This is a genomic window from Rhodanobacteraceae bacterium (assembly GCA_016713135.1).
Classification (GTDB): domain Bacteria; phylum Pseudomonadota; class Gammaproteobacteria; order Xanthomonadales; family SZUA-5; genus JADKFD01.
On sequence record JADJPR010000023.1, the window covers coordinates 519,045 to 576,715 of the forward strand.

Sequence of the window (57,671 nt, forward strand, 5' to 3'; positions counted from 1 at the left end):
AGGGAAAGTCGGGCGGCGGCTGGGCGCTGCTGGCGAGGGCGCCGGCGCTCCGGAGGCGGCGTTCCCGGGGCGGATCAGTGCGGGCGCTCGCGCCAGCCCTGGGGCAGGTCGTCATCGCCTTGCTTGCGGACGTGCTCGAGCACATCGGCCACCAGTTCGCGCGCGTCGCCGGAATCCGCGCCCTGGTGCTCCACGGTGAACTGCCAGGCGCGCTCCCACTCGGCCAGCGCCTCCTCGCCGTGACCGGTGGCGGCGAGCGCACGGGCGAGGGTCTGGCGGAATTCGGCGGGGACCCGGGTGTCGCTGCCGAGCGCGCGCTCGCCGTCGGCCACGTTCTGGCGCAGGGCTTCCAGGATCTCCCCGGCGCGGCCCTGGTCCACGCGCAGCCTCGCGAGGTTGTTGAATGCGATCAGTGTGCTGGTGTGCTGCGGCCCGTGCAGGCGCAACTGCGCCTCGTATCCGCGTTCATAGTAGGGCGCGGCCTGCTCCACCTTGCCCTGCTGGCGCAGCGCCGAGCCGAGGTTGTTGACCAGCGACAGGGTGGCGGCGTGGTCGGCGCCGTAGAGCTTTTCTGCCTGGTCCAGCAGTTCGCGCAGCAGTGGCTCGGCCGTGGCGAATTCGCGCCGCCGCAGCAGCACGATGGCCGCCTCCGATCGCGCCCGGTGCACCCGCGGATGGTCGGCGCCGTAGCGCTCGATCAGCAACGGGATGCCCTGGTCGAACAGCGGCTGCGCGCTGTCGGCATCGGCCGCGCGCAGGTAGATCGTGGCCAGCAGCAGGCCAACCTCCACCCGCAGCGGATCGCGCGGATCCAGGCTGGCCTGAGCCAGTCGAAGGGCGTCCTGCATGTGCTTGACCGCGCTCGGTGGATCGAGGATCTGCTGCACCCAGGCCAGGTCCGACAGCGCGCCGACCTGCATCGCCACATCGCCCGCGTGATGCGCCAGGGTGTCGGCCAGCGCGCGCGCCGCCACCTCGCGCGCCTTGGGGTCCTGGTCCATCTCATAGAGGGCCGTGGCCAGCGCACGGCGCGCCTGGATCGCCGCCGCTGCGTGCGCCAGCGGCGTGCCTTCGACACGCGCCAGCACCGCCGTCAGGGCGGTGGCCGATGCCTCCGACTTGCCGATCAGCCGCAGGTTGGCGCCGATCTGCGCGGTGGCCTCCAGCAGCAGCGCCGGATCCCCGGCCAGTTGCTCCTCGGCGCGGCGCTGGGCGCGGTCAAAGATGCGCTGCAACAGGGTGGTGTCCTGGCCACGCGCCTCGTCCGGGGTGATCCCACCCAGGACATCGCGCAGGAAACTCGCCAAAGTGGCCGAGCGCGCGGCCTCGCGGCGCGCCTGCGCGGCCGATTCCTCGGCCAGTTGCTGCGCCGCGCGCGCCTGCACCAGGCCATACAAGGCTAGGCCACTGCCGGCCAGGATGGCCAGCAGCACTGCGGCACTCGCGGCCAGTCCCAACCGATGCCGCCGCGCGAACTTGCCGATCACATAGCGCCGCGTACGCGGCAGCGCGCGCAGCGGGCGATGGCTGAGGTAGGCGTCCAGGTCCTCGGCCAGCTCCAGCGCGCTGGCGTAGCGGTCCGCGGGCAATTCCGCCAGTGCCTTGCGCAGGATCGCCCGCAGCTCGAAGGGCACCGCCGCCAGGGCTGCGGCCGTCGCGCGCTGCGGGCTGCCCTGCTGCAGCCGGCTGGTGCTCTGCGCCAGCAACTCGCGCAGGGTTTCCAGGCGCACGCTCTCGCGCGCCGCATCCGCGCCGGGCGCGAATGCCGCCAACAAAGTCATGCCCAGCGAATAGACGTCGCTGCGCAGATCCGGCGCGGCATCCCCGCGCGCCTGCTCCGGCGCCATGTAGCCGCGCGAACCCGCGACCGGCACGCGCATGCCGGCACCCGGCGTGCCCGCCACCGCGATGCCGAAGTCGATCAACTTGGGCTCCGGCCGTCCATCCACCAGCGGCACCAGGATGTTGCCCGGCTTGATGTCGCGGTGGACCACACCGCGCAGATGCGCGGGGTGCACGCCCAGGCAAATCCGCTGCAGCAGGCGCACGCGCGCCGCCGCGGGTGGCTGGGTACGCGCGAGGTACGCCTCCAGATCCTCGCCCTCCACCCACTCCAGCGCCAGGAAGGGCTCGCCGTGCAGCGTCCTGCCAAGCTCGTAGAGCCGCGCGATGGCCGGGTGTTCCACCTGCGCCAGCGCCTGCGCTTCCACCGCAAGCATTGCCGACAGCAGCGGATCCTGGCTGGCGCCGCGGATCAGCTTCAGCGCCACGGTGCGTTGCACCGGCTCCAGTTGCTCCGCGCGGTACACCCGGCCCATGCCGCCCTCGCCCACCAGCGCAACGATGCGATAGCGCCCCACCCGCGTATCCGGCGCCAGCAAGTCCGGCTGGACCAGCGGCGGCGTGACATCGTCGAGCTGGGTGCTGTCCGGATTGGGATCGATGGCCATGCTGGAGAGAGTCCCGGTTGCCCTGGCGCTGCGCATGGGGCGCATCGACGCGCAGCCTACGGGCTGGGAATGTACGTGCCGGCAACTGCCGCGCCAAGGGGCGCAGCCGGCCTGCGCGTCAGCATCGTGTTCCGTGCGTAGGTCCTTTGCCGGCGATTGACCTCAGGAGCCAATCCACATTCGCCCACAAAAAAGCCGCCCAACGGCGGCCCTTTCGTTCTTGCCTGGCGGCTGTCCGGCCAGCGCTTCCAGCGTCTGGCGACAGAACACATCCGCCTTGTCGCCCAGCTTGGCCATGCGCAGCTTGTCGCCGGGGGTCAGGGAAATCAGGCCAGCCAGTTGCCGCTCCACGGTCGATGGTTACGGGTCACCAGTCAAAGACGGATGCACGGTTCCCAGCCAGCGCTCGGTGAAACCCAACAACCGGCTCGCCTCGTCAAGGCAACTCGCTAACGCGCCGTCACTAATCGGATCGCCCTCGTAGTCGCTCAGGTTGCGCTGTTTACGCAAGGCATCGAGGACTATGACCGACGGCGGTGGCAAGCCCATGGTCAGGGTCAGGCATTGAAGCGCAGTTTGGTGGTGACCCGGCTGGCTGGTCGAGGTGCGATAACCGCTGGCCCAAAGCCCGATCATGGCGCACTGCTGGATGGCCTTGTACGCAGCATCGAAGCGGTTGTCCTTGCTGATCGACACCACCTGAGCGTCCGCCAGATTCCTGCGCGCAGCCGAAAGCAACTTCTGGATGGACCCGTGATCAGGCGCGTGCGCTTGAAGGCGCCCGATCACCCGCAAGTTCTCCAAGCTCATCGGCTCCTCCGATCACGAAAATCCGGGCGTCACTCAGCATTCGGGCAGCAAAGGCATCGCCGCGGTCCAAACGCTCGACAAGCTCTGTTGCCGAGTACAACACAGGATTGATTTCGCGTTGCAGCACTTGTTGCGCCGGATAAAGCGCCTGCACCAGTTCCGCGAATCCAAGGTCGCCCACCACCAGCAGATCGACGTCGCTGGCTGCGACTTCGCTGCCGCGCGCCACCGAACCGAAGATCAGCGCGAGCCGAATCCGCTCACGCAGCGGCGCCAACGCTTCGGCCAACACCGCCCGCGCACCGTGGGTCTTGCGGAACAGGCTGGCCAGTTCATCGAACAACGGGCAATCGCGATTGGCGCGGTAGCGCACCTGGTTGCCCTGCACGCTGCGCGACACCAGGCCGGAGTCGGCCAGCTTGCCCAACTCGCGCGTCAGCGTGCCGGCACTGCAGCCAGTCACCCGCGCCAACTCGCGCACGTGAAAGCTGGTGCCCGGCTGCAACAGCAAGACCGCCAGCACGCGCTGGCGATAGTCGCCGAACAGCAGATCCATCAAGCATGATGTGTTGCTCATAGGGCAACGATTGTTGCTCAATGGGAAACGACCAGGCAAGCGGCGGCGTGTCCGCGCCGAAGCGCCATCGCTGCTCGGGCTGGTCGGCTGCCGCAGCGCATCGAGTGCGATGCCCTCGGCGCTGCACCACTCAAGCTCGCCGCGCCCCTTCGCCGGCACAAGCTGTCACATTTGCCAGTGCGACTTTTCGCGTTCAAACAATACTTTGATCCTTTACTGCCCGATGTCACGCCCGACTTCCGAGGACAAGGCCATGCCGGAAGTAGCCTGGAAAACTGCAATCGAGCCTGGTGCGCATTGCCTGAGGAGGAAAAGGCGCGCCGCCGCTGGGAAATCATCCCTCGACGAGTAGCCGCGAGCATGGCTGCCGCAGGCGAACCAGTGAGCCTCGCGATGCTGGAAGCAGAACACGCAAAGAAGCAGATGCCGATGGTGCGGCCCCGGGTTTCGGTCATCCGAAGCACTGAACTACCTACGATTCAACCGGGCGAGCACCCGCTCGGCCTCCAGAACCCTGAACTGACGAAAGGACCGATGTCGATGAACCTTCAACAGCGCTGTTTTCCAGAGCATTCCCGCTCTGGCCTCATTGAAGCGACGTGTACGGCCGCCTCGACCGCGGCGCGCAGCCGGTTTTCCAGAGCATTCCCGCTCTGGCCTCATTGAAGCGAGCCCTCCCATGGTCGTCCGATGCGTCCGCCTGGTTTTCCAGAGCATTCCCGCTCTGGCCTCATTGAAGCGGCACGCGCGACCGCGCCGAGTCCGGCACCACGTCGGTTTTCCAGAGCATTCCCGCTCTGACCTCATTGAAGCTCAGGCTTCGGCAGCATCAGGTGGCGAGGCACCCAAGGCTTCCGCAAGCCCCACCCCATCGCCCACAAAAAAGCCGCCCAACGGCGGCCCTTTCGTTCTTGCCTGGCGGCTGGTTCACGCCGCCTTCTTCTCCTCGGGTGAGACCCGCGGGCCGGGTTTGAAGCGGCCACCGAGTTCGCGTCGCAGCGGTTCCAGCCCATTGGCTTGGCCCAGCAGCTTGAGCATGCTGTAGCCGCGGCTGGCCACGGTGAATGCATCGTTGCCCAGCGCCATCCGGGTGTCGCTGCCTTTCTGCAGCAGGATCTCGATGCGCATCAGCAGCGGGCGCAACTGATCGCGGGCGGTCATGTCCTGCATGGCGGTGGCCACGTCCAGGCTGGGCGGCAGCAACTGCGGCTGTCCGGCCAGCGCTTCCAGCGTCTGGCGACAGAACACATCCGCCTTGTCGCCCAGCTTGGCCATGTGGATATTCCGCCCATGCGAGGCCACCGTTCCGACGCATGCGAGGCCAGTGTTCCGGGCCATGGGAGGCCAGTGAAGGCGGTCGCCCGAAGGTGGTTGGTTGAGTCTAGTCGGACGGGTCGTTTCTGTCCTTGGCGTCTGTTGGCTTTGGGCCCTTCTTGCGCATCGATTCGCCGCTGAGCTCAACCAGCTCTGCGTTGTGTACCAGGCGGTCGAGGATGGCGTCGGCCAGGTGGGATCCTTGAACTGACCGTGCCAGGCTTGAGCGGCAGCTGGCTGGTCAGCAGCACGCTTCCGCGCTGGTGGCGATCTTCCAGCAGTTCCAGCAGCAGCGGCTGGTGCTCCGCGCACATCGGCACCAGGCCGAAGTCGTCGAGGATCAGCAGGTCGATGCGGCCAGGGTCTTCAGCCAGTGGCTGGTCCGCCCTTGCGCCTGTAGTGCACTGAGCTCGTCGCCGAGGCGTGGCAGGCGCAGGTAGCGCACCGAGTGCTTGGCGTCGATGGCGGCCTTGGCGAGCGCGCAGCCGAGGTAGCTCTTGCCGACGCCAGTCGGGCCGATCAGCAGCACGTGCTGGTGTTGCCTGAGCCAGTTGAGGCTGAGCAGATGGAGCCAGCGGCTCTTGCCCAGACCGCGCGGCTGCGCAGGTCGACGTCGGCCGGTGTGCCCGCTGGCTGAGGCGCGCAAGCCAGCCGCCGCGTCTGGGCTACGCTGTCGCGGTGCAGGCATTCGGCTTCGAGCAGGGTGGCGAGGGTGTCGATGAACTCGTCGCCCGGGGACATCCGCGCCAGGGTGTCGGCCACGCCGCGCAGGCCCAGGCGCGCCAGTTGCTGGTGCACAGGTTCATGCAGCATGGCGCACCTCCGGATGGCTGGCACTGTAATAGTCGCTGCCGCGGACGTGCTCATGGGTCTGCGGCGGGAGCGGCAGCGGCAACTGGTTGCGCGCACTGAGCAACAGCCGGCGCACATGCTCGTAGCCGATGGTGTCGAGGCACAGGCGCGTGCGCACGCGTCCTCGAGTGCGCTCGCGCCGTGGTCGCGCACCAGGCCGAGCACGCCCTGGGCACTGCGGATCGCTTGTTCCGGATGCCGGCTTGGCGAACAGCGTCTCGATGAACGCGAGCGTCCGACTGCCGACAGCCGCCGCCCGCTGCAGGATCTTCGGGTCGGCATAGGCGCGGTGATGCGCCGGCATGTGCGCCGGATCGGTGATGAAGCGTTGGCTCGGCGGTGCGCGGCGATGCAGTGCAATCCGCTGATCGCGGATCAGCACTTCGACATGCGCCTGGGTCAGGCGGACTTCGACGATCTGTCCGGCGTGTACATGAGGGACGCTGTAGTACTGCCGGTGGACGTCGACGTGATAGTCGCGCGCCACCTTGCGCACCAGGTAGCTGGCCATCTCGAAGCGGTTCGCTGGCAATGGCGACAGATGCACGCGCTCCTCGGCCAACTGGCTGTCGCGCGAGCCCACGCGCTTCTGGAACGGCGTCGCATTCAATGCCGCGAGCTTCTCCTTCAGCCAGTCGTTGAGGGCATCGAGCGAGGCGAACACGCGGTCGCGCGCGCAGGCGAGGATCTGCATCTCGACCACCTTCACGGCGCCCTCGACCGGCGACTTGTCCTGGGCTTGCGTACTCGGGCCGGGATCACGACGACATCGTAGTGGCGCGCAAAATCGCGATAGGCCGCGGTCAGCTTCGGCTCGAAGCGATCCGCTCGGGCAATCAGCGCACGCGGATTGTCGGGCACCGCAATCCGGGGCACGCCACCGAAGGCGACGAAGGCCCGGTGATGGCCGTCGAGCCAGCTCTCGGCCGTCTCGTTGGCATAGGCGTGCGCGAAGATCGCGTTCGACCAGCCGAGCGCGGCGGTGAAGATGTGCGCCGATGCGACCTTGTCGCCGATGCGGTAGTCCAACGTCAGACCGGCGAAGTCGAAATAGGCCTTCTCGCCCGGCACATGGTCGTGGCGATAAGCCAGATCACGGTCAGCCAGGAACGCGCCCAGCTCATCGCAGAACACGCTGTAGCCGATGCCGTCCGGATGTTGCTCGCGATACTCGGACCACAACAGCCGCCGGGTCACCCCCTTTGCGCGCCAACTCCGGCACCATCGCCGCATAGTTGGGCGCGCGCAGGGCTTCGCTGTCCCCTGGTGCGGATGACTCCGATATAACCGCCGCTCCAGTTCCTCGTCGCTCAACCCGGCGTCCAGCGGCCAACTAAGCCCCGACGCCGCAAAGTGCTTGAGCAGGCGCTCCACCGTACTGCGCGCCACCCCTGCGAGCGCGCCAGCACCCGCCGGCTCAGCCCTTCCTCATAGTGCAACCGCAGCAGTTCTCGAATCTGTCGCATGAGCAACCTCGCTTGAGCATGGGAATACCCCGCAGGCAAAGCCCGCGAGGATGACCCACCTCAAGCGACCGCCGCACTGGCCTCCCATGACCCGGAACGCTGGCCTCGCATGCCCCGGAACCGTGGCCTCGCATCGTCCGGAATCCTGGCCTCGCATGCGCCGGAATGGTGGCCTCTCATGAACCGGAACATCCACCATGCGCAGCTTGTCGCCGGGGGTCAGGGAAATCAGGCCAGCCAGTTGCCGCTCCAGATCGCTCAGGGTCTGGTCGATGGCGGTGAGTTGTTCAGTGGTGACACGGAAGGTAGCGAAGTTCTGCATGAGATGTTCTCCAAGGTTTGACGATCCGCCGGCACCGTTGCCGGGCGGTGTGCCGTTGCGGCACGGAGAGCATTTGAAACCATCGCTGTCTCACCGGATGAGACAATGGCCTACCGGTGGTCGGGTCGCTGCAACAACAGTGCCGCCCACGCTGTTGCCGCCCACTTCCAGGAGCCCGACAATGCAGCCCATGGACTGGAAGCTCGCAATCGAGAACTGGCGTCGTTTGCCGGCCGATGAAAAGGCGCGCAGGCGTTGGGCACTCATTCCCTTGAAAGTTGCGCGCAGCATGGCCTTCGCCGGAGAACCAGTGAGCCTCGCAGTGCTGGAGGCAGAACACGCGCGTCGCCCCCAGCCCCTCGCCACCCGGACCCCAATCCTGGAAGGTGATCTTCTCGATGGGAACATCAGTCGTCCCGATCACAGAGGCTGATGGGCTTTGCAATTGCGGCCCGACTCGATGTTCGCTACGCAACCGCGACGAAACTAGTGGACGGAACTAGTGGTAAGCCCGCGCACCCTCACCAATCCCGGCGGTGTAGATGTGCGCAAACACCGCGTTGGCCTTCAGATTGATCTCGTCAGCGCCATACACGCCTGAGGGCAAGTTCGCGAACAGGTGCTTGATGATTTCGGCCTTGACCTGGGCCTGGACGGTGGCCATCGAGCGCAGCCGCTCCAACGCGAAGCGGTCGTTGCTCAGCTTCTGCAGCAATTCCTTCGCCACTTTCTTGATGGCGTCCCGATTGGCCTTGGTCAAAGTGTCCTTCTGCAACAGATCGAACACAGCCAGTTGCTCCTCGCTCTCCAGCCCCTCGCGCAGGTAGCGCCTTTCTTCGTCGTTGAGGCTGCCGTTCAGAGCGAACAAGTCGTCCATGACCTTCTGGATTTCGGCCGCATCCTTGTCCTTGTTGTACTCCTGCACGATCTCCTGGTAGCGCTCGTACAGGTCGACCCGCGTTGGATTGGCCTTCACCATCGCGGCCAATCTCTCCTCGATCCTCTCCATCAGGTTCATCGCCATGACGTTCTTGAATGGCGTCTTCGCAAACTCCGCGCGCAGGCGGGAGAAGTCGATGTTGGACAGGTCGTAGCGAGGCGCTGTTGGCTCGCTAACGCTCGGCTGTTCGGTCGCCAGAGCAACATCGACAACCTGGTACAGGTCCTGCAGGAGCGCGCTGACGTCAGGTGTGGTGCGTGCATCCTGCAGCTTGTTGTAGATCGCGCTGACCGCGCTTTCTTCAGCGTCGAAGTCAAACAGGCCGGGGTTTGGAAACAAGCCGCGATGACGGGCCTGGACGTCCTCCACAATCACCTGATACGTCTTGCGGCGTTCGTTGCTTTCGCACAGCAGGTTGACCGCGACCAGGATTTGTCGCTGCTTGTCGAAGCCCTGTGCGCTGATCAGTGCATCCAGATCGAATCCGATGTCGCCAAGAAAATCCCCAGCCGCTTTCAGGCTCTGGGCGTACTCGACGAGGGCTTCGGTGTCATCGCGCACCGTGTCTTGCTCGTCCTCACCCTTGCCCGTGCCTGCGCGATCACCCTGCGCGAAGGTGGCCAGTGCCTTGCGCAGGCTCTTCAGCATGCCGTTGTAGTCGATGATCAGGCCATGCTTCTTGCCGCCACCCACGCGATTGACGCGGGCGATGGCCTGCATCAGCGTGTGACCCTGCATCGGCTTGTCGAGGTACAGCGTAGCCAGGCATTTCACGTCGAAGCCAGTCAGCCACATGGCGCAGACGATGGCGATGCGGAAGGGGTTTTCGGCCCGCTTGAACTCCTTCTCCAGATTGCGCTTGACCATCTTCTCGCGGTGCGGCGTGATGTCCAGCGGCTCGTCGCGGAAGTTCTTCCACTTGGCGAAGTCGGCCACCTCGCCCTGCTCCGACGAGACCACCACGCAGCATTCGGTGGCCCGCATCCATTCGACCTGTTCGCGGCGCTGCTGCAACAACTTCGGCAGCGCCTTGCCCTTGGCGGCGAACAGCGCCTCGTCAGCGGCCACGCTTGCCTCCAGCTGCGCCGTCTTCTCCTGCCACTTGGCCTGAATCAGATCGTGCATCTTCACGCAGGTGATCTTGTCCAGGCAGACCATCATCGCCTTGCCGCCGCCGGTATCCACCACCCTCCAGCGTTGGTGGAAGTGATCGACGAAGTCCTGCGCCACCTTCTCCAGACGCGTGGGTGAGGTCAGGATCGGATAGTCACGCGCCAACTCCCGATAGAGCTTTTCTTCCTTTCCTCCGTCCAGGGGTCGCTCAACGTCGCCGCTTGCTTGGCCGTCTCGATGTGTTCGGCGATGCGCTCGCTCACCCTGGGATCGACGATCTTCAGCTTCTCGCCCCGGTTCTCGTAGAACAGCGGCAGCGTCGCGCCATCGGCCACGGCGCGCTTGAAGTCGTAGATCGACACGTAGTCGCCGAACACTTCGCGCGTCAGCTGCTTTTCACCAGCGTCGATCAAGGGTGTGCCGGTGAAACCCAGGAACTTGGCGCGCGGCAGGCCTTTGCGCATGTTCAGCGCCAGGCGGCCATATTGGGTGCGGTGGGCCTCGTCGCTGATGACGATGATGTCCTCGCGTTCCGAATAGGCCTCCTTGACCCGTTCGCGGTACCTCTGGATCAGGCCGAACACATAGCGGCGGTTCTGGTCGCGCAGCATCCGGCGCAATGCATCGCCACTGGAGGCCTGGTCCGACTTGCTGTTGGCGCGCCCGGCATTGGTGTAGGTGGAGGCGATCTGGTCGTCCAATTCGGTGCGGTCGGTGATGACCACGAAGGTGTAGCTGCCCGAGATCTTGCGGTGGATCTTCTCGGTCAGGAACAGCATCGAGTAGGACTTCCCCGAGCCCTGAGTGTGCCAGAACACACCCAACTGGCCGGCGCTGACTTCAGCCCTGACCTGCGGGTCGTCGGAAGTGAGACGCTTGATGACCCGGTTGACACCCAGGAACTGGTGGTTGCGCGCCACGATCTTGTGCGCGCCGCCTTCGCTGGCGTCAAACAGCACGAAGTTCTCGACGAGGTCGAGCAGGCGGGCTTTATCCAACATGCCCTTGAGCAGAATCTCAAGCAGGGGCTGGTCCTTGCGCGGTTCCGGGTCGTCCTCGTCCAGGCGCTTCCAGCGGTAGAAGTGCTCGCGGGTGCTGGTCAGCGATCCGTACTGCGCATCTTGACCGTTGGAGATGATGACCAGCGCATTCCAGTGGAACAGGTGCGGAATGGTGTCGAGATAGTCGCTGTAGTTCTTCTTGAAGGCGCTTTCGATGTGCACCTCGAAGCGCTTGAGTTCGATGAACAGCAACGGCAGGCCATTGACGTAGCCGATGACGTCCGGGCGGCGCAGCCATAAGCGCCCTTGAATCCATAGTTCGCGCACGGCGAGGTAGCGGTTGTTGTCGGGGCGGTTGAAGTCGATCAGCCGCAGGCGCTTGTCGACCAGCCGGCCCGCCGTGTCCCGATACTTCACCGGCACGCCATCGCGCAGCAGCTTGTACTTCTCCTCGTTCAGGGCGACCAGCGTCTTGGTGATGTCGTCCTGCACCACCTGCGCGAGAGCCTGATCGTATGCCTCCGGCGGCAATCCCGGATTCAGGCGTTTCAGCGCGGCAAGCACCTCGCGGCGGAGCACAGCCTCACTGTTGTCGCTGCGTCCGAGAAGGCTGTCGGGCCCGAAGCTCTCCTCGTCCTGGGCAAACACGGCCTCCCAGCCGAGTTGCTTTTCCAGCAGTTCGGCAGTGGGTGCCTGGATCAGCAGGTCTTCGGAATAGTCATCCCTGGGCATCTGCGAACCCTATATTCATCTCGCAATCTCGTACTGATGGGAAGCGCCCAGCCGGTTCCATTCGATAGCCCGCTTGCGCCAATGCGTGTCGATTGCCTGGGTGAAATCAGGGCGAACCAGTTTGGCGCGGGCTTCGCACCAAGCGCCAGATTCGCGGCGAACCACGATTCCCTCCATCGGGCCGTCGCGGAAGGCGCTGGGTGAGGTGGCTACCAGATGCTTCAGTTCCGGCAGGGACGCCCGTCCGCTGAATACTTGCCGCACTGTCTTCAGCGCCGCCATCTGCGCCAGCGCGTTGCGCCGCACCGTGCTCCAGAATCGGCCCGCATCGCGGTCGTAGACATCGAAGACCAGGAACCAGTCCGGCAGCGCACTGTAATCCAGCGAATGGCGGGCCGCACACCACTCGCCGAACACGATCAAGTTCGGCTGCAAGACATCGGCGAGGGCGTCGTGGTGCAGGGACATCCAGGCCGGCAGCCGGGCGAACTGGCCCGCATGGGGCTCCGCCAGGTATTGGCCACGATTCTGCGCGAGCAAGTTCCCGTCAGCAGACAAGGAAAAACCCAGATTGGCACCGTCGAGCTTTTCCTCGAGCACGACTTCGCCCGCCAGCAGCGCCTTGACTTCGGTTGCGGACAGGACCTTGTCGTCTCGCGGTTCGCCTTCTCCCAGCCAAGCCAGATGCGGCGTGTGCGGGAACCGAAAGAACGGCCTCATGACGGCGCGCCCGGCAACGTAGGCACCGGTTGGCCCGGAAACTTCTTGCGATAGAACTGGCACACGTCACCCGGGCAAAGAAAATCGACCACAACGCCGTGCGCCCGCAAGGCGCGCCACCAGTTCAACCACTTGCTGTCCGCTGCCTGCCAGATCGGCGGCTTGTCTGGGTGCGCATGCGCAGCCGCGACGAACTTTCGATCGGGCGGATCGAACTGCGGTTCCAGTGCCGGGTCCGGAAAGTCCGCGAAGCAGTCCGGCGTGTGCTCGGTCAACGCCACCTGTTCGACCCGCTTTGGATTTCCCGCCTGCTGCAGCAACCACTTCAGGAACACATCGCCAACGCCCTTCGCTGGATTCAGTGTCGTCTTCTGACCGTACTCGCCGAGGATCCGATAGCCGTCGTCGATTACCACGACACCGCTCTGTTGCAACGACTGCAACCGCCTTACGCAAGTCTCCACGCAATCAACCGAAACATCCGGATGCTGCTGGTTGGCGACCAACAATACATTGGTGTCGATGACCGCCTTCATTGCGCATCGCTCCGGCGGGCCAATTCACGCTTGCGCTGAAGCGCCGCCAGGGTGCGGCCGGCGATGTCGTCCATTTCATTGCCGAAGAAGTGCTCGGGCCAGTTTTCGATCTCCCCGAACATGTTCAAGCGCAGCGGCTCCAATTCGGTAGCGGCGCCTGCGCGACGACAGAAGTAGACCGCGACGTCCTGCGCCTCGATCGCGCCCTCGGCGACACGCCGCTGCAAGCGATTCAGGAAATGCTCGGAGTGGCTCTCCACGATCAGCTGTACGTTGCGCTCCTTGCTGTCCTCGCGTGCCTGCGTGGCAGAGATGAACACGTCCGCCAGTTCGGCTTGCACCTGCGGGTGCAAGTGGATCTCGGGCTGCTCCATCCACACCGTGGAGTTGGGAGGGCAATAGAAGGCCTGGACCAGAGCGGGCAGTACCTGGGAGACACCGAAGCCGACATCGGTGATCTTGACCTCAGGCGCCTTCAAGTGCGTCTTGATGAGGACCTCGTACTCCTTGCGTCCCTGCGCCACCGGCTTGACCGAAAAATCCTGGATCACGCCCAGGTCTTTCAGCCAGGCGGCGATGAAGGCGGCGAATTCCTGCTTCGCTCGCTTCGGGCCGCGATTGAGCATGCGTCCCTCGCTCTGCGCGGCCAAGATGGCGGCGATGGCGTTCTCACCCATCTGGCCGACGCTGGACGGCGTGTCGCCCGACCACTGATAGATGCGCTGCGGGTGATTACGCAGCGGCCCCAGGTAGGAGATGCTGTCCAGCATGGCTTCGGTGGCGAGCGCGAAGTCGGAGAGAAAACCTGCGTTCTTGAAGCGCGCGATGCTGATGTCGGACAAGCGATAGAACTTCTCGGGCTCCTCCAGCGGCCACTTGCGCCCATCGGCCATCTTGAAGTTGTACCGGTCAGATGCCAGGGTGAACTTGCGCTTGTCGTCCCTGCACAGTTGCACATCCAACTCGTCGCCCGCGCCGGAGCCCAAGGCATAGCGCAGTTGCTGCACCTCAGGTTGTTCGCCTTTTCCAGCTGCCACTGACACCCACAGCTGCATGCGGTCGCCGTGGTAGCGCGCCTTTGCTTGCAGCGGATCTCGCACCTCCAGCGTTTTCGGCAAGTTCCAGCCGATCTCGAAATCCAGCGACTGCGTCAAGTCGTGCCCGTGCAGGCAGTCGGCGAAGGTGCCGAGATCAATCAAGGACGCGGTATCGCCCAGATGCAGCGCGCGCTTGCGGTCGGTCGAGCGCGCCGTCTGCTGCAAGGCCAACAGCAAATGCCCCAGGCTGCTCTTGCCCGCGCTGTTGGCGCCGAAGATCACCGTCAGCGGCGCCAGGCGTATGGGGCCGGTGTCTTTCCATGCCTTGAAGTGCTTGATGTGCAGGTGCGTCAGCATGGCAGGGGCACTCCTTCGGGGTGTGCTGCTTGAGGCAACGCGATGCCGGAAACATCGAGCTGGCCGGACATGAGTTTCGGGAGCAGTAGCGCCTTGGCTTCAACCAACAATTGTTGTTGACGCCCCAAGTTTAAAAGCAAGTCGTCGTACTGAGCGATTACGCCGGCAATTCGATCTTGCACCTCTCGCGTCGGCACCTCAACAAGGAAGTCCGGAAATCTAGTCAAGGCAATTCTGTCCACGGTGGCCCCGGGGATAGTATTGGCCTCAATTTGCGATCGCCAAGCTCTCGAAAAAAGATAGGCAAAAAGATACCTTGGGTTAACTCTTCTGGGATCAGGACGTAACAAGGCTGTCCTACGCCCCAAGCAACAGCGCAATCCCTCGGGTATCAGTGCGTAGCGGTTTAATGTCGCCTCATATGTAAAGACGATGTCCCCCGCTCTTGGTTCAACTCGTCGCGTCCATTTTTGATAGTCCGCTTCCGAAATCCAGCGAGCAGCGCCAGTGTCGATCTGGCCATGCTCATTAATTTCACGAATACCCAAAAAGATGGCTGCGCCACTGTCATGAAGAGTCGGCGTCGCATGCGGCCCGTCGAATATTCCAATTGAAACGTCTCGGATTTTTTTTAAGTCAGTCTTCATAGGTCAATGTTTCGCAAGTTGGCAGCAATCCGCCCCGCCAGTTTCACCGCCTTGTCGTTCAGTTCGGACAGTTCGTTGTGGATCTCGCGCAGCTTCTCGGCGAAGTCCTCCTCGTTTTCGGCTGCAGCCGCCGCCACGCCGACGTAGCGCCCCGGCGTCAGCGAGTAGTCGTTAGCGGCGATCTCGTCCAGCGTCACCGCCTTGCACAGGCCCGGCACATCCTCGAAGAGGGCATGCGGAAAGCGGCTGTGCAGCCAGTGGACCTGGTGGATGAAGTAGCCGGCCTGTTTCAGCGCATCGAGCACCGCGTCGCGCACCGTGGGCTCTTCGTTCTTCTTCGCATCGGCGGCCAGCAAGGCGCGCTTGGCGTCGCGGATCGCCCGGCCATTGAAGGCTTCGCTCTGGCGGGCGTGAAGCTGCTTTTCCGCCACATCGAGCAATCGCAGCCAGCGCTTGTGCCGCGCTTCCACCACCTTGCCCGTGGCCTTCAGCCGAGGCGCGAGCGCGTCGAGCGTGGCTTGCAGCGCCAACTGCCCGGCGTGACAGGACAGGTCTGCGCTGGCGACCGCGGCACGGGCGTCGCGGCAGGCAGCGAGCAATTCGGCCAGCGCGTCGGCCGCTTGGGTGTCGCTTGTCGCCGCCGCGAGTTCGGCGCGAAATGCCGCCAGCTGGCGCTCGGTTACGCGGCCCGCAGGCTCGTCCTCTTCCGGTGGATTCGGTGGCCCATCGACCGCCATCGCGCGCACGCCACCATTCAACTCGTAGATGTTCGTGCGCTGGGCAAAGTCGGAGAGCAAGGCCGCCAATGACGCCACGACCGCGTCGTCTGCCGCGACGCGTTCAGGCATTGCCGCAAGCAGCGCATCGACCTGCCGTTGGTAGCGGGCGACCAGTGCCACGAACTTCTCGGGTTGGCCCCGGTACAGCCAGACGATGGCGTTGAGACTAGCGTGCTGCTCGTCGGTGAAGATGTGCGAGCGCGCCGAGACCACGTGGTACACGTTGCGCGCGTCGATCATCAGCACCTGATCGCGCAGGTCCTCCGGCTTGCCCTTGTCGAAGAACCACAGCGTGCAGGGCAGGCTGCGCGTGTAGAAGAACTTGTTGCCGATGGCCATCATCACATCGACGTGGCCGGTCTTGGCCAGCTTTTCGCGGATGTCGCGGTCCTTGTTGCCGGCGTCCGAAGCGCTGGACGCCATCACGAAACCGGCGCGGCCGGTGTCGTTCAAGTAGGCGTAAAAGTACTGAATCCACAGGCTGTTGGCATTGCTGATGGCGCCGGTCTTGGCATTGGTGCCGGGCAGGCCGAAGGGCAGGCGCCCGCCGTCGCTGGCTTGGCCTTCCACCTTCTTGGTGTCCACGCCGTCGACATTGAACGGCGGGTTGGCCATGACGAAGTCGCACTGCCCGACCAGATGGTCGATCTGGTCGTAGAACGTGTTGCCCTGGCGGATGTTCGAGGCGTCCAGCCCGTGCACCACCAGGTTCATGCGCGCGAGCTTGGTGTTGGTGTCGCTCTTTTCCTGGCCGTGGAAGGTGACGGTGTCGTTGGCCTGCTGGTGGCGCACGTCCTCGATGAAGTGGCCGGTCTGCACGAACATGCCCGCCGAACCGCAGGCCGGGTCCAGCACCAGGCCGTGGTCTGGCTCGATGATGTTGACGATCATGCGCACCAGCGACGGCGGCGTGAAAAACTCGCCGCCTTCCTGCGCGCCGCTCATGGCGAACTTGTTGAGGAAGTATTCGTAGATGCGCCCGAATACGTCGCCGGTGGCCGCCTTGATCGCGGGGCGGTCGAAGATCTTGACCAGTTCGGCCAGCAGGTCGGTCTCGAAGGCCGGGTAGCCGCGTGGCAACGCGCCCTTGAGCACTTCGTATTCGGCCTCGATCACGTCCATGGCGCGGTCGATCACCTCGCCCACAGTTGCCCCCTGCGGGAGACTCGCGATGCGGTCGAAGCGCGCGGCCTCAGGCAGGTAGATGGCCGCCTTGCCCTGGAAGCCCAGCTTGATCAGCGTCTCCCGCTGCGCAGCCGGCACCTGTGGCGGGATGTCGGCCTCGATCTCCGGCAGGTAGGCTTTGAAGCGGTTGTCGGCATGACGCAGGAAGATCAAGCCCAGCACCGGCATCGCGTATTCGGCGGCCGTGAGCCTGGAGTTGGCGCGCAGCTGATCGGCGGCTTCCCAGAGTTCAGATTCGAGCTGGTGGATGTTCACTCAATCGTTCTCGTCATGCTGGTCGGCCGCGGCCAGTCGTCGCTCCTTCCGCGGTAAACCACTCATCGACCGGGCAACAGGAAGTCAAGGGATGCACTCGAGAGCGCCTGTGTCGGAGGCATACCAGTCTTCCTGTGAACGGTAGACCTTCCCGAGCATAGCCCAGTGGCAGGACCCTGCCGCCGGGGTCAGTGCGCACGGGACACCGGAATCTGGCTGCTTCCGCGAGTCACGGTCGTGGCATAAGGGAAACGTCCACAGGAGACGCAAATGAAGCTTGTCGCCGGTGCAGTGAACAATGAGTTTCTGGAATCAGTGCTGTCAGCGAACATGGACGCCTGCTCGCGCGTCCGTGCCGCAATCGCCTACGTTGGAAATGAGAACAGACGGCTCTTCTCGGCATGTGAGACCAGCATGAAGCCACTGGAGTTCTACTGTCGTTACGATCATTCGGTTCCCGTCCACCCAGACGTCCTGAAGTGGTTCAACGAAAAGCGGAACCCGAACCTGCAGTGCAAGTTGGTGCCCGACATCCTCCATTCGAAGGTCATCTGGTGGGTGGATGCAGGCGCCTACCTGGGGTCCGCGAATCTCACGGATCGTGCGTGGTTCTCGAACATCGAAGCTGGCATCTACCTGAGTCAGGATGACCTGCTCGAATCGGGCATGGAAGAAGACTTTCGGCGGTTCTTCGAATGTGTGGACGATCATTCCCGTCCGCTCACGGAAGAGATCCAATCTGAGCAGAGCCGCCTTTGGGCGCAACGTCGGGACATCCAGAACCAGGACTATCGATTGCAGCAGCAGTTCGATGGAAAGAGGCTTCTTCCGATCCAGCCTGGACTGGTCCAAGTCGTCACACCGCGCGCTGCGGACGCACGCATGGCGCGCTTCGAGCAGGAGTGGAACGAGACGTTGCAGACCATGCGCCTCATTTCGGACCGAGTCTCATCGCCAGAGTATCGGCCGGCGTGGATTGGCGCACACGTCCCAAAGGGCGTCCAGGCCGACCAATTCCTCCATGCGTACTACTACAAGGTCGTGCGTGACGGCGCCCGGCATCCGTATGAGGAATACCACCTGCGCCACGTCGGCAACCCGGAGCTAGCCCTTCAGGGAGCGCTGTCGTGGTGGAAATCGGCAGATTTCGACTATTCGCCGGAGCAGCGCACCATCGAGCACTGGGCGCCCGGACTGCGCGAATTCATGGCGCGCGATCGGGTCGGATCGCTGAGCGAGGATGAGTTTGTTGACGCGATTTCACGCGTACACGCCATCATCAACCACGCCGTCAAGCAGGAGAACGCGCATCTCGGGCTTCCGGACTCGCCGCAGTTGTTCGACGACAAGGTGCGGAAGTTTGGCGAGTTGCTTTGGAGGGCGCGTTCGCCTCAGGGCAAGACACCTCTCCAAACCTTCGAGTACGTGATCTGGGGTCCCGGATCGGTGGCCAGGCGGATATGGGAAGCAAGCCGTAGCGATGAGTGGCGCATCCCGCATCTCGGCATCAATAGCCTGGGCGAACTTGTCGGATGGGCGCGTCCGGATGACTACCCGCCGCGGAATACTCGCACCAGCAAAGCGCTCAGGGCATTGGGGTTCAAGGTGGCTGTTGGTGTTTAGCATCTGCGGTCGGCTCCGGACAACCCACCCCATCGCCCACAAAAAAGCCGCCCAACGGCGGCCCTTTCGTTCTTGCCTGGCGGCTGGTTCACGCCGCCTTCTTCTCCTCGGGTGAGACCCGCGGGCCGGGTTTGAAGCGGCCACCGAGTTCGCGTCGCAGCGGTTCCAGGCCGTTGGCCTGGCCCAGCAGCTTGAGCATGCCGTAGCCGCGGCTGGCCACAGTGAATGCATCGTTGCCCAGCGCCATCCGGGTGTCGCTGCCCTTCTGCAGCAGGATTTCGATGCGCATCAGCAGCGGGCGCAACTGATCGCGGGCGGTCATGTCCTGCATGGCGGTGGCCACGTCCAGGCTAGGCGGGAGCAACTGCGGCTGTCCGGCCAGCGCTTCCAGCGTCTGGCGACAGAACACGTCCGCCTTGTCGCCCAGCTTGGCCATGCGCAGCTTGTCGCCGGGGGTCAGGGAAATCAGGCCAGCCAGTTGCCGCTCCAGATCGCTCAGGGTCTGGTCGATGGCGGTGAGTTGTTCAGTGGTGACACGGAAGGTAGCGAAGTTCTGCATGAGATGTTCTCCAGGTTTGACGATCCGCCGGCACCGTTGCCGGGCGGTGTGCCGATGCGGCACGGAGAGCATTTGAAACCATCGCTGTCTCACCGAATGAGACAATGGGCTACCGGTGGTCGGATCGCTGCGTAGGCTGGCGGCTCAGTGCGCTGGGCGCCGTGGCGGCTGGCGGGTGTTGTGCCTGAGCCGGCGGATGGGGATCCGGCCTGGGCGCGCCTTCGGGCTTGAGACGGCCGTGCGCGGCCTTTCTCTGCCGGGTGCGGAGCAGTCCGGCGTGGGGATCGCCCTTGCCCGTGCAGTGTTCGCCCTGGTGGGAGCAGCGTTCCCACTGGCCGGGGACCCGTTTGCCTTGCCGGAGGCTACGCTCAAGCTGCCGGGGGACTGGATCGACTTGCCCGGGGCAGCGTTTGCGCTGGGCGGAGAGCCGTTCGCCCTGGCGGAAACAGCGCTCAACCTACCGCGAGACTCGATTGGACTGCCGCGAGAGGCGTCTGCCCTTCGGAAAGCAGGCTTGGACCCATCCCTGACCAGGCTGGCGGGGTCGCCGGGTAGGTTGGGACTCTTCAACAGGTAGGTTGAAGGGGTCGCCGGTAGGGTTTGCACCCCTCTCCCGGCAGGTTTGAGGCGTCTCCCGGAGGGTTTGCACCCCTCTGCGGGCAGGCTCGCCGGGTCTGCGGGAGGGCTCAGCCACTCGCGGAGTAGGTTCGGCCCATCGCCGCGAGGGTTGCGGGGGGTCTCGGCGGGCATGGACGACGCGCGGGGCGGGCTGCGGGTGTCTGCGGGCTGGTTCGGAGGAGCGGCCGGCGGGCTGGACACTGCCGATGGCAGCGTGTGCGCAGGGTGCGCAAGGGCGATTGCGGTGGCGCACATCGCCAGCACTTCGCGGGCGCGCATCGACCTGGCGTTGCCGGGTCCGCAGGCTGCGGCGGCGAGATTCCCTCTGGCACGATTATGTACAAAGCAACGATCATCCAGCGATGGCGGCCGCTGGGGCCGCGCGTGGCATCCACCGGGGCGGCGGGCACACATGACGCAAGCGCAGCAGTCGATCGAGCGCCGCCTGGTGATCGGGTGTTCCTGGCTCGGCATGCTGTTCTCGGCCGTCGGGATCGTGGTCAATTGGGAGCTGGGCGCGCATGACGGCATGTTGCTGTGGGCCGTGGCCTTCAGCGCGCTGGCCTTCGCGGCCATTGCCATCGCCGGCCGCGGCGGCGTGCCCTATGGATTGCTGAGCGGCGCCTTCCTGTGCAACGTGATGTTCCTGATTGCGGCCACCTGGGAGGCCAACGGCGGTGTGCGCGGGTCTACCACGCCGGCCATCGCCGCTGCGGTGGTGTTCTCGGTGCTGGCCCTGCCGGGGCGTCATGCGGCGATTGCGGTGAGTGCGCCGCTGGCCATCTTCGTGACGCTGTGTGCCATCGAACTGTGGGACGGCGTGCCCGCCGCGCTGCCCTTCGATGGCATGGGCGAGGCGCTGGACGCGCTGATCACCACCCTGATGACCTCGATCCTGTGCGGTGTCGGCCTGGCGATGATGCGCCGGGTGTACGACCACAATCTGGCGCAGCTGCGCGAGGCAAAGCTGCGCAACGAAGAGCTGGCCACCCAGGCCATGCTGGCGGATCGCGAGAAAACCAGCTTCCTGGCGCGCATGAGCCATGATCTGCGCACGCCGCTGGCGGCCATCGTGGGCAGCCTGGAGGTGGCCTTGCAGGATCCGCTGCGGCCGCCGGTGGCTGGCTTGCTGACGGCGGCCCGCGCGCGCTGCGACGATCTGGAACGCATCATCGGCGACCTGCTGGATGTGGGCATCGTGGAATCCGGTGAGCTGGCCATCCGGATGGCGCCGGCGGATCTGCCGGAGCTGATCGAGGCGGTGACGCAGGACGCCCGGCCAGCCGCAGGTGTGCGCCTGGCGGTGCATCTGGAACCCGGCGTACCGCGGCGCTTGTTGACCGATGCCACCCGCTTGCGCCAGGCACTCGGCAACCTGCTGTCGAACGCGTGCAAGCACACCGACGACGGACTGATCGACTTCCGGATCAGTGCCGCCTCCGGGCGGATCCGGTTTGTCGTGACCGATTCCGGCCCCGGCATCGACGACGGCGATCTGGACTTGCTGTTCCAGCCCTTCAGCCAGCTTCCGCGCGGGCGCGAACGCGGCGGCGCCGGACTGGGGCTGTTCATCACGCGCCAGATTGCGACGATGTTCGGCGGCACCCTGACGCTCAGCCCTGGCCGCCCCGTTGGACTGCGCGCGGCCCTGGAGCTGCCATGGGTGGAGCCGGCGGCGCAGCCCGACGCGCCGCGACCGACCCCGTCCCCGGCAGCCCCGGGCGGGCTGCAGGTCTTGGTGGTGGATGACGAAGAGGTGATGCGCATGGTGGTGTCGGCCATGCTGGAGACCCTGGGGTGCACGGTTGCCCTTGCGGACGATGGCGCCGCCGCAGTGGAGGCGGTGGCCGCGACACCCTTCGACCTGGTCTTCATGGACATCCGCATGCCCGGCATGGACGGCCTGGAGGCGAGCCGCCGGATCCGCGCGGCGCGTCCGCAGCAGTACATCGTGGCCCTGACCGCCAACGCCTACCCCCAGGACCAGCAGCATGCGCGCGAGGCTGGCATGAACGCCTTCCTGTCCAAGCCGGTCTCGCTGGCATCTCTGCGCAGCGCCCTGGCGCAGTGCATCGCGCCGGACCCAGCGGCCGGCTCTGGCGCCGCGCCCTGAAGCGACAGCCACACCCGCGGATGCGATACTGCGGGCGTACCGCCGCTGCGCGCACCGGGACCTTGGCGTGATCGACCCGCAGACCCTCAGCGATCTTCTCCTGGTGGATGCGCGCAACCCTGGCACCATGCGCGCGCTGGTGGCGCGGTTCACCGCCAATCAGCGCAGCTTCCTGGACGATCCGCGCCTGCAGCCCGACTCCCTGGACCGGGTGTTTGCCGGGGACGGTGCGCACCGCCTCAAGGGGACTGCCGGCACCCTGGGCGCCACCGAGCTGGCCGAGTGCGCACTGCAGTTGGAACGCCTGGCGCCCACCGGCGATGCCGCCAGCCTGAGCGCGCAGGTCCAGCGCCTGCGCGAGGCCTTCGACGGCGCATCCCGGATGCTGGCAGCCGCCTTTCCGCCCACGGCCTGAGCGCAGCCAGCGTCACTGCCCGCGCCCTGCGCGCTGCTGAACCACGCCCCGCGGCCAGGCCCGGCCGCATGCGCGCCAGCCGCTATGCTTCACGCCCCTTGAACGGATGCGGCCGCCGCATCCCCTTCCCTCTCCTTTCGCTGGCTCACCCACCATGTCCCTGTCCCGCAGCAAGCAGCTCAACCGCGCCGAAGTCGTCGACCAGAACTTCACCGCCAGCGTGCGCGCCTGGAACGGCGCCCCGAAGGCGCGCCAGCGCGGCGAAGGCGAGATCCTGTGCGCGGGCACCTCGCTGACGGTGGGCGGCTTCCGCGAGCTGTTCGAGTCGCAGCTGATCAGCCGCCACCTGGACCTGATGGCGCGCGTGCTGCGGGTGCAGAACAAGGTCTTCTACACCATCGGCAGCAGCGGCCACGAAGGCAATGCGATGGTCGCGCGGCTGACCCGGCACACCGATCCGGCCTTCCTGCATTACCGCTCCGGCGGCTTCATGGCCGAGCGCTTCCGCAAGCTGCCGGGGATGGACCCGATCATGGATTCGGCGCTGTCCTTCGCCGCCAGCAAGCTCGATCCGGCTTCCGGCGGGCGTCACAAGGTGTGGGGCAGCAAGCCGCTGTGGGTGCTGCCGCAGACCTCGACCATCGCCAGCCACCCGCCGAAGGCCTTCGGCACCGCGATGGCGATCGACCAGGCCAAGCGCATCGGCCACCAACTGCCGATTCCGGACGACAGCATCGTGATCTGCAGCTTCGGCGACGCCAGCGCCAACCACGCCACCGCGCAGGGCGCGTTCAACGCGGCCGAGTGGGCCGGCTACCAGCAGATCAAGGCGCCAGTGCTGTTCGTCTGCGAGGACAACGGCATCGGCATCTCGGTGCGCACGCCCACCGGCTGGATCGCGCACAGCTTCGCGCAGCGCCAGCACATGAAGTACTTCGCCGCCGACGGCCTGGACCTGGCCGAAGGCTATGACCAGGTGGCCGCGGCCATCGACTACTGCCGCCGCGAGCGCAAGCCGACCTTCCTGCACCTGCGCACCACGCGCCTGATGGGCCACGCCGGCACCGACTTCGAGATCGAGTACCGCAACTTCGACGACATCTTCGCCGGCGAGGCCGCCGATCCGCTGCTGCGCTCGGCCACGCTCGCGCTGGAGCACGGCGTGTACTCGGCCGACGAGTTGCTGGCGCACTACGAGGACATCCGCGCGCGCTGCTTCAAGGCGGCCGAAGCGGCCGACCAGACGCCGAAGCTGACCACGCTGGAAGACGTCGTCGCGCCGCTGGCGCCGTACACGCCGGATGCGGTGATGGCCGAGGCAACGCGCGCGCCGTCCGCCGAGGAGCGCGCGAAGGTGTTCGGCGCGGCGCTGCCGGAGACGCAGGCACCCAAGCACCTCGCGATCCTGATCAACCAGGCGCTGCACGATCTGATGCTGAAGTACCCGTCCTCGCTGCTGTTCGGCGAGGACGTGGCGCAGAAGGGCGGCGTCTACACCGTCACCAAGGGCCTGTGGAACAAGTTCAAGGGCGCGCGCGTGTTCAACACGCTGCTGGACGAGACCACCATCCTCGGTCTCGCGCAGGGCCTCGCGAACCTGGGCATGCTGCCGATCCCGGAGATCCAGTACCTCGCCTATTACCACAACGCCTGCGACCAGATTCGCGGCGAGGCGGCCTCGCTGCAGTTCTTCAGCAACAACCAGTACCGCAACCCGATGGTGATCCGCATCGCCGGCCTGGGATACCAGAAGGGCTTCGGCGGGCACTTCCACAACGACAACTCGATGGCCGCGCTGCGCGATATCCCCGGCCTGACCATCGGATGCCCCAGCCGCGGCGACGACGCCGCGATGATGCTGCGCACGCTGATGGCGCTGTCGCAGGTCGACGGGCGGGTCTCGGTGTTCCTGGAGCCGATCGCGCTGTACATGACCAAGGATCTGTTTGATGCCGGCGACGGCCAGTGGTCCTTCGCCTACCCGGCGCCGGACCAGGCGATCGCGATCGGCGAGCCGCGCCTGTACGGCGAGGACCACACCGATCTGCTGATCGTCTCCTACGGCAACGCCATCCCGATGTCCCTGCGCGTGGCCAAGCAGCTGGAGGCCGAGCGCGGCATCAAGACCCGGGTGATGGACCTGCGCTGGCTGCAGCCGCTGAACGACGCGGCCATCGCCGCCCACGGCCGCCAGTGCGCGCGCATCCTCGTGGTCGACGAAGGCCGCAAGAGCGCTGGCCCCGGCGAAGGCGTGATCACCGCGCTGATCGAGGGCGGCTGCGGCGGCAAGCCGATCGCGCGCGTCTGCGGCGCCGACACCTACACTCCGCTGGCCGGCGCGGCCAACCTGGTGCTGCCCTCGGATGCCTCGATCAAGGCGGCGGCTATCGAGTTGCTCGGCCGCTGATCCCGGCCGCGCGATGCCGGCGCCCCTGCCTGCAGTCGTCATGCTGCTGCCCGACACCGCCGGGCGCCTGCTGGTCATCCGCCGCGCCGAAGGCCGTCCCCGCGCCGGTTGGTGGTCGCCACCGACCGGGCGCGTGGAGCCCGGCGAAGACGAGCCCGCCGCAGTGGCGCGCGAACTGGCCGAAGAACTCGGCCTGCGCGGGCGCGCGCTGCGGCGGGTGTTCGAGAGTACGACCGACGACGGCCGCTACACCCTCGGGTGGTGGCTGTGCTCGGTGGATCCGTGGCCGATCGTGGCCGACCCTGGGGAGGTGGCCGAGTGGCGCTGGGTGAACCTGGCGGAACTGGAGGCCTTGCGGCCGGTGTTTGCCAGTCACCTGGAGTTCCTGCGGGGGCACTGGCCTCGGTGAGGGGGATGCGGGCTGCGCCCGCGGTTTTTTCGCTCGTCGCTCTGGCTTTTCGCTGTCGCTGTGGCTTTTGGCTGTCGCTGTGGCTTTTCGCTGTCGCTGTGGATTTTGGCTGTCGCTGTGGCTTTTGGCTGACGCTGTGGCTTCTTGCTGTCGCTTGAAAAGCAACAGCGTTTCGGCCTGACGGCCGAGTCACTTCTTTCTGCTTGCCCAGAAAGAAGGTGACCAAGAAAGAGGGCACCCCGCGTCCGCGCCCCGTGGCCTTTCTCTTGGTTACTTCTCTTTGGCCACTCAAAGAGAAGTGACTCGGCCGCCAGGCCGAAACGCTCTTGCTCTTGATCTCGAAGACAGAAGCCAAAGGCGAAAAGCGAGAAGCAAAAAGATCGCGGGCGGAGCCCGCTCCCACAAGCAGCAAAGCAGCGGCGACGGCGAAGGCGACGGCGACGGCGAAGGCGAAGGCGACAAGTCGCAGGCGGAACCCAGCCGAACAAACTACGCGGCGTCAACGACACCAACCAGACAGCGGGCAGTGTCCGCAACACCAGAAGCGAGATCGACATCCGGAACCCGCGCCACCGCGCCATCCCCCGGCGCCCGGCGCCCGACCCACGAGGGAACGACGCCCGCCAACAGGGCCGACAACCGGCGGTGCATGTCACGCCGTACCCTGTTCTAATGCGATGCTTTGGCATGCCGTTACCCCCACCGCAGACCGCATGAAGCTCGCCGGTTACACCGTCAAGGAAGTGCTCTACGCCGTCGACGAGACCGTCGTCGCGCGGGCCGAGACCGACGCCGGCGAGCGGGTAGTACTGAAGTACCAGGACACCCGCCACCCCTCGCCGGAGTTGAACGCGCGCTGGCGCCATGAGCACTCGATCCTGCAGTCGATCGAGTCGCGCTGGGTGATCCGCACCCTCGGGCTGGAGCAGGACGGCAACTCGCTGGTGCTGGTGCTGGAGGACTTCGGCAATGCCAACCTGGCGCAGGTGGCGGCGCGCCGCAGCCTGGACCTGGCCGAGCGCATGGCGCTGGCGCTGCAGCTGTGCTCGGCGATCAGCGCGGTGCACGAGCAGCAGCTGATCCATTGCGATGTCTCCAGCAAGAACGTGCTGGTGGACCTGGCCACGCTCAATCTCAAGCTGTGCGACTTCGCGCTGTCCACCCGCCTGGCGCACGATCAGAAGCCGTCCCCGGAAGCCGGTCTGCGCGGCACGCTGGAGTACATCTCGCCGGAGCAGACCGGGCGCACCAGCCTGGAGATCGATTACCGCAGCGATCTGTATTCGCTCGGCATCGTGCTTTACGAGCTGTTCTGCGGGCGCACGCCGTTCCAGTCGCGCGATCCGATGACCCTGCTGCACGCGCAGATCGCGATCAGCCCGGCGCCGCTGCACATGGTCGACCCGACCATCCCGGAGCCGCTGTCGTTGATCGTCCAGAAGCTGCTGGCGAAGTCGCCCGACGACCGCTACCAGAGCAGCTTCGGCCTGCACTGCGATCTCGCCGAATGCGCCCAGCAGTGGCATCGCTGCCACCGGATGGAGGTGTTTCCGCTGGCCACGCAGGATGTCCCGGAGCGCTTCTGCGTGGCCAACCGGCTGTACGGGCGCGAGGCGGAATCACAGGCGCTGGATGCGGCTTTCGAGCGCGTCGGTGGCGGTCGCGCCGAGCTGGTGCTGGTCAACGGCTACTCGGGCATCGGCAAGACCGCGCTGGTGGGCGAGCTGCACCGGCCGATCGTCGCCCGGCGCGGCTATTTCATCCGCGGCAAGTGCGACCAATACAGTCGCAACCAGCCCTACAGCGCGCTGATCCAGGCCTTCCAGCAACTGCTGCGGCAGCTCGCGGTGGAAGGCCCGCAGCGACGCAGCTACTGGAAGTGCGAGTTGCTCGAAGCGCTCGGCGAGAACGCCGCCGCGGTGGCGGAACTGCTGCCCAATCTGGCACTGCTGGTTGGCCAGGTGCCGCCGATGCCGGTGCTGCCGCCGGCCGAGAACGAGCGCCGCTTCCACATCGCCTTCGCCCAGTTCGTGCGCGCGCTGTCACCGCGCGCGCATCCGCTGGTGCTGTTCCTCGACGATTTGCAGTGGGCCGACGTGCCCACCCTCAAGCTGATCGAGCACCTGCTGCGCTTCGAGGGCGAGCTGTGCACCCTGATCATCGGCGCCTACCGCGACAACGAGGTCTCCGAGGGGCACCCGCTGGCGCTGGCGCTGGAATCGATGAGCCGCGCGCAGCTGCCGGTGCAGCAGATGCACCTCAAGGACCTGCCGCCGGCGCAGGTGGCGCGATTGATTGCCGACACCCTGCACTGCGCCGAGGCCGAGGTGGCCGAACTGGCGGCGCTGTGCGTGGAGAAGACCCGCGGCAACCCCTTCTTCCTCGGCCAGTTCCTGCGCACCCTGCACGCCAGCGGCGACATCCACTACGTGCGCGCCGAAGGCAAGTGGCGCTGGGACATCGCCCAGATCCGCCAGCGCGGCATGACCGACAATGTGGTCGAGCTGATGCTGCAGAAGCTGCGCACGCTGGCGCCGCAGACTCAGGCGCTGCTGACGCTGGCGGCGCACCTCGGCGACAGCTTCGACATGCGCGAGCTGATGGCGGTGGGTGGCCAGGATGCGCCACAGACGGCCGTGGTGCTGTGGCCCGCGCTGCAGGCCGGCATGGTGCTGCCGCTGGACGAGGGCTACAAGTTCGCCCAGGACGCGGCGCAACTGGAGGCCTCGCGCTATCGCTTCCTGCACGACCGCGTGCAACAGGCCGCGTATGCCCTGACCCAGGAGCGGGACCGCCTGCAATTGCGGCTCCACTGCGGCCGGTTGCTGCTGCAGCACAGCTCGAGCGAAGAGCTGCGCGCGCGCCTGTTCACCATCCTGGAGCACCTGAACGCGGCGGTCGCGCTGATCGACGATCCCGCCGAACGCGCGCGCCTGCTGCAACTCAACCTGCGTGGCGGGCTGTGGGCCAAGGCGGCCTCGGCGATGCCGGCGGCCGTCGCCCTGTTGCGCAGCGCACGCGCGCTGTTGCCGGGCGATTCCTGGCGCAGCCAGCCCGAGCTGGCGCTGACGCTGTACAAGGAGCTGGCCGAAGCCGAATACCTTGCCGGTCACTTTGCCGAGGCCGAGCAGATCTATCCCGAGGGCATCGCGGCCACCGATGACCCGATGGCCAAGGTCACGCTGTGCCTGGTGCAGGCGGACCAGTACGCGATCCAGGGCCGCTACCTCGAGTCCTTCCCGGTGCTGCTGCTGGCACTGACGCTGCTCGGTCGCGAGTTCCCGGCCGAGGAAGCCCTGGCGGGCCAGCAGTTCCCCGGCGAGTTCGCCGCCACCGAGCAGCTGCTCGCCGGGCGCAGCCACGAGGAACTGCTGCACACCGCGGAAATGAGCGACCGCGCGACCCTGCTGGAAATGCGCGTCTACTTCTCGCTGTCCTACGCCACCTACCAGACCGGCCGCTTCGCCTCCTTCGTCATGGTCGGCTGCCGCATGGTGCAATCGAGCCTGCGCCAGGGCCAGTGCGACCTCACATGCATCGCCTACGTGGCCTATGTCACGGCGATGTCGGTGATGAAGAAGCCCTACCCGGACTGCTACCGCATGGGCAAGCTGGCGCTGCGCCTGGCCGAGCAGCGCGACAACAAGTACTTCCGCATCACCGTCTACCACTACTTCACGTCCTTCTACCTCCACTGGTGCGAGCCGCAGTCGAATGCCTGGCCCTACCTCGAGCGTGGTTTCGAGCTCGGCCAGGCCGGCATCAACCCGCTGTCCAGCGGCTACTGCGCGCTGGCGCTGGCGATGACCAAGTTCATTCAGGGCATCCCCTTCGACGAGTTGGAGAGCGAATGCCAGCGCGGGCTCAAGTTCCTGCGCAACACGCATCAGCCCAACATCTACAGCGATTTGCGCTACGGCGTCCTGCTGCCGCTGCGCGAACTCCGCGGCACCTCCGGCGACGATGGCGAGCCGACAGCGGAGGCCTTTTTCGGCGGCGACTACCGCACACCATCGATCCCGCTGGCCTTCCACAGCAGCGCGATGATCCGCAACTGCTACCTGCGGGACGACCGCGAAGGCTGGGCGCGGCATGCCGCCAATCTGGACACGGTTGCAGCCTGCGTGCCGGATGGCCCGTCGACGGTGGAGATCCGTTTCTACGTCGCACTCGGCCTGCTGCGCGCGGATTTCGCCGGGGACGATGCGCAGCTGGCCGCCGCCAATCGGCTCGCGGCACAGCAACACATCGCCAGCTTCCGCCTGTGGAGCGAAGGCTGCGTCGAGAACTTCCGCCACAAGCTGCTGCTGCTGGAAGCCGAGGACGCGCGCGCCGGCGGCGATGATCGCCATGCGATGGAGTTGTACGCGCAAGCCATCGACGCCGCCGCCGAAGCCGGCTACGTGGTCTGCGAGGCCCTCGCCAACGAGCGCTACGCGCGTTTCTGGCAGGGCCTCAACCAGCGCCAACTGGCGCGCAACTTCATACGCGAGGCCTATTTCCACTATCGCCGCTGGGGCGCTGCCGCCAAATGTGCGCTGCTGGAGCGGCAATGGGCCGACACCCCCTTCCGCAGCATCGAGACCCGCGCCGCGCCGGGCGGCATGAGCACCACCCTGCGCAACATCTCGGAACAGACCGGGTTGCTGGACCTGCGCTCCCTGCTCAAGGCCAACCAGCTGCTGGCCAAGGAGATCCAGCTCGACTCGCTGCTGGAGAAGATGCTCGAGGTGCTGCTGGAGAACGCCGGCGCGGAGCACTGCGCGATCATCCTCGACGACGAGGACCAGCTGATCGTGGAGGCCGCCGGCGGCATGGTCGACGGCCGCCACCTGCGTACCCAGCGCATCAGCCGCCGGCTGGCGGACTATGTGGACGAAGCCCAGCCGCTGCTGCCCAACTCGATCATCGAGTATGTGCAACTGACGCGCACCGCGCTGCTGCTGAACAACCCGGCGGCAGACGAGCGCTTCGCCAACAGCGCCTACCTGCGCATGCGCCAGCCCAAGTCGGTGATCTGCCTGCCGGTGGTGACCCAGGGCAAGCTGATCGCGCTGGTCTACCTCGAAAACAACCAGATGGAGAACGCATTCACCGCGCGGCAGCAACTGACGCTGGAACTGCTCAGTGGCCAGGCAGCCATCTCGCTGGTCAACGCGCGGCTGTACGACAGCCTCGAGCGCAAGGTGCAGCAGCGCACCGAGGAACTGCGCCAGATGAGCCTGAAGGACGGTCTGACCGGAATCGCCAACCGGCGCTCCTTCGACGAGCGCCTGGCGCTGGAATGGCGCCGCAGCCTGCGCAGCGGCGAACCGCTGTCGCTGCTGATGGTCGACATCGACCACTTCAAGCAATACAACGATCACTACGGCCACCTGGACGGCGACGCCTGCATTACCGAAGTGGCGCACGCGCTGCAGCGCGCGGCCAGCCGGCCGGGCGACCTGGTGGCGCGCTACGGCGGCGAGGAGTTCGCCATCCTGCTGCCGAACACCGACGAGGAAGCCGCGGCGCAAGTGGCCGAATACTGCCTGCGCAGCGTCGCCGCACGGGCCATCCCGCATGCCCAGTCCAGCGCCGGCCCGCATGTCAGCGTCAGCATCGGCGCGTGCACACTGGCGGTGTCCGCGGACGACCAGATCGGCACCCTGATCGGCCAGGCCGACCAGGCGCTCTACCACGCCAAGCGCAACGGGCGGGCGCGGTTGTTCCACTACTCGCGGCTGTAAGCGCAAGCTGGCATCCTGAGGCCACAGGGTGGGTGGAGCGACAGGCATGCACGAGTCGACCAGGCAGCATTGGCGCTGGCCGCTGGCGTTGATCGCCGCGTGGCCCGGTTTGGGCGCCATCGCGCAACCGGCCGCGGAACCGGCGGACGCCCCGCGCCTGGATGCCGTCGAGGTGCGCGCGCAAAAGCGCGTGCAGACCCTGGACGAGGTCCCGATCTCGATGCAGTTGCTGGATGGCCAGCGCCTGTCCGAGCAGGGCCTCAAGGACACCTCGCAGCTCGGCGGCCAGGCCGCCAACGTCAAGATCACCCAGAACACCGCCGAGGGCACCGCGCCGGCGATCACCATCCGCGGCGTGGGCAATCTCGATTACAACACCTCCACCACCTCGCCCATCGGGGTGTATGTCGACGGCGTCGGCGGCGGCACCGGCAATCGCCACCTGGTCAATCTCTACGACATCGAGTCGGTGGAGATCCTGCGCGGCCCGCAGGGCACCCTGTTCGGGCGCAACACGACCGCCGGCGCACTGCTGGTCAACACCCGCCGCCCGCTGCTGCAGCAGCAGGAGGGCTATGTCGAGGCGGGTATCGGCAACTACGATTCGCAACGCCTGGGCGGCGCCTGGAACTGGCCGCTGGGTGAGCGCGTCGCGTTGCGCGCGGCCTTCGACGAACGCCGCTACGACTACACCGTCAACAACCTTTATCCGCCCGCGCCCGATCCGGACATGCACCAGAGCGAGGGCCGCATCTCGCTGCTGGCGGAGACCGACGCAGTCGAGATCTACCTCAAGCTGCACGGCGAGGACTGGGACGGCGTGTCCAAGCCGGTGCGCCACATCGGCGTGATCGCCGCGCCGGGCAGCCCGCCCGCGCTGTGTACGCCGGCGCAGGCCGGCAGCAACGCCTGCACCGACTTCTTCGGCTTCAATGTCGGCAGCAACGATTTCAACGATGTTGCAGCCAACAGCAATGACTTCGATGGCTTCCCCCACCACCGCCACAGTGCCGGCGCGGACCTGACGCTGACCTTCCCGCTGGACGAGCGCAGTTACGTGGTGTCCGTATCCAGCTTCAACTCACTGGAACGCCTGCACCACTACAACGCCGATGCCAGTCCGGCGCGCCGGCTGGAGGGCTCGCTGCACGCGGACGGCGACGTCTGGACCCAGGAGCTGCGCTATCACCTGGACGCCGGCCCGGCCTATTTCATCGCCGGCGCCTACTGGCTGGAAGAGCCGCTGGAGCAGCGTTTCTTCATCGACATCCTGCGCGATTTCCGCACAGTCCCGGATCTCTTCAGCCAGGCCGCGATGTTCCTGTACGACAACCAGATCGACACCCGCTCGCAGGCGCTGTTCGCCAACCTCGACTACGATCTCGACGACACCACCACGCTGACCGCGGGCCTGCGCTACACGCGCGAATCCGTCGACTACCGCGCGCTCGGCCAGGTCAACGTCGCCACTGCCGCGGGCGACCAGGACGGTGCCACCTTCCCGGCCTGGGATGTCGCCGGCGAGGTCGACGACGGCCAGTGGTCCGGCAAGCTCGCGCTGCACCGGCGCTGGTCGGACACGGCCAGCAACTGGATCAGCGTGTCGCGCGGCTTCAAGAGCGGCGGCTACAACGGCGCCATCGCATTCAGCGCCGAGGAAGCGCGGCGCAACGACTACGGCAGTGAAACCCTGACCGCTTACGAGATCGGCGGCATCGCCTACTGGGACGAGCAGCGCGCGCGCCTGCAGTACGCCGCTTTCGTCTACGACTACCGCGACCAGCAGGTGTTCATGAACACCCCGTCCGAGGCACCGGGCGGGTTGCCGCTGCAACTGCTCGACAATGTCGGCCGCTCGCAGATCCACGGCGTGGAGCTGGAACTCGCCTGGCAGGCCAGCGATCCACTGGAACTGCGCCTGGGGCTGGGCTGGCTGCCCAAGGCCGAACTGGAATCCTTCGTCAATGCCCAGGGCGTGGAAGTGCGCGACAACCGCCTGCCGCTGACCTCCGAGTGGAACGCCAACGCCTTCATCGACTACCGCATCCCCGCGGGCGCCGGGGAATGGCTGCTGCAGCTCAACGGCAACTACCAATCGAAGTTCTATTCCGACCAGAACGAGAACGAGTACACCGCCCAGGACGGCTACACCCTGTGGAACGCCCGCGTCGCCTACGAGCGCGACGCGTGGACCGCCGCACTCTGGGTCAAGAACCTGACTGACGAGGCATACACCCACCTGCGCTTCGATCTGATCAACTTCCTCGGCCTGGTGCAGGACAACCGCGGCGAGCAACGGCAGTTCGGCGCGGATGTGCAATGGCGGTTTTGAGCCCGCCGGGACGGTGCCCGCGTGCACCGGCGCACGGAGCCAGCACTACCCGGTTGAAGAATTCTCGAACCCCAGCCCCCTCCCCCGGCCGCAGCCGCAATCCCCGATCCTCATGCCGCTTCCTGAAAACACCCTGCTCGGCCGCGCCGTCGACCACGAGCCTGCGTATGCCCCGTCGATCCTGATGCCGATCCCCCGAGCCGCCGCGCGGGAGGCGTTGGGAATCCATCACGATCTGCCGTTCGCCGGCGTGGACCGCTGGACCGGATTCGAATTGGGCTGGCTGGAACCCGGCGGAAAGCCGCGGGTCGCGGTGATGCGCGCCCAGGTGCCGGCAGATTCGCCGAACCTGATCGAATCCAAGAGCTTCAAGCTGTACCTCAACAGCTACGCGCGCGAGCGCCTGGAGCAGGTGCAGGCGGTGCAGTCGCGGATCGCGACGGACCTGACGACGGCAGCGGGTGCACCCGTTCACGTCGAACTGCTGGAGCCGCGGGATTGGCCCCGGCTGGCGCCCGGCGAATTGTCGGGAACCGTCATCGACGAACTGCCGATCGAGGTTGAAACCGGCCGCGGCATCGATACCTCGCCACTGCGCAGCGATTGCGCGCTTGTCGTCGACGAATCGCTGGTATCGCATCTGCTCAAGTCCAACTGCCCCGTGACCGGCCAGCCAGACTGGGCCAGCGTGGTCATCGACTATCGCGGGCCGGCAATCGATCGCGCGGGACTGCTGCGCTACCTGGTCTCTTTCCGCGACGTTCGCGAGTTCCACGAGCAATGCGTGGAGCGCATCTATCTGGACCTGGCGCGCCACTGCGCACCCGAATGGCTGGCGGTGGAGGCGCGCTACACCCGCCGGGGCGGCCTTGACATCAATCCGCGGCGGGTCACGCGTGGACAGGCGGCAGCAGGGCCCGAGCGGCGACATTGGCGCCAGTGACCCAAGCCCCCGGGTCCCCGGCGTACCCGATTCAGCCCTGCAAAACGCCCCTCGTGGTCATATCGACCATGCAACATGGAACTGTTTCCAACCGTGCACGAGGGACATATGCGCCGATTCTGGTGGTTGCTGGGACTGAGTCTGTGGATCCATGCCGCGGTGGCGCAGGGCGCCCAGGTTGCAGCGCCCGTCCAGGCGGCGGCGGAGCTGACACCCACGGATCCCACCGAGACGCCGCTGAAGGTGCTGCGTGCCCTGCGCACGAATGATTTCGCCGGTCTGCTGGAAGCCACGGGCGGCGAGGCTGAGCTGCGGAGCTTCCTCACCGAGGATGCCCAGGAAACGCCGCAGACCATCGCCGAGAAGATCGCCGACAACCCGCCGAGCGAGGACGATGTGCAGTGGCTGCGGGTCTGGACCCTGCTGTCCGGCCCGGACGGAGTGGCGCGCGCCAGCGCCGAGTGGTACCCGATATGGCAGCAGGCCCTGCCGCATCTGCTGGCGAATGCCCAGATGGGTCTGACGGCGATGGGTGCCGCGATTGCCGAGGACACCTCGATGACCGGGCTGGAGCGCGCGCAGATGCTGGAACTCCAGTGGGCGCTGACGGGCTGGCTCTCGCGCACCGACTTCAGCGATCGCAAACGCTTCGAACAACTCCTCGGCCTGGGACGCGACTGGATCCTTGCGAGCGGCAAGGCACACCCGATGGAACTGGTGCTGACCAGCCCGGAGCAACGCCTGGCGCTGGCCACCCGTGCAATGCAAGCGAGCAAGCGGGCGCTCGGCCTGTACGGCATCGACGCCGATCAGGTGCTCGCCAGTGTCAAGATCGAGTTGCTGGCGCGCGATGGCGGGAGCGCCAGGCTGCGGACCTCGCTCAAGTTCCTGGATGTGCCGCTGGCCCTGGAACAGAACCTGGCCTGGTACCAGGGCGAATGGATCCCGGCCGAAACCGCGCAGGCCTACAGCAACCAGGAAGCGCGCGCCCAGGCCGCCCAGGCCGCTGCGGCGAAGGCGGCGCCGGGCACTGTTGCACTGGATGGCGAGCCGGTGTTCACTCCCCCGCGCGCCGACCAGGAATGACTCAGGCCGGGTGCACCGGGGTCGCCGCGCCAGCACCGACCACGGTGGTCCAGGGACGTACGCTCCAGCGCAGCACCAGGCCGTTGGCGACGTAGGGATCGGCCGCGGCGAAGGCCTCCGCCACAGCCGGCGAATCCCCCTGAAACAGCAGGATCGCGCGGTCCACCGGGTCTGCGAGCGCCCCACCCAGCAGCAGTTCGCCGCGTTCGGCGGCCTCCCATGCCAGCTTCAGGTGCGCGGCACGGTACTCGGCGCGACGCACCGGGTAGTCCGGGGAGACTTCGTAGATCAGCAGATAGTGCATGGGTTCGACTGGCCTGGTTGGGCGACGCAAAGGTGTGTTGTACCGCAAAATCCCGTGGGCCTGCTCCGCGTCCCTCGCACCGATGCGGCAGCGCGCGCCAGCAAGTCCCTCGGGCCGGATCGACCGGAATGTCGACGGCTGGCTGACGGGATACCACACTGACCCGGATTCTTCATCGGTCTCGCTTGGGTAGACGCCGCGGGCGTGGATGCATCGATTGGCAACACCCAGGGCACCCCGCAACCAGCTACGATAGTCATCGTCGATCCGGAGAATGCGCATGAAGACGCTCGCTGCGGCCACCCTGGCCTTGCTGTCCCTGCCATTCTCGGTCACGGCGGCCGACGATTCGCGCATGCAGGCGGAACGCCAGCTGCGTAATGCCCAGGCGGTCTGGGCCCAGGCGCAGAAGGGCGCATCCGGCACCAAGGAAATCACCGTGGGCTGCGTGCCCACGCCGATTCCGACCACGCCAAGCGGCCCAACCTGGACTTTCGAAGTCCAGACCAGCGCTGCGGCACGCATGCGCGGCATCGTCTGGCGCCAGCCCTGCAGCGGCAACAACGCGCAACTGATCCTGACCCTGGAGCCGGTCGTCGGCACGCCCTTCGCCTGCGGCACCGAGGTGGAAATCGCCATCGGCGCGCTGCGCACCGATGACATTTTCCTCGACGTCAATCCGAATGATGGCGTGGGCACCAGCTTCTGCGCCAACCTGTCGGCGCGCACCTCTTTTGTCATCCATGAGTTCGACAACGGCTTCGCCTTTGACGACGACAACGCCTTCACCCTGACTTACGAGAGCGATGTCACAGCCGACGCCACCCTGCAGATTCCCGCCTACGATCCCGGCCAGTACGTGGTTGGCGGCGATCTCGCCCTGTCCGGCAAGCTCTCCGGCAGCTACTACGAGCCCACGCGCGATCGCGAAGGCGCGCTGATCGAACTCGGCCGCGCAGGCAGCGCGCGGGTGGTTTTCCTGACCTGGTACACCTATTTCCAGGGCCAGCAGCGCTGGATCGTCGGCAACGCCACCTTCAACCCGGGCGATACTCGGGTCACGATCCCGTTGATCGTGACCACCGGCGGCCAGTTCGGCGCGGCCTACAGCCCGGCGCAGGTGCAGGTCAGCAACTGGGGCAGCGCCACCATCAGCTTCCCGAGTTGCTCGCGGATGCGCTTCGAATGGTCCGAGAGCGGCGGCCAGACCGGGCTCTACGAATACCAGCGCCTGCTTGAAGGCCTGGACGGCGTGACCTGCCCCTGAGACGAGTCGACGAACGGCACGATCGCGCGGGTTCACGCCTTCGCTACAATGCGGGCGATTTTCATCCGCATGCCGATCACCGGAGCCTCGATTGACTGACTACAGCCCTGCCGCAGGACTGGCCAACCTTGCGCGCGCCGCGCTGGTGGGCCTGTGCCTGTGCGCGCCGGGGCTGGCGGCGCAGGTGCCCGCGGATTCGTTGCCGCGCCACCCGCTGGAAACCCGCGCGCTGACTGAACCGGAAGCGGTGCTGGCCGAGATTCCGGCGGAACTGGAGCGTGCCCAGGGTGATGCGCGCACCCTGGCGCTGCTGGAGCTGGCGCATGCGAACGCCTGCCGGGTGATGGCGGACTGGAACTGCCAGCGCGAAGCCGGTGCCGCGGCGGCCGCGGCCGGCGAACGCGCTGCCGACGGCATCCTGCAGGTGCGCGGATTGATCGCGCAGGCACGCGGCCACATCGCGCTGCAGGATTACACCCGCGGTGAACAGCTCCTCGCCAGCGCGCAGTTGCTGCTCAAGCAGACGCCCTCGCCCGAGTTGGCGGCGGACGTCTACCTCGCCTACTCCTCGCTCAGCGAGTTCATCGGCAAGCATGAATCGGGGCTGCGCTACGCCGGGCTGGGCCTGGACGCACTGGACGGGGTGGATGCGCCGCTGATCCGCACGCGCCTGCTGCGCAACCAGGCACGCGCACAATCGCGACTCGGCAAGGTCAAGGAGGCGCGACATTCGCTGGCGGACGCGGAAGCTGCCGCCAGCGCGCTGGTGGATCCCAAGCTGCACGCCGAGCTGGCGCTGGAGACCGCGCGCGTGGCGCGCCTGGCCGGCGACATCGAAGAACAACGGCGGATGGGCGCGCGCATCCTGGACCTCGGCCGGAAGCTGCAGAACTCGCAGCTCAGTGGCCTCGGTGAGGAAGTTCTCGGCCTTGCCGCGCTGGAAGCGCAAGAGTCCGAAGAGGCGCGCCTTCACCTGCAGGCCGCCGCAGTGTCTTTCCGCGAGCTGGGGCTGGACCGCGACGAGCTGCGCGTGACCCGACAATTGCTCGACCGGCTGATCGAGGACCAGGCCAATCCCACCGTCTGGCGCACGCTGGCGCAGCGTTTCCTGTCGCTGGAACGGGACATCGCGCAGACCGACCGGGCCAAGGCCGCGGACGACTTCGAAGCGCGCCTGAAGTACGCCCAACAGGAAATGGAAGTGATGCGGCTGGAAAGTGAAGCCGCATTGCAGCAGGAACGGGCGCAGGCGCTGGCCGAGAGCAGCCGGCTGAGTGGCTGGCTGATGGCCTCGGCGATGGCCATGATGACCCTCCTCGCAGTCTTCTTCGTGCTGCAGCGGCGCACCAACCGACGGCTGCAACGCACCCTGGCGGCCCGCCGCGAGAGCGAAGCGCGAGCCACCGACCTTTTGCGCCTGTCCAAGGGCATGGTCTTTCTGCACGATCTGAATGGCCGCCTGGTGATGGTCAACCTGGCCACCGCGGAGGCACTGGGCACGCTGCCCGAGCATCTGGTCGGCCGGGCGCTGGGCGAATACCTCGCAGACCAGTCGCGCCTCGAGTTCGACCAGGCCTTGCGCCGGCTGGCGCAGCAACGCAGTGATGAGGCCACGCTCACGGTGCGCAGCAACAGCGGCGAACGCCACTGGCAGTACAGCGGGCGCTTGTCCGACAACGGTGGCTACGCCATCGGTCACGCGGTGGATGTGACCGAGCAACGCCGCGAAGCTGAAGCCTTGCGCGCCGAAAGCCAGCGCGATGCGCTGACCGGCGCCTACAACCGGCGCTGGTTCGGCGAGTTCGAGGCGCGCGAGGGCAACCGCCGCTGGGCGGTGGTCAACGTGGACCTGGACCAGTTCAAGCAGATCAACGACACCCGCGGCCATGACGAAGGTGACCGCGTCCTGGTGGCCATGACCCGCTACCTGCAGAATCAGGTCGGTCCCAATGATGCGGTGATCCGCAGTGGCGGCGACGAGTTCCTGCTGCTGCTCGCCAACGGCAATGGTGCCACCGCGGAGGCGCTGATCGGGCGGCTGAAGGCCGATATGGACTCCGCCCCATGCCGCTATTCGCTGGGCCACGCCGTGCGCGAGGGCGACGAGCGCCTGGGCGACACCCTGGCGCGCGCGGATGCGGACATGTACGCCAAACGGCGCGCCGCGCGCGAGCGACGCGGCTGATGGCGACCGAGGCACGGCACCCACCACCTCCGAGGACTTGCCATGCACCGCAGCCGCCTCAGCGGATTCATCATCGATTGCCACACGGACGACCTGCCCGCCGCCGCCGGTTTCTGGAGCGCAGCGCTGGGCATGCCGATCCTCGGTGACGATGGCCCGAAGTACCTGCGACTGGACGCCAGCGCCCGCGACCTGACGGTCGAAGTGCAGCGGGTGGAGCATGCGAGCCGCGTGCATCTGGACATCGAGTCCGACGACGTGGAAGCCGAAGTCCGCCGCCTGGAAGGCCTCGGCGCCACGCGGGTGCACCAAGGCGCACGCTGGTGGGTCATGCAGGCGCCGAGCGGCCAGCGCTTCTGCGTGGTCGAGGCCCGCGAGAATCTCGCCGCGGCCCCCGGCGTGACCGTGTGGGATACCCCGAATTTCCGCGCCTAGGCCAACAACTCGCCGAGGCGCGCGCGGGCTTCGGACCACAAGCGCTGGCTACTGCGCAGCGGCAGGTCCAGGGCATCCGCGGTTTCCTGCTCGGACAGGCCGGCGAACACGCGGCATTCGACCACACGCTCCCAGTCGGGGTTCTCCTGGCGCAGGCGCTCCAGCGCGGAGTCCAGCTCCAACAGGCCGCGCGCCTCGCTGGCGATACGCTCGGCGTGGGCGTCGACATCGGTATGCGCCACGCCGCCGCCGCGCTTGGCGGCGAGCTTGTCGCGGGCGTGGTTGAGCATCAGCTGGCGCATCGCGCGTGCGGCGAGGGCCATGAAGTGCGCGCGGTTGAGCACCCCCTCCGCTCCTGCGCGCGCAAGCCGCAGGTAGCAGTCATGGACCAGCGCGGTCGGATTGAGGGTGGCATTGCCGGGTCCGCCGAGCACCCCGCGCGCCAGGCGTTTGAGATCCTCGTAGACCAGCGCCACGGCGCGGTCCCAGGCCGCGTCGTCGCCTGCTCGCGCCCGTGCCAGCAACTGGGTGACTTCCGCCATCTCCCCGGCACCCTCCCCCAACTGCTGCCGAGCATAGGCGAAGCGCCGCGTGCAAAGCGTCGGCGCGATCAGCGGTTCGCCGGCATTTGCGGTCCGCCCGTCCGGTCCTCGGACGCGAGCCGCTCCGCGCTGACGGCCAACTCGGCCAAGGCCGCCCGTGCCTGCGTCGCCAGAGCGGCGTCGCCGGTGCTGGCGGCGATCTCGGACGCCAGCGTCCAGTGCGCGAAATTGGGCTCCTCGGGCAGGCCGCGCCACAGCGCGACGGCATCGTTCGTCCGCCCACTCCGCAACCATGCACGCCCCAGCGCGCGCCGGATCTGTGGCGGAAGTTCTTCCGAACCGTCCAGCGGGACGCGATCGATGTCGTCCAGCCGGGCGAGCCGCTTGCCGCGCTCGACCAGCGCCGGCTCATCGATCCCGATGCTGTCGCGCGCGTAATCGGCAAGCCCCGTCGCGAGTTGCACGTGCTCGCCCAGCCAGAGCGCGGCGAGGATCCGCTGCAGGTGCACATCGAAGCGCTTGACCCGATTGGCATCCGCGCCAGTCAGCGCGAGTGCTTGGTCGAGGCTGGCGAATGCACCCGCATCGCTGAGCTGGCGCTGGGCCACGGCCTGCGCGACCAGTGCGCGCACTTCCAGGTCCGGGCGCTGCATCTCCCGCGAGTGCACGAGGCACTCCTTGGCCAACGCAAGGGCCGATCTCGCCGCGCCCGAGATCGGCGTATTTGGTGGCTGCATTGATCCGCGACGACAGGGCCCCGGGCCTGTCGCCCAGTGCCTCGCGCGCCCGCGCCGCCTGCAGGCTGAAATCGAGCACGCGCTCGGCGCGACCCTCGTCCTCATACGTGGTCGCCAGGTTGTGCAGCGCGGTGGCGTACAGCCCCGGGTTCATGCCGCCGGCGGATTCCGCGCGCATCTGCTCCCATTCGCGGCGGGCGCCATCCCAGTCGCTGCGGCGGAAGTGGATGATCCCGCGCTGCTGCAGCACCCGCAGGCGGTAGCCGAGGTTGGGGAAACGCGCGAGCGCCTGCTCGGCGGCATCCAGTTCGGCCAGCGCCTCGTCGAACTGTGCGAGGTCGATCAGCGCCAACGCGGTGTTCAGGCGCAAGGGCGCCGGGGAACTCGGCACGCCCACCTGCGGCAGGATCGCCAGGGCCTCGCGGTAGCGCGCGATGGCCTGTTGCGGATGCCCACCGCGCCACTGGGCGATCCCGGCGCTGCCCAGCAGGCCGAGTTGCACGCCGGGCGGCAGCTCGCTGCGACGGGCCAGCAGCGCATCGATGCGGCGGTTCGATTCGGCGGTCTGGCCGGCATCGGACTCGGCACGTGCCAGCAGCAGTTCGACCTCCGGATCCGGCGCCAGTGCCAGCGCGGCGCCGAGTTCGACCAGTGCATCGCCGGTGGCCCCGGAGCCTTGCGCCAGCCTCCCGCGCAGCAGGTGCAGCCGCGCCGGCGCGAGCCGTGCGGCGTCGATGGCGGCGATCAGCGCGCGCGCCTGCACGTGGTCGCCCAGCCGGATCTGGATCTCGGCGAGCATCGCCGCCAGTTCCGCGTGCACATCGGGTGGCAGCGCGGTGTCGTCCTGCAGCCGTCGCGCGCCGGCCTCGACCAGTTCGCGCGCCGTCAGCTTGGGGTCAATCGAGCGGGTCGGGTCGCCGTCGCGGAACAGATCGAACAGGAAGGCGCTGACCGCTTCCGCGCGCCGCGCCTCGAAGCGGCTGAGGTCGCGCTCGGCGCCGAGGCGCCAGGTGAAGACCGCCACGCCGGCGACGATCAAGACAGAGGTGACCAGGCCCAGGCCCACGCCGAAAGGATGCCGCTGCACGAAGCGCTGCAGCAGGTAGCCCGCGCGTCGCGGCCGCGCCGACACCGGGCGCTGCGCGAGGTGCGCGCGCACATCCTCCGCCAGCGCCGCGACACTGCTGTAGCGCGCTTCCGGCCGCGCCTCAGTGGCCCGGGCCAGTGATCGCCGCGAGGTCGCCATCCAGGCGCACGGCGCTGCCTGACGATGCGCGGTCCGGCACCATCAAGGCACCCAGCAGCACGCCCAGCTGGTAGATGTCGGAGGCCACGGTCTGTGGCTCGCCGGCCAGTTGCTCGGGACTGGCGTAGCCCGGGGTAAACGCGCGCGGCGCCACCGGATCGTCCCCGATCAGCGCGGCGATCCCGAAATCCAGCAGCTTGGCCGAACCATCCGCATCGACCATGACATTCGAGGGTTTCAGGTCGCGGTGCAGCACCCCACGGCCGTGCGCGTACTGCACCGCATCGCAGACATCGAGGAACAGCCGCAGCCGCTGCGGCCCAGGCAGCGCACCGTCGATGCAATGCTCGTCCAGCCGCCGGCCTTCGATCAGTTCCAGCGCCAGCCAGGTCGGCCCTGCGCGTCCTGACCGCCGTCCACCAGCCGCGCGATGTGCGGGTGGCGCAAATCGGCAAGGATCTGGCGCTCGCGGCGGAACACCTCGTCGCCCACGCGCGCGCCGCCGACCACCTTCAGCGCCACGCGCTGCTGGTACTCACCGTCGTCGCGCTCGCCGAGGTAGACCACGCCCATGCCGCCGCGGCCGAGTTCGCGCACCACGCGGAACACGCCCAGGCGCGCGCCTGCCTGCAGCTCCAGCGCCGACTGCACCAGGTCCGCGAACAACGCCCCGCGGAGCAGAGCACCAGGTTCGATCAGGTCGATGGCTCTCATCGGCGAAGGCGGGTCGGGTGTGCGGCCATGGCTGTGGCTACATTACCCGATGGTGCACCGGAGCCCGCCAGACCGGCGCGGCACGACCGGCAATCGTGCCGCCCATTGGCGCGCCGACCGAGGAGTGCCGTTGAATGCCCCATCCCACCGGCCTGTCGCGCGTGCGGCGCCAGTTCCAGCGCGAGACCTGCCTCGCCGCGAACGGTCCGATCGCTGCCGCGAACGCCGCGGATGAAGCTGCCTGAAGTTGTCCTTGCGTGAACACTGTACGCAATCGTCTCAATGATTCATCCACCGTTGGCGGCGATTCCGCTTGAATCGCGCCACCCCAGACGGAGGTTGAACATGCTGCATTGCGCTCGTGCTGTGCTTTACGCTGGACTGCTTGCCCTGAGTCCTGCCGTCCTTGCCGACACCGCAGCTCCCGCTGCTCCGGTTTCGGCCTCCGCCGCCAAGCTGAAATCGATCGAGGCGATGATGTCGCGCAGCGAAGTCGACGAAGCGATCGAGGCCGCGGAGGCCTGGACCGAGGCCGAGCCGGGATCGGCGGATGCCTGGTACATGCTCGGACGGACCAGCGGCAACAAGGCCACCCGGGTGAACATGTTCTCAGCCGCTGGCCTGGCCGGCGACAGTCGCGAAGCCTACGAAAAAGCGATCGAACTCGACCCCGGCCATGTGCGTGCCCGCTACGACCTGATCCAGTTTTACATGATGGCGCCCGGCTTCATGGGTGGCGGCGAGGACAAGGCGCAGGAAATGGCCGCCGCGCTGGAGCAGGTCGATGCCGCATGGGGCCACATGGGCCGCGCGTACATCGCGATGCGAGGCAAGGACAACGAGGCCGCTGCCGGGCATTACCAGGCCGCACTGGCGGTCGACCCGGTCCAACCACAGGCGCTCAATGCGCTGATCTCCCTGCTGATCGCCGGCGAGCGGCTGGACGACGCGCGCGCGGTGGCAGCCAGGGCGCTGGCGCACGACCCGGACAATGCGATCGGCCATTACCAGATGGGTCGCTATTCGGCGGTCACCGGCAAGGACCTGGACACCGGCCTCGATCACATGGAGCGCTTCCTCGCCTTGCCCGAAAAGCCGGCCAACATGAGCACCGCCGCCGCGCACTGGCGCCGGGGCCAGATCCTCGAGAAACTCGGGCGCAAGGACGAGGCCGTTGCCGAGATCGCCAAGGCGGTGGCGATGGATGCGCGCCTGGAGGAAGCCTCTGCAGACCTCAAGCGGTTGAAGAAGGCCTGAGGCAGGCCGCTGCACCAGCAGAAGGATCGCGGCTGAATCTGCTGTAAGGTATTGATTTCGGTTAGGGCGATGTATCGCGCAGCGATTCACCGTCGGCGACTGGCGGCAAGCACCCGGGGTACGCGCTGCGCGCGTACCGCCGGGCTACGCCGGTCGGGTCACCAACCCAGCTCCAGGCGCGCGACCAGCGCCGCAGCGTCTGCCGCCAGCGCTTCGGCATGCGCCGGACGCGCCAGCAACTCGGCCAGGGCCGGCGGCGCCGGCACCGGGTGGCCGACCAGCGGCTCGACCACTTCATCGAACTTGGCCGGGTGCGCGGTGGCGACCATCAGCACCGGGCCGCGCTCGCCGCCGTCGCGCAGGCGCTGCTGCACCTCGGCGGCGCAGGCGGTGTGCGGGCAGTAGGTCTGGCCGTGGCGCATCTCGCCGGCGGTGATCCAGCGGCGGATGGTGGCGTCGTCCACGCTGTGGGCGTGGATACCGGCTCGGCGCAAATCGCGCCCGCGGAAGAACCAGGCCAGGCGCTCGAAGTTGCTCGGGTCGCCCACGTCCATTGCATTCGCCAGCGTCGCCACGCTCGGACGACCGTGGTAATCGGCGCCGCCGAAGTAATCCGGCAGGGTGCGATTGGCATTCGTCGCGAAATGAATGGCTCCCAGCGGCAGGCCCATCTCGCGCACCAGGATCGCGGCGAGCGCATTGCCGAGGTTGCCGGTGGGCACCACCAGCACCGGCGCCGCGCTGCCGGCGCGCTGCAGGGTCAACGCGGCAAAGGCGTAATAGGCCATCTGCGGCAGCAGGCGGCCGAGCGAGATGCTGTTGGCGCTGGTCAGGGCGAAGCGCGCGGCGTGGTGGCGATCCCCCAGCAGCGCCTTCACCATGCGCTGGCAGTCGTCGAAGCTGCCAGACACTTTCAGCGCGTGGACGTTGTCGCCAAAGGCCCCGAGTTGGTGCGCCTGGGGCGCCGACACGCGGCCATCGGGATACAGGATCACCACGCGGAAACCGGGACGACGGTGAAAGGCCGCCGCCACCGCGCCGCCGGTGTCGCCCGAGGTGGCGACCAGCACCGTGCGCAGCGGATCGTCGCGCGTGCGCAGCCGCGCCAGGCAGGCTGCGAGGAAGCGCGCGGCGAAGTCCTTGAAAGCCGCGGTCGGCCCGTGGAACAGCTCCAGCAGGTGGGTCGCGCCATGGCCATCCTCGGGCAGCGCAATGATCGGCGCCGGCAGGTCCAGCGCCTCCGCGCAGATCGCGTCCAGCGCCGGTGCCAGGCTGGACCCGGCGAAAAAAGGCGTCAGCAGGCGCGCGGCGATGGCGGGCAAGGTCGAGAGCCCGTCGAAGTCACCCGGCGCAACCGCCGGCAGCGTCTCCGGCACATACAAGCCGCCGTCCGCCGCCAGCCCCGCGGACAAGGCCGCGTCCAGCGTGACAGGCCATTCCTGGCGGTGATCGCGGGTGGAGAAGTAGCGCATGGCGAGGATCCGGGATTGAAGGCTCAGGAAAAACGGGGCGAGGGGCAAGGGTCAGGGGACTAGGCTTGCGGCATGGAAAGGACCTGATGAATTCTGAAGCTGGCGATCGGCGTTGAAGTCCGACAGCGCGATGGGCTCGGTCCCCTGCCCCCTCACCCGCTTCTTCACCCCCGCTCCTGGCTCAGCCCCGGCTCACCACCTGCGCTCCCGCATTGGCCACCGCGCTGACGATGATATCGCTGGCCAGGCCGGCGCCGGCGAAGGCCTTGGCCATGGCGAGCCCAGCGTCGGCGGCGCGTTCCCGGTCGGCGAACCAGGCGAACACGCTGGGGCCGGCGCCGGAGATCGAGGCGCCGAGGGCGCCGGCGGCGAGCGCGGCGGCCTTGACCTCGGCGAAACCCGGGATCAACGCGGCGCGGCGCGGTTCGACCAGCACATCCTTCAGGCCGCGGCCGATCAGCTCGTAGTCGCCGCGGAAGCAGCCGGCCAGCACGAGCGCCAGGCCCTCACTCTGGGCGACGAATTCGTTCAACGCGTAGACCCCGCGCAGCGCCTCGCGCGCCTTGCGCGTCTCCAGCACGAAATGCGGATGCACCACCACGGCGACCAGGCCCGGCGGCACCGGGATCGGCACCACGCGGTCGGCGGTGGCCAGCACCAGCCCGCCGAGCAACTGCGGGCCGACATTGTCGCCGTGCAGGCTGCCGCTCGCCGCCCGCTCGCCTTCCATCGCGTAGGGATACAGTTGTGCCGGCGTCAGTGGCTCCGCCAGCAGCGCATTCGCCGCGGTCAGCGCCGCGGTGGCCGAAGCCGCCGAGCCGCCGAGGCCCGAGCCCAGCGGAATGCCCTTTTCGATCGCCAGTTCCACCCCGAATTCCAGCCCCAGCGCCGCGCGCCAGGCCGCCACCGCGCGCGCCGCGGTGTTCTGTTCCGGGTCAAAGGGCAGATCGGTCACCACCCCGCCGATCGACGTCACCCGCACCACCGGTTCGTCGATCCGCGTGGCCGTCACCGTGTCGCCGATACCTTCCAGCGCATGCCCGAGCAGGTCGAAGCCCACGCCGACATTGCCGACGCTGGCGGGGGAGAAGGCGGTGGCGGAGCGGACGTTGGTGTCAGCCGACATTGCACGGCTCCTTCGATTCGAGGGCACGAGGGCACGAGGGCACGAGGGCACGCGAGCCACGCAAGCAACCGGCCCTCACGGGAACCGAAGTCATTTCGGCGACGATGCTCCAATTGCAGACGCGAGTCAGCTTCACCGTGCCCTCGTGCCCTCGTGCCCTCGTGCCCTCGTAAGCCCTCACAGCGCCGCCCCCAACCCAGCCGCCACGCGCAACAAGTCCGCGAACACGCCGGCCGCGGTGACGTCGGGCCCGGCGCCCGGGCCACGGACGATCAGCGGGTTGTTGCGATAGCGCGCGGTGGCGAAGGAGACGATGTTGTCGGTCAGCGCGATGTGCGCGAAGGGGTGGAAGGCCGGCAGCGCCTTCAACGCCACCTCGGCGCGGCCGCTGGCATCCAGCACCGCGCAGTAGCGCAGCACCTGGTGGTTGTCGCGCGCGGCCTCGAAGCGCTGGCGCATCGGTTCGTCGAAGGAGGACAGCCCCTGCAGGAAGCCGTCGACGCTGGCGTTCGCCAGTTCCGCCGGCACCAGGCTCTCGACATGCACATCGTCCACCGACAGTTCCAGGCCCATCTCGCGGCCCAGGATCACCAGCTTGCGCGCCACGTCCAGGCCCGAGAGGTCATCGCGCGGATCGGGCTCGGTGTAGCCGGCCTGCTTGGCCTGGCGCACCAATTCCGAGAACGGCGCCTGGCCGTCGAAACGGTTGAACAAATAGGCCAGCGTGCCGGAGAAGATGCCTTCGATACGCTCGATCTTGTCGCCGGTGTCGATCAGATCGCGCAGGGTGCCGATCACCGGCAGGCCGGCGCCGACCGTCGCCTCATAGCGCCAGCGCGCGCGACCGCTCTTCGCCGCCGCCTGCACCGCGTGGTAGCGCTCCAGCGGGCCGCCACCCGCCTGCTTGTTCGGCGTCAGCACGTGGATGCCGGCGGCCAGCCACTTCGGGTAGTGGTCGGCCACCGCGCTGCTGGCGGAGCAGTCGATGATCACCGCATGCGGCAAGTGCTCGGCGTGTACATGGCGCGCCAGGGCGTCCAGGTCCACCGGCAGGCTGCGCTCGCCCAGGTGCGCGCGCCAGTTCGGCAGGTCCACCTGCTGCTCGTCCAGCAGCATCTGCTTCGACGTGGCGATGGCACGCACGCGCAGGTCGAGGTGGGTCTCGCGGTGCAGCCGCGCGCGCGCCTCGGCGATCTGGTGCACCAGTGCCTGGCCCACGGTGCCGGGGCCGATGATGCCGATCGAGATGGTCTGGGCCGACAGGTAAAAGCCGGCGTGCACCGCGCGCAGTGCGCGGGTGGCCTCGCCCTCGGCGATCGCCACCGAGATGTTGCGCTCGGAGGAACCTTGGGCGATCGCGCGCACATTCACCTTGGCCCGTCCGAGCGCGTTGAACAGCCGCGCACAGATGCCCGGCGTGCCGGCCATGCCCTCGCCCACCACCGCGAGCACGCTGATGCCTTTCTCGCTGATCACGCGCTGGATCTGGCCGCGCTGGATCTCGCGCGCGAAGGCATCCGCCAGCACATCGCGCGCGCGGTCGGCATCGCCGCCCTGGATCACGCAGCAGATCGAGTGCTCGGATGAGCCCTGCGAGATCATCGTCACCGAGATGCGCGCATCGCGCAGCGCGGCGAACACGCGCTCGGCGGTGCCGTGCACGCCGATCATGCCGGCGCCCTCGATGGTCACCAGGGCCATGCCGCCGATGGTGGTGATGCCCTTGATCGGCGGCTCGGCGCCGCCTTCGGAGTCGATCCGCGTGCCCGGATGGTCCGGGTTGAAGGTGTTGCGGATGAACACCGGGATGCCCTTGGCGGTGGCCGGCGCCATCGTCTGCGGATGGATCACCTTGGCGCCGAAATAGGCCAGCTCGAAAGCTTCCTCGTAGGTCACGTGATCGAGCACGATGGCCTCGGGCACGCGCCGCGGATCGGCCGAGAGCACGCCGTCGACGTCGGTCCAGATATGGATCTCGGCGGCGTCGAACAGCGCGCCGAAGATGCTCGCCGAGTAGTCGCTGCCATTGCGCCCGAGGGTGGTGATGCGCTCGTCGGCCAGCCGTCGCGCAATGAAGCCGGTGACCACATAGCGGCGCGCCGGGTGCGTGCGGCGGAATTCGGCGACGCGCTTCTCGCTCGGCAGCCATTCGACCGCGACGTTCAGCTCGGTGTGGGTGACCCTGAGCACTTCGCGCGCATCAAGGAACACCGCGCCCTCGCCCTGCGCGCGGAAATGCGCGGCGAGCATCTGTGCACTCCAGACCTCGCCGAGGCCCGAGACCAGTTCCTCGATCTCGGCCGGCACCGTGCCCAGCAACTCCACCCCGCGCAGCAAGTGTGAGAGGTCGGCGAAACTCTGGTCCAGCGCGGTGGCGAAGGCCGCGGCTTCATGGCCGAGCAGTTCGGCGGCGGTGTCGAGGTGACGCTGCTTGAGCGCGGCCATCTGCAGCGACCAGTCGCCTTTGGCGGCGGCGGTGCGGGTCAGCCCGATCAGCGTGTCGGTGACGCCCTGCATGGCCGAGACGACGACCACCTGGGCCTCGTCGGGGCGCGCGGCCATCAGGCGCGCAACGGTCTGGTAACGGGCAGCGTTGGCAACGCTGGACCCGCCGAACTTGTGGGCGATCCACCGCATGGGGCGACTTCCTGGTTTTTGGATGCGGCGAAGCGTCCCTCTCCTTACGCTCCGTTCACACGAAACTGCCAGAGGTGGCCCTGAGGAAGCAATCGGCGAATGGGCGAAGTAGCGTCTGCAATCGAATGCGCAGGCGCAAGACGGCGCAGCCCCGCGCAGGACGGGCCTGCGCGGGGCTGCGGTTGTCTTGCGTAGCCCGGAGTACCGCGCCTGCGGTTCCCCGGGTGCTTGCGGCAAGTACCCGGTGAACGCGCTGCGCGCGCACACCGGGCTACCTGCCAGACGCGATCACCAGATCGCGATGCGCTGGTCCTCGCCACGCACCATCGGGTCGCCTGCCTTGCAGCTGAAGGCGGTGGCGAAGGCCGGCATGTTGCTCGGCGCACCGTTGGCACGGAAGCGCGCCGGGGCGTGCGAGTCGGTGACCAGGCGGACGGCCAGTTCCTTCTCGGTGAAGTTGCGGCGCCACACCGTGCCCCAGTTGATGAAGAAGCGCTGGTCCTGGGTCAAACCGTCGGTCATCGGATCGACGAAGCCTTCGCCCTGCGCCAGCTTCAGCGCGTCATAGGCGACCGTCAGGCCGCCGAGGTCGGCAATGTTCTCGCCGAGGGTCAGCGAACCATTGACGAACTTGCCGGCGAGCGCCTCGTAGCCGTTGAACTGCTCGACCAGCATCGTGGTCCTGGACTTGAAGCCCTCGGCATCGCTCGGCTGCCACCAGTTGGCGAAACTGCCCTTGGCGTCGAAGCGGCTGCCCTGGTCGTCATAGCCGTGCAGCATCTCGTGGCCGATCACCGCGCCGATGCCGCCGTAGTTGGTGGCGAGGTCGGCCTTCGGGTCGAAGAACGGCGGCTGCAGGATCGCCGCCGGGAACACGATCTCGTTCTGCAGCGGGTTGTAGTAGGCATTCACCGTCTGCGGCGTCATGCCCCACTCGCTCTTGTCCTTCGGCTTGCCGATCTTGGACACCTGGTAAGCGTGGTTGAACTTGGCCGCGGCCATGATGTTGGCGATGTAGCTGTCGCGCGTGGTGGACAGGCCGTCCCAGCTGCGCCACTTGTCCGGGTAGCCGATCTTGGGCGTGAAGGTGGACCACTTCTCGATCGCCTTGGCGCGGGTTTCCGGCGTCATCCATGCCAGGTTCTCCAGACGGCCCTTGAGCGCGGTCGACAGGTTGGCGACCAGCTTTTCCATCTGCGCCTTGGATTCCGGCGGGAAGGCCACCTTGACGTAGATCTCGCCCAGCGCCTCGCCAACGGTGCCGTTGACGGTGTCGAGCACCCGCTTCCAGCGCGGCTTCTGCTCCTGCTGGCCGCGCAGGGTCTTGCCGTAGAACTCGAAGTTGGCGTCGGCATAGGCCTTGCCGAGGAAAGGCGCGGCACCGTCGATGGTCTTGAAGCGCAGGTAGGCCTGCCAGTCGGCGATCGCCACCTCGCTCAGCATGCCGTTGACGCGCTCGAAGAAGGCCGGGTTGGACAGCGAGAAATGCGCCGGCGCGGCCATGCCGTTGGCGGCGAAGAACTCGCCCCAGGGCAGCAGCGGGGTCTTGGCATCGGCGTCAGCCACGCTGACCGGGTTGTAGTACTTGGAGACGTCGCGCGACATCTCCTCGGTGGAGTAGGACACCTCGGCGAGCTTCGTCTCGATCGCCATGATCGCGGCGGCCTGCGCCTGCGCGGCAGCGTCATCGGCGCCCGCCAGTTTGAGCACGGCGGCGATGTGGGCCTGGTAAGCCTCGCGCTCGGCCTTGTGGGCGTCGCCGGCGTAGTAGGTCTTGTCCGGCAGGCCGAGGCCGTCCTGCATCACATAGGCGATGACCTGGCTGGAATCCTTGAAGTCGGACTCGCCGCCGAAGCCGAAGATCACCGGACGGCCTTCGGAATGCGACTTGCGGATGTAGGCGGCCAGGTCCTGCGCCGAGGCCAGCGCCGTGATCTCGTCGAGCAGCGGCTGGATCGGCTTGAGGCCGGCGGCTTCGATCGCCGCCTCGTCCATGCCGGTGGCCCAGAAATCGCCGATCACCTTCTCCACGCCGGCCACATCGCTGCGCCCGGCGAGGTTCTCGACGATCTGCTTCTGCACCCCGAGCGAGCGCTCGCCGAGCATCTCGAAGCTGCCCCAGGTGGTGCGGTCGGCCGGCACCGGGTTGGCCGCCAGCCACTTGCTGTTGACGTGTCCGTTGAGGTCCGTGCAGGCGCCGACGGCCGGGTCCAGGTCGCTGGCGTGGAAGGCGGGCAGCGCCGGCAGCGCGGCCTCGTCGATGGTCAGGGCCTGCGGCGCCGCGGGCGCGGCGGCGGTCGGGGCAGCAGCCGGCGCGGTCGCAGCGGGCTGCTCGCCGCCGCATGCGGCCAGCGTCAGCGCGGCCAGTACGGCCAGGGAAAGGGGCTTGAGCGAGGAACGGATCACGGAAATTCCTTGTGGGCGGGAAACGCGGGCACCGGACAGGGCCGCCGCGGGTGGCCGCGGAAACTAGCGCAAAGCGCGGCGCGGCGAATGACCCGTTAGTCACGGATTCATCACGATCCCACCCGCCCAGGGGCCCCCCGAACGGACCGCGCAAGGCCGGGGGCGGGCGCCGGGCCCGGGGGGGGGGGGGGGGGGGGGGGGGGGGGGGGGGGGGGGGGGGGCGGGGGGGCGCGGCCCCGCCGCCCGTGCGGGCGTGCGTGCGCGCGTCCCCCCCCCCCGCCCGGGTCCGCAGGGCAAATCAGCCCACCCACCCGGTCTGCGGCCCGTAGCCGCCGGCCACGCCCTTGCACACCACCGCCACCGCGTCATGCGGGTGCAGGCTTTCCTGGTGCACTGCGCGCGCCCAGAAGTCGGCGATGCGGGAATCCCCCAGCAGCGCGCTGCGCACGCGGCGCGCGGCGTCCTCGCAGAACATCAGGTTGGCGCCGTTCAGGCGCGCGAAGGCCTGCTCGTCCTCGCGCTTGACTGCGGTCTGCACCGGCGTCTTCAGCGCCTGTTCGAGCAGATCGATCAGGTCGGCGATCGGCAGGTCCTGAAAGCTCGGATGCAGCCGCGCGCGCAGTTGCAGGCGGCTGCGCTGCGCGTGCGGGGTGGCGACGATGCCCTGCTCGCTGCCGAGCCAATCGGCCAGCTGGGCGTGATCCAGCGGCGCAACGGGCGAAAAATCCATGCGGAACTGCTGCTGGATCAGCTGCCGCGCGAGCGCCGCCGAGGCCGGGCAGGTGCTCGAATAGACCACTTCCAGCGCCAGCTCCAGCGCGAAGTGCCCGCGCTCCTGCTGCGCCGAGACGGTCACCGGGTAGCGCCGCCAGCCGTGGCTGTCGCTGACCAGCGCGCGCCGGCGCAGCAAGTGGTCGAACTGGATGCGCACCTGAGCGCGGTCGCTCAGGTCCTGGTGCGAGTCGAGGAAATCGCGCAGCAGCTTGTGCAGCAGGCGCGGCGTCAGCGTGTCCTGGGACAACGCCTGCTCGACATGCCGGTACAGCCGCGACATGTGGATGCCGCGCGCCTGCGGCTGCGCCAGGTTGACGAAGGCCGCCACGCGCGCCGGCGACTGCACGATGTGTCCGTCCGCATTCAGTAGCGAGAGCGGCATTTCCATCGCGTCCATGCCCACCCATTCGAGCGCGCCGGCGTGGTCCGCGGCGATGCCGCTGGCAACGTCGGGCATGACTCGGATGGCGGACTCGGGATGCTTCATCGACGGCTCCACGGGCGATGGCCTGTGCGTTTGATAACCCAGGCCGCATGACTGCAAGGTGAGAAGGATACGCCGGGGTTTCCGTGCTGCGGCTCAGAACAGCGACAGCTGACCGGCCGCCGGCGGCCGCGCCGCCGCCTCGCGCTCGCCCGGGAAGGTTGCCAGCGTTGGCAACGCGGGCAGCAGCTCGCGCACTCGCTGGTGCACGCGACGCGCCAGCAGCGGCGCCTGGCGGTCGTCCGGCGTGTGGGTGAAAAAATACGGTTCCAGCCCGGCGCGGCACCAGTTCGCCAGCACCGGGATCCAGTCGTCCAGCCAGGCCTCCGCACTCGCCGCCTCGTTCTGCGCGACGAATCGCACCATCGGGCGCTCGCCCACCGCCAGCGCGCAGCGGCAGCGCGGGCTTGCGCGCCTGCGCCTCGGCAGTGCTGCGATCGTGCGCGCTGCCCGCGTGCAGGCAGCGGGTGTCGAACACGCAGCGGTCGATGCGCCGCTCGCGCAGCAGCTCGTGCAGCGCGGCCTCGTTCGGACCCTGGTCGAAGTAATCCGGGTGGCGCACCTCGACGGCGTACTGGAACTCGCCTGGCAGCTCGCGCAGGAAGCCGCGCAGCACGTCGATCTGGGCCGCGCCGAAACGCGGGCCGAGCTGGATCATGAACGGCCCGAGGCGCTCGGCCAGCGGCGCCATCAGCTTGAGGAAGGCGTGGGTCTCCGCGCGCGCTTGGCGCAGCATCAGGCGGTGGGTGATGTCGCTGGGGAACTTGAAGCAGAAGCGGAAATGCCCCGGCGTCTCCGCGCGCCAGCGGTCCACCGCGGCCACGCTGGGCAGGGCGTAGAAGCTGGAATTGCCCTCGACGGTGGGGTAAACCTCGGCGTATTGACGCAGATAATCCTTGCGCTCGGCGCCACGGGTGAACAACTGGCCGCGCCAGTCGCCGCAGGCGAACACCGGGCATCCGATTCGCAGCATCGCAGTCATCGCGGCATCCTACGCCGCACACCGCAGCGATCAAACCCAGGAAATCCGCCATGGCAGGCACCCGCTACCGTCCCCCGCAGCCCCCGTCGACCGCCGTGATCACGCGCGCCGGGTATGAACGCCTGCGCACTGAACTGGACCAGCTCTGGCGCGTGCGCCGCCCTGAGGTCGTCGCCGCGCTGACCGCCGCCGCGGCCGAGGGCGACCGCTCGGAGAACGCCGAATACACCTACCGCAAGCGCCAGCTCGGCGAGATCGACCGGCGCGTGCGCTACCTGACCCGGCGGCTCGAACACATCAAGGTCGTCGACACCCTGCCGAGCGATCGCACTGCGGTCTACTTTGGCGCCTGGGTGCACCTCGAAAGCATCGACGACGATCGCGAACTGCGCGTGCGCATCGTCGGCCCCGACGAAACCGACGCCGCCCAAGGCTGGATCAGCATCGACTCCCCGATCGCCCGCGCCGCCCTGAAGCGCCGCATCGACGACGAGTTCGAGGCCGAGCTGCCTGGTGGACGGGCGCGCTTCGTGATCGTGGCGGTGAGGTATGAGGGGTGAGGAGGGGCGAGGTGAAGCGGGAAAGGTGAAGCGGGGCAGGGGTCAGGGGACCTGCACCTGGCTTCGACCTTTCTTCGAAGTGTGGCGATGGTCCGCGAGCAGCGAATGAGCTGGAGCATGACCCTGTCCAGACCGCGACAATGTTCCGCGTTAGCCCCACGGCTCGTCCCCCTGCCCCGCTTCACCTCCCCCGCTCCTCCACCCCGCCTCTCGGGCACTCCAGCCCCTATCATCCCCCACCTCTTTCCCCACCTTCCCGCCCATGACCGCCCTCACCGCCCTGTCTCCGCTCGACGGCCGCTACGCGCGCCAGGTCGAACCCTTGCGCCCGATCTTCAGCGAGTACGGGCTGATCCGCCGCCGCGTGCTGGTGGAACTGCGCTGGCTGGAAGCGCTGGGCGCCGATCCGGCGATCGCCGAAGTCCCGGCGCTGTCGGCCGACGCGATCGCCTTCCTGCGCCGGCTGGCGGAGGACTTCAGCGAGGCGCATGCCGCCGAGGTCAAGGCGATCGAGTCGACCACCAACCACGACGTCAAGGCGGTGGAGTACTGGATCAAGCGCCAGCTGGCCACCCAGCCGGAGCTGGCGAAGGTCAGCGAGTTCGTGCATTTCGCCTGCACCAGCGAGGACATCAACAACCTCGCCTACGCGCTGATGCTGAAGGATGCGCGCGAGGGCGTGCTGGTGGCGGCGCTGACGCGGGTGCTGATGGGATTGCGCACGCTCGCCAACGACAACGCCGCAGTGCCGATGCTGTCGCGCACCCACGGGCAGACCGCCTCGCCGACCACGCTCGGCAAGGAGATCCGCAACGTGGTCGCGCGCATCGAGCGCCAGTTCCGCCAGATCGAGGCGCAGCCGCTGCTGGGCAAGATCAATGGCGCGGTGGGCAACTTCAATGCGCACGTGGTGGCCTATCCGGAGGTCGACTGGCCGGCGCTGTCGCGCGCCTTCGTCGAATCGCTGGGGCTCAGCTGGAACGAGCACACCACCCAGATCGAGCCGCACGATTTCGTCGCCGAACTGTCCGACACCTGCCGGCGCCTCGGCACGGTGCTGATCGACCTCTGCCGCGACATCTGGGGCTATGTCTCGCTCGGCTATTTCCGCCAGGCACGGGTCGAGGGCGAAGTGGGTTCCTCGACCATGCCGCACAAGATCAACCCGATCGACTTCGAGAACGCCGAAGGCAACTTCGGCCTGGCCAACGCGCTGTTCGGCCATTTCGCCGAGAAGCTGCCGATCAGCCGCTGGCAGCGCGACCTCACCGATTCCACCGTGCTGCGCAGCCTGGGCAGCGCCTTCGGCTACCTGCTCGTCGGCCTGCGTTCGCTGGAGCGGGGCCTGGCCAAGCTGCGGCCGGATCCGGAGCGGCTGGCGGCGGACCTGGACCAGGCATGGGAAGTGCTCGCCGAGGCGGTGCAGACGGTGATGCGTCGCCACGGCCTCCCTGAGCCCTACGAACGCCTGAAGGCGCTGACCCGCGGTGCGCGCATCGATGCCGCGGCGATGCGCAGCTTCGTCGAGGGCCTGACCGAGCTGCCAGCCGAGGCACGCGAACGCCTGCTCGCACTGACGCCGGGCGGCTACACTGGACTGGCTGCTGAACTGGCGCGCAAATCGTGAAGACATGGCCCATCGAGGTGCGCGGGAGCGCCAGCAAGCCGCTCGGCATGAGCCCGGCCGCCTTCCTGCGCGGTTACTGGCAGAAGCGCCCGCTGCTGATCCGCCAGGCGCTGCCCGGGTTCGTCTCGCCGGTGTCGCCGGATGACCTGGCCGGCCTTTCCTGCATCGAGGGCACCCTGGGGCGCCTGATCCGGCACGACCGTCGGCGCGACCGCTGGCAGCTGGAGAACGGCCCCTTCGCCGAGGAGCGCTTCGCCGACCTCGGCAAGCGCGACTGGACCCTGCTGGTGCAGGACGTGGACCGCTGGGATCCCGAAGTGCGCGCGCTGCTCGGACTGGTCGACTTCCTGCCGCGCTGGCGCGTCGACGACGTGATGATCAGCTACGCGGTGCCGGGCGGCTCGGTCGGCGCGCATGTCGACCAGTACGATGTGTTCCTGCTGCAGGGCCTGGGCCAGCGCCGCTGGCAGATCGACGCGCGGCCGAATCCGCCGCTGGGCTTTCGCGACGACGCGCCAATCCGCTTGCTGCAGTCCTTCGACGCCAGCCACGACTGGGTGCTGGAGCCGGGCGACATGCTCTACCTGCCGCCCGGCGTGCCGCACAACGGCGTGGCCGAAACCGAGTGCCTGACACTCTCGCTCGGCATGCGCGCACCGAGCGCCGCGGAGATGCTGGCCGCCTTCGCGGCGCAGCAGGCGCTGGACCTGGACGAATCGATCCGCTACGCCGATCCGGACCTCAAACCGGTGGCGGATCCGGGCGAAATCGATGCGGCAACGCTAGGTCGCGTGCGCGCCACCCTGTCCTCGGCGCTGCAAATGGACGACGCGGCGCTGGCCGACTGGTTCGGGCGTTTCCTCAGCGTCTACCGCGCCGCCGAGCAGCCGCGGCCGCGGCGCATCAGCCCGGCGCAACTGGCGCAACGCCTGGCGCGCGGCGCCGCGCTGAGTGTCAGCCAGAGCGTGCGCCTGAACTACAGCCGCGATGGCGATGCTGCGCGGCTGCACGGCGGCGGGGATGCGGTGAGAATGAGCGTGGAAATGGCGCGACGGTTGTGCCAGCCCGATGCGACCGTCGACCAGTCGGCGTGGGCCGCGCTCGGCGAGGGCGATCGCACGGCGCTGCTGGACCTGGTGCGCCGAGGCTGGCTGGCGTAGGCCGGAGTACCGCGCGGCGGTTCTCCGGCGCAAAGAAGAGCGAAGCACCCGGCTGAGAGACCACCGCCAGCAGCGCACGCACCGGGCGCTTTACTGCCTGCGCCTGCGCAAGAATATTGGCCGGTGTGCCGCGACAGTCGATGCGCGAATAAGCGCACGTTCACGGCGACCTGGGCCCGCCGTGGGGCAGCCGGCCCAGTTGCACACCCATCCCGCTTTCTCCGCGCCCTCTCTGCTTTTCCTCCGCGTTCTCTGCGTCCGCTTTTTCTCCCTCCCCGCGCGAACACGCCTGAGCAATTGCTCTCTCGCCGATGACCTCGGGCGCTTGCTCGCTCGCGCTTTCCGGTTGACACTCGGCGTATCCACAGCGGCTTGAGGGAGCCCTGCCATGAGTGAAACCAGCGAGCGTGCGGCGGCCGTCGAAAGCAG

47 protein-coding genes, 2 pseudogenes and 1 CRISPR repeat array (1 of these 50 only partly in view) are annotated in these 57,671 nt (G+C 67.5%); of the genes and pseudogenes, 19 read left to right on the forward strand and 30 right to left on the reverse strand.

Annotated elements, in window-relative coordinates; genetic code table 11:
- Positions 1 to 74: 74 nt before the first annotated feature.
- From IPK27_22125 to IPK27_22170, 10 genes are all read right to left on the reverse strand, one after another.
- Positions 75 to 2,450, reverse strand: a complete 2,376-nt coding sequence (locus IPK27_22125) for a serine/threonine protein kinase (GenBank protein MBK8070203.1) — start codon at positions 2,448 to 2,450, stop codon at positions 75 to 77.
- Between the two features lie 162 nt (positions 2,451 to 2,612).
- Complete coding sequence (locus IPK27_22130; GenBank protein MBK8070204.1) at positions 2,613 to 2,801, reverse strand: hypothetical protein; 189 nt, start codon at positions 2,799 to 2,801, stop codon at positions 2,613 to 2,615.
- 9 nt (positions 2,802 to 2,810) lie between these two features.
- A complete protein-coding gene (locus IPK27_22135) occupies positions 2,811 to 3,260 on the reverse strand; it encodes a DNA-binding protein (protein ID MBK8070205.1) in 450 nt (149 codons plus the stop codon).
- Positions 3,208 to 3,837 carry a nucleotidyltransferase domain-containing protein gene (locus tag IPK27_22140; GenBank protein MBK8070206.1) on the reverse strand — a complete coding sequence of 210 codons (630 nt, stop codon included), beginning with the start codon at positions 3,835 to 3,837 and terminating at the stop codon, positions 3,208 to 3,210. The genes IPK27_22135 and IPK27_22140 overlap by 53 nt, the downstream gene beginning before the upstream one ends.
- Before the next feature lie 559 nt (positions 3,838 to 4,396).
- Positions 4,397 to 4,651: a CRISPR direct-repeat array (repeat unit 38 nt; unit sequence GTTTTCCAGAGCATTCCCGCTCTGGCCTCATTGAAGCG).
- Positions 4,652 to 4,764: 113 nt separating this feature from the next.
- Positions 4,765 to 5,112, reverse strand: a complete 348-nt coding sequence (locus IPK27_22145) for a hypothetical protein (protein ID MBK8070207.1) — start codon at positions 5,110 to 5,112, stop codon at positions 4,765 to 4,767.
- A gap of 182 nt (positions 5,113 to 5,294) precedes the next feature.
- Positions 5,295 to 5,471, reverse strand: a complete 177-nt coding sequence (locus IPK27_22150; protein ID MBK8070208.1) for a hypothetical protein — start codon at positions 5,469 to 5,471, stop codon at positions 5,295 to 5,297.
- A 20-nt stretch (positions 5,472 to 5,491) separates the two neighbouring features.
- Complete coding sequence (locus IPK27_22155) at positions 5,492 to 5,680, reverse strand: ATP-binding protein (protein MBK8070209.1); 189 nt, start codon at positions 5,678 to 5,680, stop codon at positions 5,492 to 5,494.
- Entirely contained in the window at positions 5,671 to 5,964 is a 294-nt protein-coding gene (locus IPK27_22160; GenBank protein ID MBK8070210.1) for a hypothetical protein, read from the reverse strand. Before IPK27_22160 ends, IPK27_22155 begins: the two co-directional genes overlap by 10 nt.
- Positions 5,954 to 6,712 (reverse strand): hypothetical protein, encoded by a 759-nt coding sequence (locus tag IPK27_22165; protein ID MBK8070211.1) that lies wholly within the window; start codon positions 6,710 to 6,712, stop codon positions 5,954 to 5,956. Before IPK27_22165 ends, IPK27_22160 begins: the two co-directional genes overlap by 11 nt.
- Positions 6,709 to 7,377, reverse strand: a complete 669-nt coding sequence (locus IPK27_22170) for a transposase (GenBank protein MBK8070212.1) — start codon at positions 7,375 to 7,377, stop codon at positions 6,709 to 6,711. The genes IPK27_22165 and IPK27_22170 overlap by 4 nt, the downstream gene beginning before the upstream one ends.
- Positions 7,378 to 7,647: 270 nt before the next feature.
- Here IPK27_22170 and IPK27_22175 point away from each other — a divergent pair, with 270 nt between their 5' ends.
- A complete protein-coding gene (locus IPK27_22175) occupies positions 7,648 to 7,812 on the forward strand; it encodes a hypothetical protein (GenBank protein ID MBK8070213.1) in 165 nt (54 codons plus the stop codon).
- Between the two features lie 169 nt (positions 7,813 to 7,981).
- Positions 7,982 to 8,224 carry a hypothetical protein gene (locus IPK27_22180; protein ID MBK8070214.1) on the forward strand — a complete coding sequence of 81 codons (243 nt, stop codon included), beginning with the start codon at positions 7,982 to 7,984 and terminating at the stop codon, positions 8,222 to 8,224.
- Positions 8,225 to 8,290: 66 nt separating this feature from the next.
- Here IPK27_22180 and IPK27_22185 read toward each other — a convergent pair.
- The 6 genes and pseudogenes from IPK27_22185 to IPK27_22210 all read right to left on the reverse strand — a co-directional run bounded on the left by IPK27_22185 (position 8,291) and on the right by IPK27_22210 (position 17,093).
- Positions 8,291 to 11,577: pseudogene (locus IPK27_22185) on the reverse strand (type I restriction endonuclease subunit R).
- A 15-nt stretch (positions 11,578 to 11,592) separates the two neighbouring features.
- Complete coding sequence (locus IPK27_22190; protein ID MBK8070215.1) at positions 11,593 to 12,297, reverse strand: RNA ligase family protein; 705 nt, start codon at positions 12,295 to 12,297, stop codon at positions 11,593 to 11,595.
- Positions 12,294 to 12,833, reverse strand: coding sequence for a hypothetical protein (locus tag IPK27_22195; protein ID MBK8070216.1), 540 nt, complete (start codon positions 12,831 to 12,833; stop codon positions 12,294 to 12,296). Before IPK27_22195 ends, IPK27_22190 begins: the two co-directional genes overlap by 4 nt.
- Positions 12,830 to 14,227, reverse strand: coding sequence for a DUF3696 domain-containing protein (locus tag IPK27_22200; protein ID MBK8070217.1), 1,398 nt, complete (start codon positions 14,225 to 14,227; stop codon positions 12,830 to 12,832). The genes IPK27_22195 and IPK27_22200 overlap by 4 nt, the downstream gene beginning before the upstream one ends.
- Positions 14,221 to 14,874, reverse strand: coding sequence for a hypothetical protein (locus tag IPK27_22205; GenBank protein MBK8070218.1), 654 nt, complete (start codon positions 14,872 to 14,874; stop codon positions 14,221 to 14,223). Before IPK27_22205 ends, IPK27_22200 begins: the two co-directional genes overlap by 7 nt.
- Positions 14,871 to 17,093 carry an N-6 DNA methylase gene (locus IPK27_22210; GenBank protein ID MBK8070219.1) on the reverse strand — a complete coding sequence of 741 codons (2,223 nt, stop codon included), beginning with the start codon at positions 17,091 to 17,093 and terminating at the stop codon, positions 14,871 to 14,873. Before IPK27_22210 ends, IPK27_22205 begins: the two co-directional genes overlap by 4 nt.
- A 270-nt stretch (positions 17,094 to 17,363) precedes the next feature.
- On the opposite strand from IPK27_22210, the gene IPK27_22215 reads away from it, so the two are divergent.
- Positions 17,364 to 18,716, forward strand: a complete 1,353-nt coding sequence (locus IPK27_22215) for a phospholipase (protein MBK8070220.1) — start codon at positions 17,364 to 17,366, stop codon at positions 18,714 to 18,716.
- Positions 18,717 to 18,804: 88 nt separating this feature from the next.
- Here the strand turns inward: IPK27_22215 and IPK27_22220 are convergent, their stop codons facing one another.
- A complete protein-coding gene (locus IPK27_22220) occupies positions 18,805 to 19,275 on the reverse strand; it encodes a hypothetical protein (GenBank protein MBK8070221.1) in 471 nt (156 codons plus the stop codon).
- 1,030 nt (positions 19,276 to 20,305) lie between these two features.
- Here IPK27_22220 and IPK27_22225 point away from each other — a divergent pair.
- The 8 genes from IPK27_22225 (at position 20,306) to IPK27_22260 (ending at position 35,327) form a co-directional block, all read left to right on the forward strand.
- Complete coding sequence (locus IPK27_22225) at positions 20,306 to 22,006, forward strand: response regulator (GenBank protein ID MBK8070222.1); 1,701 nt, start codon at positions 20,306 to 20,308, stop codon at positions 22,004 to 22,006.
- A gap of 67 nt (positions 22,007 to 22,073) precedes the next feature.
- Positions 22,074 to 22,421, forward strand: a complete 348-nt coding sequence (locus IPK27_22230) for an Hpt domain-containing protein (protein ID MBK8070223.1) — start codon at positions 22,074 to 22,076, stop codon at positions 22,419 to 22,421.
- Between the two features lie 154 nt (positions 22,422 to 22,575).
- Positions 22,576 to 24,828, forward strand: a complete 2,253-nt coding sequence (locus tag IPK27_22235) for an MFS transporter (GenBank protein ID MBK8070224.1) — start codon at positions 22,576 to 22,578, stop codon at positions 24,826 to 24,828.
- Between the two features lie 40 nt (positions 24,829 to 24,868).
- Positions 24,869 to 25,237 (forward strand): NUDIX hydrolase, encoded by a 369-nt coding sequence (locus IPK27_22240; protein ID MBK8070225.1) that lies wholly within the window; start codon positions 24,869 to 24,871, stop codon positions 25,235 to 25,237.
- Positions 25,238 to 25,950: 713 nt separating this feature from the next.
- The gene (locus tag IPK27_22245; protein MBK8070226.1) at positions 25,951 to 30,966 is read left to right on the forward strand and encodes a diguanylate cyclase; all 5,016 of its coding nucleotides are present in this window, start codon (positions 25,951 to 25,953) and stop codon (positions 30,964 to 30,966) included.
- Positions 30,967 to 31,012: 46 nt separating this feature from the next.
- The gene (locus tag IPK27_22250; GenBank protein ID MBK8070227.1) at positions 31,013 to 33,298 is read left to right on the forward strand and encodes a TonB-dependent receptor; all 2,286 of its coding nucleotides are present in this window, start codon (positions 31,013 to 31,015) and stop codon (positions 33,296 to 33,298) included.
- Between the two features lie 112 nt (positions 33,299 to 33,410).
- Positions 33,411 to 34,241: an NADPH-dependent 7-cyano-7-deazaguanine reductase QueF gene (gene queF, locus IPK27_22255; protein ID MBK8070228.1), complete on the forward strand. Its 831-nt coding sequence runs from the start codon at positions 33,411 to 33,413 to the stop codon at positions 34,239 to 34,241.
- A gap of 75 nt (positions 34,242 to 34,316) precedes the next feature.
- Positions 34,317 to 35,327, forward strand: coding sequence for a hypothetical protein (locus IPK27_22260; protein MBK8070229.1), 1,011 nt, complete (start codon positions 34,317 to 34,319; stop codon positions 35,325 to 35,327).
- Position 35,328: 1 nt separating this feature from the next.
- Here the strand turns inward: IPK27_22260 and IPK27_22265 are convergent, their stop codons facing one another.
- On the reverse strand, positions 35,329 to 35,631 hold the full coding sequence (locus tag IPK27_22265; GenBank protein MBK8070230.1) for a YciI family protein: 303 nt from the start codon (positions 35,629 to 35,631) through the stop codon (positions 35,329 to 35,331).
- Between the two features lie 280 nt (positions 35,632 to 35,911).
- Between IPK27_22265 and IPK27_22270 the strand changes: the two genes are divergently transcribed.
- The 3 genes from IPK27_22270 (at position 35,912) to IPK27_22280 (ending at position 39,518) form a co-directional block, all read left to right on the forward strand.
- Entirely contained in the window at positions 35,912 to 36,898 is a 987-nt protein-coding gene (locus IPK27_22270) for a hypothetical protein (GenBank protein ID MBK8070231.1), read from the forward strand.
- Between the two features lie 91 nt (positions 36,899 to 36,989).
- Complete coding sequence (locus IPK27_22275; protein ID MBK8070232.1) at positions 36,990 to 39,083, forward strand: diguanylate cyclase; 2,094 nt, start codon at positions 36,990 to 36,992, stop codon at positions 39,081 to 39,083.
- A 42-nt stretch (positions 39,084 to 39,125) separates the two neighbouring features.
- On the forward strand, positions 39,126 to 39,518 hold the full coding sequence (locus IPK27_22280) for a VOC family protein (GenBank protein MBK8070233.1): 393 nt from the start codon (positions 39,126 to 39,128) through the stop codon (positions 39,516 to 39,518).
- Here the strand turns inward: IPK27_22280 and IPK27_22285 are convergent.
- The 5 genes from IPK27_22285 to IPK27_22305 all read right to left on the reverse strand — a co-directional run bounded on the left by IPK27_22285 (position 39,515) and on the right by IPK27_22305 (position 42,757).
- Positions 39,515 to 40,060, reverse strand: a complete 546-nt coding sequence (locus tag IPK27_22285; GenBank protein MBK8070234.1) for an RNA polymerase subunit sigma — start codon at positions 40,058 to 40,060, stop codon at positions 39,515 to 39,517. The genes IPK27_22280 and IPK27_22285 overlap by 4 nt on opposite strands.
- Positions 40,061 to 40,128: 68 nt before the next feature.
- Positions 40,129 to 40,524 (reverse strand): hypothetical protein, encoded by a 396-nt coding sequence (locus IPK27_22290; GenBank protein MBK8070235.1) that lies wholly within the window; start codon positions 40,522 to 40,524, stop codon positions 40,129 to 40,131.
- The gene (locus IPK27_22295) at positions 40,469 to 42,043 is read right to left on the reverse strand and encodes a hypothetical protein (protein ID MBK8070236.1); all 1,575 of its coding nucleotides are present in this window, start codon (positions 42,041 to 42,043) and stop codon (positions 40,469 to 40,471) included. The genes IPK27_22290 and IPK27_22295 overlap by 56 nt, the downstream gene beginning before the upstream one ends.
- Positions 42,006 to 42,428 (reverse strand): protein kinase, encoded by a 423-nt coding sequence (locus IPK27_22300; GenBank protein ID MBK8070237.1) that lies wholly within the window; start codon positions 42,426 to 42,428, stop codon positions 42,006 to 42,008. The genes IPK27_22295 and IPK27_22300 overlap by 38 nt, the downstream gene beginning before the upstream one ends.
- Complete coding sequence (locus IPK27_22305; protein ID MBK8070238.1) at positions 42,413 to 42,757, reverse strand: hypothetical protein; 345 nt, start codon at positions 42,755 to 42,757, stop codon at positions 42,413 to 42,415. Before IPK27_22305 ends, IPK27_22300 begins: the two co-directional genes overlap by 16 nt.
- Positions 42,758 to 43,102: 345 nt before the next feature.
- Here IPK27_22305 and IPK27_22310 point away from each other — a divergent pair, with 345 nt between their 5' ends.
- The gene (locus IPK27_22310; protein MBK8070239.1) at positions 43,103 to 44,014 is read left to right on the forward strand and encodes a tetratricopeptide repeat protein; all 912 of its coding nucleotides are present in this window, start codon (positions 43,103 to 43,105) and stop codon (positions 44,012 to 44,014) included.
- 158 nt (positions 44,015 to 44,172) lie between these two features.
- On the opposite strand, the gene thrC is transcribed toward IPK27_22310, so the two are convergent.
- From thrC to IPK27_22345, 7 genes and pseudogenes are all read right to left on the reverse strand, one after another.
- Positions 44,173 to 45,486: a threonine synthase gene (gene thrC / locus IPK27_22315; protein MBK8070240.1), complete on the reverse strand. Its 1,314-nt coding sequence runs from the start codon at positions 45,484 to 45,486 to the stop codon at positions 44,173 to 44,175.
- Positions 45,487 to 45,667: 181 nt separating this feature from the next.
- On the reverse strand, positions 45,668 to 46,612 hold the full coding sequence (locus tag IPK27_22320; protein ID MBK8070241.1) for a homoserine kinase: 945 nt from the start codon (positions 46,610 to 46,612) through the stop codon (positions 45,668 to 45,670).
- 177 nt (positions 46,613 to 46,789) lie between these two features.
- Entirely contained in the window at positions 46,790 to 49,249 is a 2,460-nt protein-coding gene (gene thrA / locus IPK27_22325) for a bifunctional aspartate kinase/homoserine dehydrogenase I (GenBank protein ID MBK8070242.1), read from the reverse strand.
- 288 nt (positions 49,250 to 49,537) lie between these two features.
- Positions 49,538 to 51,655: a peptidase gene (locus IPK27_22330; GenBank protein ID MBK8070243.1), complete on the reverse strand. Its 2,118-nt coding sequence runs from the start codon at positions 51,653 to 51,655 to the stop codon at positions 49,538 to 49,540.
- Positions 51,656 to 51,953: 298 nt separating this feature from the next.
- The gene (locus tag IPK27_22335; protein ID MBK8070244.1) at positions 51,954 to 52,916 is read right to left on the reverse strand and encodes a GTP cyclohydrolase I FolE2; all 963 of its coding nucleotides are present in this window, start codon (positions 52,914 to 52,916) and stop codon (positions 51,954 to 51,956) included.
- 93 nt (positions 52,917 to 53,009) lie between these two features.
- Entirely contained in the window at positions 53,010 to 53,279 is a 270-nt protein-coding gene (locus IPK27_22340; protein MBK8070245.1) for a hypothetical protein, read from the reverse strand.
- 52 nt (positions 53,280 to 53,331) lie between these two features.
- Positions 53,332 to 53,895, reverse strand: a pseudogene (locus IPK27_22345) (DUF72 domain-containing protein).
- A gap of 50 nt (positions 53,896 to 53,945) precedes the next feature.
- Between IPK27_22345 and greB the strand changes: the two are divergent.
- The 4 genes from greB to IPK27_22365 all read left to right on the forward strand — a co-directional run.
- Complete coding sequence (gene greB / locus IPK27_22350) at positions 53,946 to 54,455, forward strand: transcription elongation factor GreB (protein ID MBK8070246.1); 510 nt, start codon at positions 53,946 to 53,948, stop codon at positions 54,453 to 54,455.
- 262 nt (positions 54,456 to 54,717) lie between these two features.
- Positions 54,718 to 56,082 carry an adenylosuccinate lyase gene (gene purB / locus IPK27_22355; protein ID MBK8070247.1) on the forward strand — a complete coding sequence of 455 codons (1,365 nt, stop codon included), beginning with the start codon at positions 54,718 to 54,720 and terminating at the stop codon, positions 56,080 to 56,082.
- A gap of 47 nt (positions 56,083 to 56,129) precedes the next feature.
- Complete coding sequence (locus IPK27_22360; protein MBK8070248.1) at positions 56,130 to 57,242, forward strand: cupin domain-containing protein; 1,113 nt, start codon at positions 56,130 to 56,132, stop codon at positions 57,240 to 57,242.
- A 388-nt stretch (positions 57,243 to 57,630) separates the two neighbouring features.
- Positions 57,631 to 57,671, forward strand: partial view of an acyl-CoA dehydrogenase family protein gene (locus tag IPK27_22365; GenBank protein MBK8070249.1) — the 5' portion only. It continues 1,732 nt past the right edge of the window; only the first 41 of its 1,773 coding nucleotides appear in the window; it begins with the start codon at positions 57,631 to 57,633; its stop codon lies off the right edge, out of view.

Coding starts and splice junctions, on each gene's coding strand:
- IPK27_22125 (MBK8070203.1), bottom strand. CDS start 2,450: ATGGCCATCGATCCCAATCCGGACAGCACCCAGCTCGACGATGTCACG.
- IPK27_22135 (MBK8070205.1), bottom strand. CDS start 3,260: ATGAGCTTGGAGAACTTGCGGGTGATCGGGCGCCTTCAAGCGCACGCG.
- IPK27_22140 (MBK8070206.1), bottom strand. CDS start 3,837: ATGAGCAACACATCATGCTTGATGGATCTGCTGTTCGGCGACTATCGC.
- IPK27_22145 (MBK8070207.1), bottom strand. CDS start 5,112: ATGGCCAAGCTGGGCGACAAGGCGGATGTGTTCTGTCGCCAGACGCTG.
- IPK27_22160 (MBK8070210.1), bottom strand. CDS start 5,964: ATGCTGCATGAACCTGTGCACCAGCAACTGGCGCGCCTGGGCCTGCGC.
- IPK27_22175 (MBK8070213.1), top strand. CDS start 7,648: ATGAACCGGAACATCCACCATGCGCAGCTTGTCGCCGGGGGTCAGGGA.
- IPK27_22180 (MBK8070214.1), top strand. CDS start 7,982: ATGGACTGGAAGCTCGCAATCGAGAACTGGCGTCGTTTGCCGGCCGAT.
- IPK27_22190 (MBK8070215.1), bottom strand. CDS start 12,297: ATGAGGCCGTTCTTTCGGTTCCCGCACACGCCGCATCTGGCTTGGCTG.
- IPK27_22195 (MBK8070216.1), bottom strand. CDS start 12,833: ATGAAGGCGGTCATCGACACCAATGTATTGTTGGTCGCCAACCAGCAG.
- IPK27_22200 (MBK8070217.1), bottom strand. CDS start 14,227: ATGCTGACGCACCTGCACATCAAGCACTTCAAGGCATGGAAAGACACC.
- IPK27_22205 (MBK8070218.1), bottom strand. CDS start 14,874: ATGAAGACTGACTTAAAAAAAATCCGAGACGTTTCAATTGGAATATTC.
- IPK27_22215 (MBK8070220.1), top strand. CDS start 17,364: ATGAAGCTTGTCGCCGGTGCAGTGAACAATGAGTTTCTGGAATCAGTG.
- IPK27_22220 (MBK8070221.1), bottom strand. CDS start 19,275: ATGCAGAACTTCGCTACCTTCCGTGTCACCACTGAACAACTCACCGCC.
- IPK27_22225 (MBK8070222.1), top strand. CDS start 20,306: ATGACGCAAGCGCAGCAGTCGATCGAGCGCCGCCTGGTGATCGGGTGT.
- IPK27_22235 (MBK8070224.1), top strand. CDS start 22,576: ATGTCCCTGTCCCGCAGCAAGCAGCTCAACCGCGCCGAAGTCGTCGAC.
- IPK27_22240 (MBK8070225.1), top strand. CDS start 24,869: ATGCTGCTGCCCGACACCGCCGGGCGCCTGCTGGTCATCCGCCGCGCC.
- IPK27_22245 (MBK8070226.1), top strand. CDS start 25,951: ATGAAGCTCGCCGGTTACACCGTCAAGGAAGTGCTCTACGCCGTCGAC.
- IPK27_22250 (MBK8070227.1), top strand. CDS start 31,013: ATGCACGAGTCGACCAGGCAGCATTGGCGCTGGCCGCTGGCGTTGATC.
- queF (MBK8070228.1), top strand. CDS start 33,411: ATGCCGCTTCCTGAAAACACCCTGCTCGGCCGCGCCGTCGACCACGAG.
- IPK27_22260 (MBK8070229.1), top strand. CDS start 34,317: ATGGAACTGTTTCCAACCGTGCACGAGGGACATATGCGCCGATTCTGG.
- IPK27_22265 (MBK8070230.1), bottom strand. CDS start 35,631: ATGCACTATCTGCTGATCTACGAAGTCTCCCCGGACTACCCGGTGCGT.
- IPK27_22270 (MBK8070231.1), top strand. CDS start 35,912: ATGAAGACGCTCGCTGCGGCCACCCTGGCCTTGCTGTCCCTGCCATTC.
- IPK27_22280 (MBK8070233.1), top strand. CDS start 39,126: ATGCACCGCAGCCGCCTCAGCGGATTCATCATCGATTGCCACACGGAC.
- IPK27_22285 (MBK8070234.1), bottom strand. CDS start 40,060: ATGGCGGAAGTCACCCAGTTGCTGGCACGGGCGCGAGCAGGCGACGAC.
- IPK27_22295 (MBK8070236.1), bottom strand. CDS start 42,043: ATGGCGACCTCGCGGCGATCACTGGCCCGGGCCACTGAGGCGCGGCCG.
- IPK27_22305 (MBK8070238.1), bottom strand. CDS start 42,757: ATGAGAGCCATCGACCTGATCGAACCTGGTGCTCTGCTCCGCGGGGCG.
- IPK27_22310 (MBK8070239.1), top strand. CDS start 43,103: ATGCTGCATTGCGCTCGTGCTGTGCTTTACGCTGGACTGCTTGCCCTG.
- thrC (MBK8070240.1), bottom strand. CDS start 45,486: ATGCGCTACTTCTCCACCCGCGATCACCGCCAGGAATGGCCTGTCACG.
- IPK27_22320 (MBK8070241.1), bottom strand. CDS start 46,612: ATGTCGGCTGACACCAACGTCCGCTCCGCCACCGCCTTCTCCCCCGCC.
- thrA (MBK8070242.1), bottom strand. CDS start 49,249: ATGCGGTGGATCGCCCACAAGTTCGGCGGGTCCAGCGTTGCCAACGCT.
- IPK27_22335 (MBK8070244.1), bottom strand. CDS start 52,916: ATGAAGCATCCCGAGTCCGCCATCCGAGTCATGCCCGACGTTGCCAGC.
- IPK27_22340 (MBK8070245.1), bottom strand. CDS start 53,279: ATGGTGCGATTCGTCGCGCAGAACGAGGCGGCGAGTGCGGAGGCCTGG.
- greB (MBK8070246.1), top strand. CDS start 53,946: ATGGCAGGCACCCGCTACCGTCCCCCGCAGCCCCCGTCGACCGCCGTG.
- purB (MBK8070247.1), top strand. CDS start 54,718: ATGACCGCCCTCACCGCCCTGTCTCCGCTCGACGGCCGCTACGCGCGC.
- IPK27_22360 (MBK8070248.1), top strand. CDS start 56,130: ATGAGCCCGGCCGCCTTCCTGCGCGGTTACTGGCAGAAGCGCCCGCTG.